The following is a 57244-nucleotide window of genomic DNA, read 5'->3' as shown; positions in this document are numbered from 1 at the left end:
CGAGTTCATCACGCAGCGCTTTCTTCGTTGCGATCGTTTGCGGCGTGCGGCGCTCGAACTTGACCGACTTCATGTAATCGGTAACGAAAGCGTCCGGTGCGTGGGCCAGCAGTACGCGTCCCGCAGCCGTGCAATAGAGCGGGCGACGCAGACCGATGTGCATTGAATAGCGCACCGATTGCTCGCTTTCGATCACGTCGACATAGGTGATCTCTTTGTGCTCGGCGTCAAGAACACCGATATACACGGTTTCATTGGTGCTCTTCGAGAGATCCACCAGGAACGGGCGCAGCATCTTCGAGAAGTTCCACGCGGCCATCACACCCGCGGACAACCGGAAGATCGACGGCCCTAAACGATAGCGGCCTGCGTCGTGCATCAAGAACCCTTCCGCCACTAGAGGCCTCAGCAGATTGAGCAGGCTGCTCTTGGGTGACTCGAGGGCGACATTCAGTTCTGCCAGCGACATACCGTCCGGAGACTTCGCCAGCACATCGAAAATTCCGAGGAGTCGGGTCAGCGAGCGCGGCCCGCTGACGTCCCGGTCCGCCGGCGCTGAGGTCTCTTTCAACATGATTTTCCCCATGAATTGACTGTATCGATTATACGGGAACTATTCACATAGTTTTACAACGATCGCAATGTGGCACACTTTCGCGCCATCCGAATTCGGGAATACGCCAGGGCGCCCCCTTTCTCTGCTTGCGCTATAGTTGAACGACGTTCGCAAAATTGGAATGCCGGACATCTCTTTCCGGAACGTCCTTACGGTGCGCTTGCACGTCGAACAACAAGATTCACCATCACTTCTGGACTCACACATGCACCCGAAAAAACTGGCAGAAAAGGTCGCCATCGTGACCGGAGGCGGGCAAGGCCTCGGACTCGGTATTGCCCGTGCACTTGCCGCCGAGGGAGCGAGCCTGGTCCTGACTGGTCGTACGGAGGCCAAACTCACGCAGGCCGCCGAGGAATTGACCGCCCATGGCTCACGAGTGCTCGTAGTGCCCGGTGATACGCGCAATCGCGCCGACGCCGTTCGGACAGTCGAGCTTGCCGTCGAGCGGTTCGGACGTGTAGACGCGCTCATCAACAATGCACAAAGCAGCAGCCCGGGTGTACCAGTTGAGTCTGTTACCGACGATGACTGGAGTAATACGCTCGAGTCGGGCCTATACGGTACGCTGTATTTCATGCAAGCCGTATTGCCGCAGATGAAGTCGCGAGGCCGCGGCGCCATCATCAACTTCGGTTCGCGCACCGGCATCGAAGGTCTCAAGGGGTTCGGCGCGTACGCCGCAACCAAGGAGGGGATTCGTGGTCTCTCGCGTGTCGCGGCGCGCGAATGGGGCGCCTATGGCATTACCGTCAATGTCATTTGCCCGGCAGCGCTAACGCCTGCTGCCGAAGCCTACCTCGAGGCCAATCCCCAGGAACGCACTCGCTATCTCTCTGAAATTGCAGTTGGGCGCTTCGGCGATCCTCAGCGCGATATTGGACGAACAGTTGCATTTCTGTGCAGTGACGACGCTAATTTCATAACAGGGCAGACTATCAGTGTGGACGGCGGGCAGTCAATGCTTTAGTGCGTCTTTTTGAACGCAGTGCAATATATGAAACGAACAGTTGCATTTCGATAGATTAAGAAATGATCTAACTAAACAGATCGTTGCATTATCGCGAATTTCGATCCGAGGAATGTTTTTGCGCCCGGCGCGTAGCACCAAGATCGAAGAATGATCACGGACGACTTCTCCTCTCACACACTTCGCGAGAGCGTGTGGAGTTTGGCCTTGGCTGCGGGACACCGAGCCAAGGCGTTTTTTTCATCGCTGGTTTTGATGTGTTCGTCGACGCAGGGGCGTTCGCACGCGCAGACGCCAAGGCTCACCGTCGCCCGCAAAAACAATCAACGGCTTGTGGGAAAACGTCGAGTTGGATGCGCATCGCGAGAGAGCGACGCGCGAGAAGACCACCGAGCCGGCCCTCCAGAGCAACGCAGGGCCGGCTGCCCCGCGTCGCGCTAGAAGTTGGAGGCCGATCGCGGAGAGTGCGGTTTCGAACCGCCTGTTAAGAAGGTTCTTAAAACCATTCCGACGTGAAGGACGGCAAGTGCACGTCCATCCAGTCGAATTCGCTGCGGCAGTTCCCCCAAGCCCACGGCGGTGACTTCCCGCCTCGTCCGGCAGCGTCCGAACCTTGATGCGGTCGCGAGATATCCCGCATGTCCCTGCCCGAGTCGATATTTCCTACTGCTGACTGGTCTGTAGTTGCAATGCGACTGTTGCCTGTCCCGGTCGTCATGACTCGCCCCCTAGCTGCAATTTTTTACCATTTCTTCGATTACCTTCTTCGCATCGCCGAACACCATCATCGTCTTGTCCATGTAGAAGAGCTCGTTGTCGAGGCCCGCATAACCGGCGGCCATCGAGCGCTTGTTCACGATGATCGTGCGCGCCTTGTACGCCTCGATGATCGGCATGCCCGCGATCGGCGACTTCGGATCGTTCTTCGCCGCCGGATTCACGACGTCGTTCGCGCCGAGCACCAGCACTACGTCGGTCTGGCCGAATTCGTTGTTGATGTCCTCCATTTCGAACACGAGGTCGTAGGGCACCTCGGCTTCGGCGAGCAGCACGTTCATGTGACCGGGCATGCGGCCCGCCACGGGGTGAATCGCATAGCGCACGTCCACGCCCTTTTCGACGAGCTTGTCGGTCAGCTCCTTCAGCGCATGCTGCGCGCGCGCCACGGCGAGCCCGTAGCCCGGTACGATCACGACACTCTCGGCGTTGCCCAGCATGAACGCCGCATCATCGGCGGAGCCCGCTTTCACCGGACGCTGCTCCTGCGCGCCAGCCGCTGCCGCTGAGCCAGCCTCGCCGCCGAAGCCGCCAAGCAGCACGCTGAAGAACGAGCGGCTCATCGCGTGGCACATGATGTACGACAGAATCGCGCCGGAAGAGCCCACGAGCGAACCCGCGATGATCAGCATCGCGTTGTTCAGCGAAAAGCCGATACCCGCCGCCGCCCAGCCCGAGTAGGAGTTCAGCATCGACACGACCACCGGCATGTCCGCACCGCCGATCGGAATGATGATCAGCACGCCAAGCACGAACGCGATGATCGTCATAATGATGAACGGCAGCCACGACTGCGTGAGGAAGAACAGGACACCGAAGCCGAGCATCGTGAGCGCGAGCATCAGGTTGATCAGATGCTGGCCGGAGTAGACCACGGGCGCGCCCTGAAACAGCCGGAACTTGTACTTGCCCGACAGCTTGCCGAAGGCGATTACCGAGCCGCTAAACGTAATCGCGCCGACGAAGGTGCCGATGAAAAGCTCGATACGGTTGCCGTATGGCAGGAAGCCCGGATACGGCGCATTTTCTGCAACGAGCCCGAATGCGGTGGGATCGGAAACTACCGCGTACGCAATGCAGACAGCAGCAAGACCGATCAGCGAATGCATCGCCGCGACCAGCTCGGGCATCTTCGTCATCTCGACGCGCGCGGCGACATACGCGCCAAGACCGCCGCCCACCACGAGCGCCGCGAACAGCAACGCAAGCCCGAGCCCGAGATTCGAGCCGAACTGCGCGGACTCCTTCACGATCAGCGCAAGCGTGGTGAGAATGGCGATCGCCATGCCGACCATGCCGAACATGTTGCCCGCGCGCGCGCTTCTCGGGTTGGAAAGCCCCTTGAGCGCCTGAATGAAACAGACCGACGCCACCAGGTAAAGCAGCGTAACGAGGTTCATGCTCATTTACGCATCCTCCTTGCCGGTGAGCTTCTTCGGCTCTTTCTTGCGGAACATCTCCAGCATGCGCCGCGTGACGAGAAATCCGCCGAACACGTTGACGGCCGCGAGCAGCACGGCGAACGTGCCGAAAAACTTGCCTGCGCCGCCCACGGTCAGTCCCGTGGCGAGCATCGCGCCGACGATGACGATCGCCGAAATCGCATTGGTCACGGCCATCAGCGGCGTATGCAGAGCAGGCGTGACGTTCCAGACCACGTGATAGCCGACGTAGACGGCTAGCACGAAGATGATCAGATTGATGACCGTATGATTGATGACTTCCATTCCTGTTCTCCTTCCCGTCATGCCTTGCGCGTGACCTGGCCGTCACGGGCCAGCAGCGTAGCCCCGACGATGTCGTCCGCGAGATCGATGTTGAGGATGCCCTCCTTCGTGACGATCAGCTTCAGGAAGTCGAGCAGATTGCGCGCGTAGAGCGCGGAGGCATCGGCGGCGACCATCGAAGCGAGGTTCGTGTAGCCGCAGATCTGCACGCCATGGTGCGTCACGACCTTGTCGGCCTCGGTGAGAGGGCAATTGCCGCCGCGCCGTCCGGAGGCCTGCTCGGCGACGGGACCGCGTCCCGCCGCGAGGTCGATCACGACCGAGCCCGGCTTCATCGCCTGCACGGTTTCCGAAGGCAGCAGCGTCGGCGCGTCGCGGCCCGGAATCAGCGCGGTCGAGATGACGATGTCGGCCTGCTTTGCGCGCTCATGCACCAGCGCCGCCTGGCGCGCGAGCCACGAAGGTGGCATGGGGCGAGCGTAGCCGCCCACACCTTGGGCCGCCTCGCGTTCCTCATCGGTTTCGAACGGCACGTCGAGAAACTTTCCGCCGAGAGACTCGATCTGCTCCTTGACCGCCGGGCGTACATCGGAAGCTTCGATCACCGCGCCAAGGCGCCGCGCCGTGGCAATGGCCTGCAGACCCGCCACGCCCGCACCAAGAATCAGCACGCGCGCCGCCTTCACGGTGCCTGCGGCGGTCATCAGCATCGGCATGAAGCGCGGATAAAGGTTCGCAGCCAGGAGCACCGCCTTGTACCCGGCGATATTGGCCTGCGAGGACAGCACATCGAGGCTCTGTGCGCGTGTCGTGCGCGGTGCGGCTTCGAGCGCGAACGCGGTGACGCCAGCCGCGGCGAGTGTGGTCGCATTGTCGACGTTGAAGGGGTCGAGCATGCCAACGAGCACCGAACCCCACTTCATGAACGGCAATTCGCTCCGCGTTGGCGACTGAACCTTGAGCACAAGGTCCGCGCCGAACGCAGCAGCCGCATCGGCGACCCGCGCGCCCACGGCGATGTACGCCTCGTCGGGATAGCTCGCGCCGATGCCCGCGCCGGTCTGGATCGTTACCGTGTGCCCTTGGGCGACGTATTTCTTGACTGTTTCGGGTGTCGCGGCCACACGGCATTCGTTCGCCCGCGTTTCCGCGGGGATTCCAATGTGCATCAAAGTACTCCTGATTGCATATGCGTGGTATGAACGTACCCACGAGGCCTGCTGCGCGAGGCAGCAACCATTCGACCTTCGGGCGCAATGCACCCCTCAAGGAACTGGTGGGTAATCCATAAAAAAAGCGCACCCTCGAAGAATGCGCTTCACAGGCTTTTCCGCGCTCTATAGAACTTTCTTTTCGCGCAGAGCATCGATATCGTGCTGCGACATACCGAGCACGTCACGCAGCACTTCGTCCGTATGTTGGCCGAGCGTCGGCGGCGCGCCGTATGAATCGATAGGCGTGCCCGACATCTTGACCGGATTCGCCACCATACGAACGGCCTGATCTGTGAGCGGGTGCGCGACTTCCACGCACATCTCGCGTGCCTGCACATGCGGATCTGCGAACACCTGTTCCAGATTGTTGATCGGTCCAGCCGGCACTCCGGCGGCGTCGAGTGCCGCGAGCAGTTCATCGCTCTGCCATTCGACGATCAGCGGCTCGAACACTTCGCCCAGTGCGCGACGATTCTTTACGCGCAGAGCGATCTCGCTGAATCGCGGATCAGTAGCAAGCTCGGGATGCCCGAGAACATTGCACATTCGCGTGTACTGCTCGTTGTTGCCGGCAACGATCATGATGTCGCGATCGGCGCAACGGAACATGCGGGACGGCATGCCACCATTGCCCTCGGTACCGCGCCGGATCGGAATCTGGCCAGAAACGAGGTACTGGCTTGCATAGTGCGATGTGGCAGCAATCATCGCGTCCAGCAACGCCAGGTCGATGTACTGCCCTTCGCCAGTACCGCCTTGCGCCGCGTCGCGATGATAGAGGGCCGCGATGATCGCCGAAGCGGCGTACTGACCACAGAGGATGTCGGCAAGACTGGGCCCGGTTTTCATAGGGCCGCCGCCGGGCACGTCGTCACCGTTTCCAGTCACGCTCATCAAGCCACCCATCGCCTGGAAAATCGAGTCATAGCCCGGCCGTGGGCTATATGGTCCGGTCTGGCCGAACCCGGTTATCGAACAGTAGATCAGGCGCGGATTGACCAGCTTGAGGCTCTCGTAGTCGAGCCCGTAACGCTTGAGGTCGCCCACCTTATAGTTCTCGAGCAACACGTCGCATTGTGCAGCCAGCGAGCGGATCAGCGCCTGGCCCTCAGGCGTAGAGATATCGCAGGTGATCGACTTCTTGCCGCGGTTCGCGCTGATAAAAAACGTCGACTCGCGCGTGACCTTGCCGTCCCGATCCATCAGGAACGGTGGGCCGAATTGCCGCGAATCGTCGCCCTTTCCCGGACGCTCGACCTTGATGACCTCGGCGCCGAGATCCGCCAGCATTTGAGCCCCCCACGGCCCCGCGAGAATACGGCTCAGGTCGAGGACGCGAACACCCGCCAACGCGCCTTTTGTCATAACAAACTGTCCCCTTGAATTCGCACCGGCTGCGCCGGAAGCCATGCATCAGCGGCCGACAAATTTCGCCGCACGTTTTTCGATGAAGGACTGAACACCTTCCTTGGCATCTTCAGTGTTGTAGAGAAACTGCTGGGTCGACTGAATTGTCGCGTAAGCATCCTGCCAGCCTTGTCCCAGCGAAACCCGCGCGTTCTGCATCGTGGCCTGCACGGCTAGCGGTGCCTGCGCCGCAATTCGCTCTGCGATCGCGAGCGCCCGGTCGAACTCCTGCCCCGCGGGCACGACATCCTGCACGAAGTTCATGTGCCGCGCCTCTTGCGCGGTGAATTCGTCGCCAGTAAGTAGTACCTTCATCGCGTTGCCCCAGCCGGCACGCTGGACCATGCGGAACGTCGCACCACAACCTGCCATGATCCCCCGCTTGACTTCAAGCTGGGAGAAACGGCAGTTGTCGGCCGCCACAGCCACTTCCGATGCGAGCATCAATTCGACCGCGACCGTGAAACAGATTCCCTTGAGCGCAATGACGACCGGCTTGGTGCGCAGCGGCGCGCGCAAGTTGAACGGATCGACCTCGCCTTCAGGAAGCAGGGATTTCCCTTCCCGGCGCAATGGCGCGATCTTCGGCATGTCGAGCCCTGCCGTAAAGTGATCCCCTTCGGCGTAGACCAGCCCGCAAAAAATATCGCTGCTCTGTTCGAGCTGCGTGTAAGCCATGGCCAGTTCGCGGAACATCTTCGGGGTAAATCCGTTGCGCTTTTCCGGCCGGTCGATGCCCATCAAGAGCAGGTTCCCGCGCTGCTCAACGCGAATCTGTCCGTCCTCGTGACGAGTAGTCATGCAGTGTCTCCTCGCGGTGTTTCCCGTTAGTGAATCTGCCCTCGCGCTCAATTGACAAAGCCGGGCCTCACATTCAGAATCATAAACGTCGTTCAAATAATTGGCAACGTGCGGTACGCTTTGACGTAACCCTAAGGGCGCGCCGCGGCCGACGAACCACGCGCGAGCAGCGTTCCCCCTCATTCCCTCAAGGAAGAACCATGGCCTACGAGACGATCATCGTCGAAACGCACGGAAAAGCCGGCTTGCTCAGGCTGAACCGTCCGCAAGCCTACAACGCGCTGAACAACCAGCTGATGGACGAGCTGACGGCAGCACTCGACGACTTTGAAGCCGATCCCGCCATCGGCTCGATCGTGCTGACCGGCAGCGAAAAGGCGTTCGCCGCCGGAGCCGACATCAAGATGATGAACGAATGGACGTACATGGACGTCTACAAGAATCAGTTCATCACGTCGAACTGGGAACGCACCTCGCGTTGCCGCAAGCCGGTCATCGCGGCGGTCGCGGGTCTTGCGTTGGGCGGAGGCTGCGAACTGGCCATGATGTGCGACTTCATTCTCGCCGCCGACGATGCCCGTTTCGCCCTGCCCGAAATCACGCTGGCGACCATTCCCGGCGCTGGCGGCACCCAACGCCTCACGCGCGTGCTCGGCAAATCGAAGGCGATGGAGATGATCCTCACCGGCCGCAAGATGGACGCCGTCGAGGCAGAACGATGCGGTCTCGTGAGCCGCATCCTGCCGGTCGACACGCTCGTCGAAGAAGCACTGAAAACGGCCGATGAAATCGCGCGATATTCGCAACCCGTCGTGGCGATGGCGAAGGAGTGTGTGAACCGCGCCTACGAATCCAGCCTCGCGGAAGGCATCCTGTTCGAGCGGCGCATGGCCTATTCGACCTTCGCCACCGCAGATCGAAAGGAAGGCATGGCAGCCTTCGCCGAAAAGCGCAAACCCCAGTTTCGCGATTGTTGAATCGCCAAGAACGCCACGCGCATCGTGGCAAACCGAGAACGCCAGGTCACGCGCGTCAGGCGCATTTCTCTGGCACCCACACTCCCTATCCAGATTACAGGCGCGCGATGAAACCGTATGTCAACCGCATTACTGAATTACTCGGCATTCAATATCCCATCATTCAGGGCGGCATGCGCTGGGTGGCGCGAGCCGAACTGGCGGCGGCCGTGGGGAACGCGGGTGGGCTCGGGTTCATCTCCGCGCACACCCATGCAAGCGCCGATGCACTCGCGCGCGAAATCGACAAGGTGCGTTCGCTCACGGACAAGCCCTTTGGCGTCAACCTGACCGTTCTCGGCGCGAATGCCGGTCTCGACTATGACGGGTATGTTCGCACGATCGTGTCCCAAGGCGTCCAGGTCGTTGAAACGGCTGGCAGCAATCCCGCGAAATACATCGCCGAGTTCAAGGCACATGGCGTTAAGGTCGTGCATAAGTGCGTCACGGTTCGCCACGCGGTGAAGGCGGAATCACTCGGCGCAGATGTCGTCAGCATCAACGGATTCGAATGCGCGGGGCACCCTGGCGAAGACGATATCCCCGGACTGATCCTGATTCCAGCCGCAGCCGAAAAGCTCAAGGTGCCGATTCTCGCGTCCGGGGGCTTCGCCGATGGGCGCGGCCTGATGGCGGCTCTCGCGCTCGGCGCGGATGGCATCAACATGGGTACGCGTTTCATGCTCACGCAAGAATCGCCGGTCCACCCAGCGATCAAGCAACGTCTGCTGGAAGCGACCGAGCGCGATACCGTCCTGTTGGGCCGCTCGATCGGGGACCCGAGCCGCGTGGTCAAGAATAGCGTGAGCCTCGCCGCGCTCGAACTTGAGCGCAGCAAAAACGTGACGCATTCGGACCTGTCCGCACTGACCGGAGCACAGCGCTGGATGGATGCGTTCGCTACGGGAGAAGTCGAAGGCGGCGCTTTCCCCGCCGGTATCGTCACAGGCCTCATTCACGATTTGCCGACCTGCGCGGAATTGATCGCCCGCATCGTCGAGGAAGCCGCCGCGATTGCCCAACGCCAGCTCGGCTTCAGCGCTGCTCTGGCATGAAACTGACCGGCCTTCGAGTCATTGACCTGTCGCAGTTCATGCCGGGTCCGTTCCTCGCTGCCAACCTCGCCGATCACGGGGCGCAAGTCATCAAGGTCGAACCGGTCACCGGCGACCCGACGCGCGGCGCACCCGGCACGGACGGCGCTTTCTTCGCGGCTATCAACCGCGGCAAGCGCAGCATCGGTCTCGACCTGAAGCATCCGGACGGACGCGAGGTCGCGCTGAAGCTGCTGAACGAGGCCGACGTCGTCATCGAATCGTCGAGGCCGGGCGTCGCCGCTCGCCTTGGCATCGACTACGACACGGTGAGCCGCAATAACCCGAAGGTCGTTTATTGCGCGATTACCGCATTCGGCCAGACCGGCCCGCTCTGTCAATTGCCCGCACACGATCCGGTAGTTCAATCGCTTGCAGGTACGCTGCCGCGCGATGAGCGAGGAATGCCGTTTGCCACGGGACCGTCGCTCGCCGCGCTGGCCGGTTCGCTGACGGCATTGTCCGCTGTGTTGATGGCGCTGCTGCGCGCCCGGGAAACCGGGCGCGGCGACTACATCGACGTGTCGCTGTTCGATGCAGCGCTCACGGCACAGCCGTACCTGAGCGGCCGTTTGCTCAACATGCCGGCCGGGCAATCGTCGGAAGCGACCGAGGGCGATAGCGGACTCGCGATGCTCAGCACCTACGAGACCGCCGATTCGAAATGGCTCTGCCTCGGCGGCCGGGAATACAGTTTTGCCAGCAACCTACTTACGCCGCTCGGCCGTCCCGACCTGGTCGCCGACGCGACCGGGCCGGGGGGTGAAGGCCAGATACGCGTTCGAGCATTCCTGACGCAAACATTCATTACACGCACGCTCGATGAATGGCTCGATTGGTTCAAAGGCCGGAACGTCAGCGTCGCGCCGGTGCTCTCGACCGCGGAGGCGCTAAACCATCCACATGCTCATGAGCGAAGAATGGTCCAGACCGATCCGTCCGGACGCGCCCACGTAGCGAGCCCGATTCATTTCCGCATGGAGCCCGCGTCGCCACCGCTCGGGGTTCCGGGACTGGGCGAGCATGCGGAGCTCGTCCTGCACAGCATCGGCTACAGCGAAGACCGGATTGCGGAACTCGTTGCCTCGGGCGCCGTGCGGGGGCAGCACAACGAAGCGCATGACTTTGCGCAAGCCGCCAATTGACGCGAACAACATCATGCCCATACTGCTAGAGGCGGACGCCATCGACTTTGCGTCCATCATCCGTCGCGGCGACACTGTCACATGGGGCCAATCGAACGCGGAGCCTCTTGCGCTCACCCGCAAGCTGCTCGAGCAACGGCATGCTGTCGGCGCGTTCCGGGTTTTTCTCGGTGCCAGCAACTACGACACGTGCCGCCCCGAGCACGCCGACTGCATCGATTTCGTTTCGTACTGCGGCAGCGGCTCCAACCGCGCACTGGCCAAGGCTGGCGCGCTCGACATTCTTCCGTGCCACTATTCGCAGTTCCCGGAGCTGATGGACTCGGGTCAGTTTGCGATCGATGTGCTGCTGCTGCAATTGGCGCCCCCCGATTCGCAAGGACGCTATAGCCTGTCGGTCGCGCATGAGTATCTGATCCCTGCGCTCGAGCGCGCGCGCGTCATCATTGCGGAGGTCAATGAACAGGCACCCTGGACTTACGGCGAACGGTATCTTCGCGACGACGAGATCGACTTCATTCTCCCGACGTCACGCGCTCTGCCCGAGAGTTCGCCAAGCGCGGCAAGCGCGACGGATCAGGCGATTGCACAAAACACGGCCGCTTTGATCGAAGACGGCGCCACGATTCAACTCGGCCTCGGCGCGATTCCCGAAGCGATCCTCGCTTGCCTCGGCGATCGGCGCGACCTCGGCATTCATTCCGGCACGATCGGGGACAAGGTCGCCGATCTGATGGAAATCGGCGTGATCAACAATGCGCGCAAGACGATCGACGCGGGCAAGACCATTGCAGGCGTGATGATGGGCGGCCGTCGCATTCACGAGTTCGCGCATCGCAACGACGCCGTCGAGTTCCGTTCGACTCGCTACACGCACGACGCGAACGTGCTCGCAAGCATCGAGCGCTTCGTCGCCATCAACTCGGCCGTGGAAGTCGATCTGAGCGGCCAGATCAACGCCGAGGTTGCCGGTGGCGTGTATGTGGGCGCGGTGGGCGGCGCACTGGATTTTCTGCGCGGCGCGCGGCGCTCGCGTGGCGGCGTTCCAGTCATCGCATTGCCGTCTACCGCAAGCAAGGGCGCCAGCCGCATCGTCGCGTCGTTGAATGGACCGGTCAGCACGCCACGCAGCGACGCCGCCATCGTGGTGACCGAATACGGCATAGCCGATCTGCGCGGCCTGACACTGCGGCAACGGCGCGAACGCATGCTGGCGATCGCCCATCCGGATCATCGCGGCGCTCTCGATCAGATGGCGAGCGCCCTGCCCCTTCATCGCACCGGAAGCGCGACGCTCGTTGCCTGATCGCAAGCAAACCCGCATCCGCAACCTCAAACTTTGCAAGGAAACGTCCCATGAAACGCGCGGCAATTGTCTCCCCTGTACGAACGCCCGTGGGCACCTTTGGCGGTAGCCTGCGCGGCGTTAGCGTCGAAGAGCTCGGTGCACTCGTCGCGAACGAAACGATCCGGCGTGCAGGGCTCGACCCCGCTCGCATCGACGATGTCGTCTTCGCACAATCGTATGCGAACAGCGAAACGCCGTGCGTGGGCCGCTGGATCGCGCTGCAGGCGGGCCTGCCTGTCGACGTGCCCGGCATGCAGTTGGACCGCCGCTGCGGCGGCGGCCTGCAGGCGCTCGCCACCGCCGCGATGATGGTGCAGACCGGTGCCGCGGACGTCGTGCTGGCTGGCGGCGTCGAAAGCATGAGCAACATCGAGTACTACAGCACGGACATGCGCTGGGGCGCCCGCTCGGGCTCCGTGCAGTTTCACGACCGGCTCGCGCGCGGCCGCGAGCGCTCGCAGCCGGAATCACGTTTCGGCTATATCTCCGGCATGATCGAGACCGCAGAAAATCTCGCCATCGACTATGGCATCAGTCGCGAGGCCGCCGACGAGTTCGCGCTGCGCAGCCATCAGCGCGCCGCGGCAGCGTGGGAGTCGGGCCATATGGCCGAAGAGGTCGTTGCGGTCAGCGTTCCGCAGAAAAAAGGCGAGCCGCTGCTGTTTTCCAAAGACGAGGGATTCCGTGCGGACGCCAGTATGGAAAGCCTCGGCAAGCTTCGCGCGTTGATGCCGGGCGGAACGGTCACCGCAGGTAACTCCAGCCAGCAGAACGATGCGGCCGCCGCTTGCCTCGTCGTCGCGGAAGACCGCCTCGAAGAGCTCGGACTCGAGCCTATGGCATGGCTGACGGGATGGGCCGCGGCGGGCTGCGAGCCGTCACGGATGGGCATCGGCCCCGTGCCCGCAGTGCAGAAGCTGATGATGCGCACCGGTCTTACGCTCGATCAGATGAATCTCGTCGAGGTGAACGAAGCGTTCGCATGCCAGGTACTGGCTGTCCTCAAAGGCTGGAACTGGCATGACATCGACCGGCTCAACGTGAACGGCTCGGGCATATCGCTCGGACACCCGATCGGCGCAACGGGCGTGCGGATCATGACCACGCTGTTGCACGAGCTGACGCGCCGAAAGGGACGCTATGCGCTCGAGACCATGTGCATCGGCGGCGGCCAGGGTATTGCCGCCGTATTCGAGCGCGCCTGACGCGGGGCTATGACGCGCACGCGCTCGACGTCGACGCCGTGCGCGTGTTCGAACCCTCAGGCCTCGACCTCGATCATCACGAAGTCAGCCTTGGTCGCCCCGCATTCAGGACATGCCCAGTCATCCGGAATGTCTTCCCAACGAGTGCCGGGCGCGATGCCCTCCGCCGGAAGTCCCGCTGCTTCGTCGTAGTAGAAACCGCAAAAAATACATTGCCACTTTTTCATGATCGTCGATGAGTCGTTGAGGGTGGTGATACTTCAGGGTGCTACGTCCCAGACGAGCGGCAGATAAAGCATGCCGTTGACGGAGCCCGAACCGCATCGCGGCTTGTCGCCCTCGCGAATGCGGAAATCGGGAATGCGTTTGAGCCACTCCTGCAGGAAAACCTTGATCTCCGTACGCGCAAGGAACGACCCCGGGCAGCGATGCGGGCCGTTGCCGAACGCCGCGTGAAGCACTGGCTTGCGCGTCAGGTCGACGGCGAGCGGATCGCTGAACTTGCGGTCGTCGAGGCCAAAGAGCGAGTTCGGCAATTGAATCTGGTCACCCTTCCTGAACTGGATGCCCTTGTATTCCATGTCCTGCGTGATGAGCCGCGCGGTGTTCGCCACGCCAAAGCGACGAATCATCTCATCGACTGACGAAACCATCAGTTCTGGATTTTCGATTAGCTGGCGCCGATGAGCCGGGTTCTCCGCGAGGAAACGCGCGATGAAACCCATCATCGATGCGACGGTATCGAGGCCGCCGAACAGCACGACGATGAACATGCCGAACATCCGCTCAGGGCTGATCGGTTTGCCGTCGATCTGCGCGTTCGCGATCAGGCTGACGAGATCGCCGCTCGCCTCTGCCTTGCGCTTTTCCACCCAGGTGGAGATATAGCCAATCAGCCGGTGCTGGGATTCGTTGCGCTGCTCGACATTGCCGCGCACGGCCCATTCCGCCCATTCGAGCAATTGTCCGCGATCGCTCAACGGGAGATCGGCCAGACGCAGGAAAATCACGATCGGCAAGATCTTCGAGAACTCCGACACGAACTCGCATTCGCCTCGTGGAGCGATTTTTTCGATCAGCTCGATTGCGAGGCTGCGCACGTCGCTTTCCAGCGACGCGATAGCTTGCGGCAGAAAAGCGGGCGTGATCAGGTTGCGGTACTGGGTATGTTCGGGCGGGTCGAGTTCCAGCGGCACGAGCTGCGTTTCATTGAGCGGCGGGATGTTGACGCTGCGATGCGAAAAACGGGTATGGTCCTTCTGCATCGCCTCGATGTCTTCGCCGCGCGTGGCGATCCAGTGGCCGCCATAGTACGGAGACCAGACGATATCGGGACCCGTATGCAGCGTCTTCCACGCCCGATGGACGTCGTCTTCGGCACCGGGCGGATTCATATAGTCGAAATCGACCACGAGTTCCCGCGGAATATGGTCCGGCACGGTCCAGCCTTTCATGTCGTTCATTGCGCGTCTCCTTTCATTTTGTAGCCCTCGAATAGATGAATCACCAGGCACTCGCTGCCAACGCAATATCGTTCATATTCCGCAACGGCGTTCAGTTTTTGTTATTATACGTGGGCGAGCTTTTCAACATCAACGCCTGTATCGAACGGAGACAAGAGTGAGCGATTTCGTCAAGGACAAGGTGGTAGTGGTAACGGGTGCGGGTGCCGGCATCGGGCGCGATTTCGCGCTGCAATTCGCGGCGAACGGCGCCAAGGTCGTCGTCAACGACCTCGGTCGCAACGCCGAAACCGGCGAATTCGCCGCACAGCGCGTCGTCGCGGAAATCAAGGAGGCGGGCGGCCAAGCGGTTGCTTCCACGGACAGCGTGGCCGAATGGGACTCCGCGCAGAAGATCGTGCAGGCTGCGCTGGACACGTTCGGCCGCATCGACTGTGTGGTGAACAACGCCGGCATCGTGCGTGACCGTATGTTTTTCAACATGAGCCTCGATGAGTGGAAAGCCGTCGTCGACGTTCATCTGAACGGATCGTTTTTCGTGGCACGCGCCGCGGCTCCGCATTTCAAGGCGCAAAACGGCGGCAGCTTCGTTCATATGACCTCCACGTCGGGTCTGATCGGCAACATCGGACAGGCCAACTACTCGGCCGCCAAGATGGGTGTCGTCGGTCTGTCGAAGTCGATTGCCCTCGACATGGCCAAATTCAACGTGCGCTCGAACTGCATCGCACCGTGGGCATGGACCGCGATGACGGCCTCGATCCCCTCGGAGACGCCTGAGCAAAAGGCACGCGTCGAAGTTCTCAAGCGCATGGAATCGCGCAAGATCGCGCCGCTCGCGGTCTACCTCGCTTCCGACCAGGCCGCGAAGGTGTCGGGACAGATCTTCGGCGTGCGCGCAAACGAGATCTACTTCTTCAACCAGATCCGGATGATCCGCTCGCTGCATCGCGACGGCGGCTGGACGCCAGAAGCGATTGCCGAGCAGGTCATGCCGGCGTTCGAAGCGAGCTTCTTCCCGAACGTGCCTTCCATGGCGCTCACGCCGTGGGACCCGGTGTAAGCCAAATCGCAACACTCCCGCGTCATCCCTTGAAGCGGCGGCGCGGGCGATGCGGCGCTCACTCCGCCGCACCTCTCACCCCTCTGCCGAATCGCGCACCTTTTCGGACGCGCTAACGATACGTCTTGCCTTGAGCAACACGGGCAAGTCCACCATCCGTCCATCGACGGACACTGCCCCGCCTTCCGCCCGCTCATACGCTTCGACGATCCGCCGCGCGTTGGCAATCTGATCCGCACTGGGGCTGAAAGCGGCGTTGACCGCCTTGACCTGGCGCGGATGAATGCACAGCTTGCCGCCAAAACCCAGCGATCGCGCCTTCGACGAGTCCTCGGCGAGCTGCTGCTCGTCGTCGATCGCCACGGTGACGCCATCGACCGGACTTTCAATTCCAGCGACGCGCGAAGCCAGCACGATGCGCGAACGCGCGTGCAGCAACGCGTCCCATGAGCCGTCGCAATCCAGATCGAGCTCGAAGTCGACCGAGCCGAAGACCAGCCGCTTCACGCCGGGCATGCGTGCCACCTCCAACGCATTCCAGACGCCCGCGGCGGATTCGATGATCGGCCAGATTGGCTTCGTCGTTGCCGCCGCTACGGCGGTCAACGCAGCCGGCGTCTCCGCCTTGGGCAGCACGACGCCATCGATCCCATCGAACGCGGCAAGTGACAGGTCCTCGTCGAACCACTGTGTTCCAGCGCCATTGATGCGCAACAGCACGCAAACTGGCGATGCCGAAAATGTTCGTACCGCATCGGCAACATGGGCACGCGCCGACGCTTTGTCCGCGTCTGCAACGGCGTCCTCCAAGTCAACGATCACCGCATCGGCGCCTGCCGCGAGCGCCTTGGCGAATCTTTCGGGCTTGCTTCCCGGCACAAAAAGAAACGAACGCATAAGTCTCCAATTCAGCGCCCGGTCCGGCTACGGCGTACCCGCCGGCGGACCGGACTCAACGATCAGCTGAGAACAGCCGTGGCATCCATCCGCAATGACCCGTCGCTACCAGCGATCCACAAGCTCACTTTGCCTGGGTCGGATTCGTCTCGCTTTCCGCATACATAGAAAGGCGAAGTGTCCACCACCGGTTTGATTGCGCGGAACGAAAACACTCCGACGCGCGCGCCCGGCAGTTCCGATCTCAGCGAGTCCATGAGTAGCGTGGCGAGCAGCGGGCCGTGCACGACGAGACCCTCGTAGCCCTCTTCGCCGCTTGCGTAAGGCCGATCGTAGTGAATGCGATGACCATTCAACGTCAGTGCCGAATAGCGGAACAGCAGCACGGGATCGGGATTGATCTCGCGGGCCCAATGGGCGCCCGCGGGCGCGGCCTGTGACGCCGCCGGCTTCTCGCCAGCAACCGGATGATCCCGATACACGATATCCTGGCGTTCTACGAGCGCAACGCCATTCGCATCGCTTACTTCGTGCTTGACCTTGACGAACACCAGATCGCCGGTGCGCCCCTGCTTGTGCGCTACGCTCTCGATCGAAGAAAGTCGGGTGATCGCGCTGCCCGCTTTCAGCGATCGCACGAACTCCAGTTGACTGCCTGCCCACATGCGGCGAGGCAAGTCGACCGGTGGCAGGAAACCGCCACGCTTTGGATGCCCGTCGAGCCCGACCATCGACTGACGATGGACCGGCAGAAAATAGAGCCAGTGCCACAACGGCGGCAACTCATCGCCAGTTGCCGCGGGCGGGTCGTCCCGGTCTAGCACGGCGCCGAGCGCCGTCATCGGCGTGAGGGTGACGTGGTCCCGCATTTCCTCCGTGCGCCCGGTCCATTGCTGCAAACACGCGATATCCATGACCATCGTGCCGCTCACTCCAGATCCAGCGCGTTGCGAATCGCCGCAGCGATGGGAAGCAGTGGATCTTCTTCCGGCGTGGTCGGGTTGAACAGCTTGTTATGGCAAATCGCGACGGCGAGCCCGGTGTCCGGGTCCGCCCAGCCGATCGAATTGCCCTGACCCGGATGGCACAACGCGCGCGGCGAACGCACCGCCGTCACCGGCGGATGGTCGCCGCCGAACCAGAAGCCGCCGATCGTGATCGGAATCGGAAAGCCGAACATCACCGGGTCCGGTTCTTCGCTATTCGCGCGTGGCGTATTCAGCGTGGCGACGAGCTCCTTCGACAGTATCCTCACGCCGTCCAACTCACCGCCACATGCGAGCATCGCCCAGAAGCGCGCCTCGCTGCGCGCATTGAAGATCCCGCCGACACCCGCTACTTCCGCGCGCCGCACGTCCGGACGCTCGAAGACTTGCGGCGTCAATGCAACCTGTTCGGGCATCGAGCGCAGGAATAGCGGCGGCAGGTACTCCGCGGGAACCGGCACCATCGCATCGGTGAGACGTGCGATGCGCGGTTCGACTTCGTCCGGGATGCCAATCCATAGATCTTCGATGCCAAGCGGCAGCGCAATCTCTTCCCGGACGAAACGGCCCAACGAGCGCTTCTTCGGATCGGCCCGTCGCACCAGCTCGCCAACGATCCAGCCGAACGTCATCGACAGATAAAGCGTCTTCGTCCCCGGCTCGGCGAGCGGCTCGAGGTTTGCGATTGCGCGGGTCATCCACTGCCAGTCGCACATCAGCTCCGGCGTGACGCCCTCGGGCATTTGCGGCACGCACGCGCGATGAGTCAGCACATCGCGCACCGTGGTTTTCTCCTTGCCGTGCGCGCCGTACTCCGGCCAGTAGCGCGTCACCGGCGCGTCGTACTCGATCAGGCCGCGGTCGGCCAGAATGTGCAACGCGGTTGCCGCAACGGCCTTCGTGACCGAATAGACATTGAAGAGCGTGTCGCCATCGACAGGACGGCCGGTGGACGGGTCCGCCACGCCGCTCCATGCGTCGATCACGAGTTTGCCGTTCAGATAAGCGGCCACCTGCACGCCGATCTCGCCGCTTTCGCGCGTCGCGCGATCGAGCGCCTGCTGAACGATCGCGCTGCGCTGCGTTGATGCTTGCACTGCCAATGTCATATCGGGTCTCCCATTTGTGAACATGTCGCGTTGACGGGCTACGTTCTGCCAGACTGCGCGGCGATACCCGCAAGCCCTTCGAGCGCGAGCCCGAAGCCCAGCTCGTCGACCATGCGACGCTTGAACGGCTGCGTAAAGACCGCGCGCGTGTATCGCAACGTTTCGACCGGCTTCGCCGCGATTTCGCGCGCGATTTGCCAGGCGCGTTCGAGCAACGTGTCGGGCGCGACGACTTCGCCGACGACACCAAGCTCCCACGCGCGTTGCGCACTGATGCGCTCGCCGGTGAGCAGAAAGTGGCGGGCGCGGTTGTGGCCGATCAGCATCGGCCAGACTATCTGCACGCCGTCCGCGGGCACGACGCCGTGAATGAAGTGCGCCTGATCCGAGACTTCCGCGTGGCTGGAGGCGAGCACGATGTCGGACAGCGCCAGCAGCTCGGCATGAATATGCGCAGGCCCGTTGATCGCGCCGATAACCGGAACCGGAATGTCGAGCAGTTGCATCAGCAAGTCTTGCCCCTCGCGTTGCAAGCGCGGCCAGACTTGCGAAAGCGGCTCCGCCGGAAACTCGGCGTGATTCATCGCGTCGCAGAACGAATCGCCGGTTCCGGTCAGGATGACCACGCGATTGTCGAGGTCGCGTGCGATCTGATAGAACGCCTCGCCTAGCTGGCTGTGAATGCTGCGATCGAGTGCGCCCCACTTCAGTGGGCCGCCATCCGTATGCAGGCGCACTTGCAAAACACCGTCGCGTCGCTCGAATTCGATATTCGAAAAGTGCCCCTTATAGTCCTCAAGGCAACTCATCGCGCGTCCTCCAGGATCAGCCCGGCGGCGCGCCATGCCATCGCCATCATCGGGCCGTTCGTGTTGCCGGAGATCATCGTGGGTGTGACAGACAGATCCATCACGCGCAGGCCTTCGACACCGCGCACGCGCAGCCGCGAATCGAGCACGGCAAGCGGGTCCGAGCCCATCTTGCAAGTACCGCATGCGTGAAAACCGGATTGGCCGTCGCGCCGGTACAGGTCAAGAATTTCGTCATCGGTCTGGACAGCGAGGCCGGGGCGTGTCTCCCCCACCAGCAGACTCCTGAGCGGCTCGGCGCCCAGCACGTTGCGCATGAGCCGGAACGCATTGACGGCCATCTTCTGGTCGTACGGATCGGCAAGATAGTTCGCGACGACTTCAGGCGGCACGCGCGGGTCCGACGACTGGAGCCTGAGGTGCCCCTCGCTGCGTGGACGCAGTGGATAGCTGAAGAGCTGCATGCCCGGGAACGACTCGAACGCGTAACCCGCCGCGCCGAAATCCATCGAGTACGGCGCCATCATCAATTGAACGTCGGGACGCTTCGCATCGGGCGCGGTCTTGACGAAACCACCCACCTGATACGAGCCGAGCGACATCACGCCACGGCGGAACAGAAAATACTGCATCGCGTTACGCCATAGCCGCATGCCGCTGAACTGCCGGTTCTGCGAATCGCGCCAATGCTGCAGACGCGCCTGCACCATATACAGATAGTGCTCGCGCATGTTCCGTCCGACACCCGGATTCGCCGCCACGACAGGAATGCCGAGCGACTGCAAATGGACTGGATCGCCAATGCCCGAAAGCTGCAAAAGCCGCGGCGACTCGAGCGCGCCCGCCGACAGCACGACCTCGCGGCGCGCCCGGTAAGCGATCTGCTGCCCCGCGCTTTCGCACTGGACACCGACGGCGCGCGTGCCGTCGAACACGATTCGCGCGGCTTGCGTGCCGGTAACGACGGTCAGATTCTTGCGCTTCCTTGCAGGCTTCAGAAAGGCTTCGGCCGAGCTTTGCCGGCGACCGTTGCGGATCGTATAGATCAGATAGGCCACGCCCTCATGATCGAGCCGGTTGATGTCTTCAACGCGCCTCACGCCGAGCGACCGGCACGCTTCGAGCACGGCGTCGCCGATACGATTGCGCTGCGCGTACTGCGACACTTTCAGCGGTCCACCCTCGCCTCGTAGCTCATCGGCGCCGAGCGCGTGATCCTCGATGCGCCGGAAGCACGGCGCCAGATTCTGCCAGCTCCATCCCTCGACACCCAGCTCGGCCCATCCGTCGTAGTCCTCGGGATGACCCCGCATATACACCATGCCGTTGATGCTGCTGGAACCGCCGAGCATCTTGCCGCGCAGCCAGATCTCGTTGCGATGCCCGTTCCCGTCATCGGGCTGCACCGGAATGAACCAGGCATGAGCTGGATCGCCTAGCAGCTTTCCGAAGCCTTTAGGCATTCGGATCAACGGATTGCGATCTTCCGGACCTGCCTCGATCAGCAGCACTGAATGGCGCCCGCTTTCCGAAAGACGATTGGCCAGCACGCAACCTGCGGCACCGGCGCCAATCACGATAAAGTCAAACTCGATCATCTATGCGTTCTCCACCGTCCGTGCGTGCGGACCAGCTCTACCTCGTGAGCTGGCCCGTCACACGTGCCTTGTCGGCCAGCCTCGTCCACGACACGCGAGGCTGGCGCTGTTCTGGTTAGCCGAAGACGACGGGAATCGAATGCGGAACGCGCATCATGATTCCATTGATCTGTGGAGCTGCCGCGGCCGGATCGAGGCGAAGATTGGGCAGGCGATCGAGAATCGCGTTGAGCGCGCGCGTCATTTCCACGCGCGCAAGGTGCTGGCCGATGCATACGTGCGGGCCATACGCGAATGCGAAGTGCCGGTGCGCAGGCTTTCGATAGATGTCGAACTTGTCCGGATCGGGGAAGCGGCTGGGGTCGCGATTGGCGCTTCCCGCCAACACGTCGAGAAATGCGCCCGCCGGAATCTCCACACCGCCGAGCGTGACGTCACGCGAGGCCATCCGCGATTGCATCAACACGGGGCCATCCCAGCGCAGAGCCTCCTCGATCGCCTGCGCGACCAGCGTGCGATCCTCGCGCACCGCTTCGAGCTGTGCGGGATCGCGCAACAGCGCGAGCAGCAGCACGCTAGTTGCGCGATACGTGGTGTCACCGCCCGCATTCACCAATTGGCGCAGGAACGAAATGACGACCTCGTCCGGCAGCAACTCGCCATCGACTTCCGCGATGGCCAGCGAGCTGACGAGATCGTCGCCCGGTTTGCGGCGGCGCTCCTCGACGAGTCGAGCGAAATAAGCACCCAGCTTCGTCGACGCCTCCACACCATGCGCCACATCGATCGAAACCAGCGTCTGCGCGATCGCCAGCTTGTGGAAGATCTTGACGTCTTCCGGCGGCAATGCCAGTTGGCGATAGATGATATTGAACGGATAGTGAAGCGTGAACTCGTTGACGAGATCCGCATGTCCGCGATCGATGAACTTCGACATCAGTTCGTTCACGACCGGATCGACCAGCGTATCGCCCCATGCTGCCACCGTGAGCGGCAAAAAGGCCTTCTGGAAGATGCGGCGGTAACGCGGGTGCTCGGGCGCGTCCATCGTCGAGATGCTGCGTCCGAAGCTGATGCCGATATTGCGCTCGTAAGACTTGTTCGAGAACGTGACCGGATCTCCGAGCACCTGCGCTACCTCGTCGTATCCGAATACGCAGTAATGCGCAACATCGGACATCGTCAGATCCGCTGCCGCGCCCATCAGCACACGGTAGTCGCCTTTCTGAACCGAGCCTTTCTCGCGGAGCTCGGAAATCCGCGGATACGGGTTGGGATCGGCGCCGAAAGCGAGCGAATCCTCGAAAAAGGGGTTGAACTTGGGATCGTCGAAGTCCTCGAGTTGCAGCGCGCCCGCCATGGTACCTGTCTCCATTAATCGTTCATTTAAAGGCACCTCTGCCTGGTAGCGACGTGCCGATAGCTGAACTATGTTCGATTTTGCACGAATGTGCAAGATCGTTTTATCATTCGCTGAAAGGGATCGCGCACTGTCCGATCCGCACCCGCCATGAAAGGGAAACCATGCCGTCCAGAACCACTCACGCCGCTACCAGCCCGGCGACTGCCATCAATGAGCCGCGTGCCACGGCGCGCAGCACGACGCCAGAGCGCATTCTCGATACGGCCGAGCGGCTGTTCGCGATGCACGGCTACTTCGGCACGTCGATTCGCGACATCATGCAGAGCTGTGGCATGGAGCTGAGCCTCGCGCGCTACCACTTCGGCAGCAAAGACGCGCTGTTTCAACAGGCGATCGGCCGTCGCGCGGCCGTGATCAGCCGGCAGGTCATCGAATCGCTCGAGGCCGGACTCGCACCGCTGCGAGGCAAACGTCCCGACGTCGAGACGATCGTGACCGCACTTTCCGCACCGGCTTTCGCGCATCTGACGAGCGGCGATCCGGGGTGGCGAAACTACCTGCGCCTGCTGACCCAGATTGGCTGCCTGCTGGAGCGCCCCGACCTCACGGCGCCGTTTTATGACCAATACGCGCCGGCGGCCGCGCGCTATCGTGACGCCTTCGCCAACGCGCTTCCTCATGCGACGCGGGAGACCGTCGAACTGGTGCAGCATTTCGTCGAGTCCGTGTTTCATCTCGTGCTCAACGAGCTTTACGCGCAGGAAGCGCGATCCCGAACACGGGCACTCGCGACGGCGCATATCGAGCGCATGCGCACCTACCTGATCCGTTTCGCGGTTGGCGGCATCGAGGCGATGGTCAGCTCCACGGCGGCTCAGCGGGGTTCATGAGCATTGACAGCAGCAACGACGGTCGTTCACAATTTAGAACACTATTCGCAGATTCTGGCCGCAGCGAACTTGTGGCCGTATGAGACGGAGTTGGCTTCATGACAGCTGGAGACGCAGAGGACACCGCACTGATCGTCGGGGCGGGTCACGCAGCGGGAGAATGCGCGACCGCGATCCGCGAACAGGGATGGACGGGGCGCATCGTGATGGTTGGGGAAGAATCCCACTTGCCGTACCAACGGCCGCCGCTCTCCAAAGCATTTCTGTCGGGCGAATCGACCGCCGAGCAGCTCTACCTGAAACCGCTGTCGACGTACGACAAAGCGCGTGTCGAGTTCATTCCGAATGTGCGCGCCCAACGCATCGACCGTGACGCGAAACGGGTCACGCTTTCCAACGGCAGCGAAATCGGCTATACGAAACTCGTTCTGGCTACCGGCGGTCGCGCGCGGCGCCTCGCGTTGCCCGGTATCGAAACGATCGAGAAGCTGCAGAACTTTCACTACCTTCGCACGCTCGATCACGTCGCGCGCATTCGAAACCAGTTTCATGCCGGCTCGCGCCTCGTGATCATCGGCGGCGGATATGTCGGACTGGAGGTGGCTGCCGTAGCCGTGAAGCGTGGCTTGCACGTCACCGTGCTCGAAGCATTGCCGCGCGTCCTCGCGCGCGTCACGGCGCCCGAGCTTTCCGCGTTCTACGAGAAAGTGCACCGCGAGGCCGGCGTCGACATCCGCACCAACGCGATCGTCAGTGAGTTCGAACTCGACGCGTCGGGCGACGCGGTCGCGGCCGTGTCCTGCGCGGACGGCACGCGCGTCGCCGCGGATCTCGTCATCGTCGGCGTGGGACTGGAGCCCGCCACCGAACTTGCAGAAGCAGCCGGGCTGGCCGTCGACAACGGCATCGTGGTCGACGAATACACCCGCACGTCTGATCCGGATATTTTCGCGGTCGGGGATTGCACCAACCACCCCAACCCTTCGCTCGGCCGGCGCCTGCGGCTCGAGTCGGTGCCCAACGCGCTGGAGCAGGCCCGCACCGCGGCTGCCTCGTTGTGTGGCAAGGAGCGCGTCTACAACAGCGTGCCGTGGTTCTGGTCCGATCAATACGATCTGAAGCTCAAGATGGTCGGCTTGTCCCACGGCTACGACGAGTTCGTCCTGCGCGGCAATCCCGATACCCGCTCGTTCTCTGCGTTTTATCTGAAAGACGGCGTGATGCTCGCAGCCGATACGGTCAGTCGGGTGCCCGAATTCGTGCTGGCCAAGCGATTCGTTGCCGAGAAGATTCCGGTCCGCGCGGCCGATCTCGCCGACGAATCGATCCCGTTGAAGAGTCTGCTTCCCCAGTCCAACTAATTTTTCAGAGGTTCAGAAGCCATGCCGCTCATTCGATTCATTCAGCCGGACGGCAGCGAAGCCGCCGTGAGCGCCACCGTTGGCGATTCCGTCATGCAGACGGCAGTCAACAACCAGATCCCCGGCATTCTCGGCGACTGTGGCGGCAGCTGCAGCTGCGCAACCTGCCATGCGTACGTCGACGAGGCCTGGAGCAGCCACATGCCAGCGGCCGAGTCCTATGAAGTCGACATGCTCACCTGTGCGATGGACGTGCGCGAAAACAGCCGTCTGACATGCCAGATCTTCGTGACGCCGGAGCTGGACGGTTTGGTCGTGCATCTGCCCGGCGTGGCTGCGTAAGCGTGACGGACATGAAGGTTCGACGCACGACGCTGATCACCGGCGCCGCATCGGGCATGGGCGCGGCGCTGGCCCGGCATTTGACCGCGCTCGGCGAACGGGTGATCGGCGTCGATCTCCACGATGCGGAAGTTTGCGCGGACCTCGCTGTCCCGGCGCAGCGCGCAGCGCTGGTCGCGCGCGTACAGCAGATCACACCGTCGATCGATGCGGTGGTCGCCTGCGCCGGCGTGTCGCCGCCCGTGCCCGGCGACACGCTGGTGGCGGTGAATTACTTCGGCGTTGCTGATCTGTTGCCACGCCTGTTGCCGCTGCTGCATCGCGCAAGGGAGCCACGCGCCGTGGTGATCTCATCGCTCGCATCGCTTCATCCGGTCGATGCACGCCTCGTCGAGTTATGCCTCGACGGCAACGAGGCAGCGGCACGCGAGCAAGCTGGAAAGATCGGCGCACAAAGCTATGCGTCATCCAAGCGCGCGCTGACCCAGTGGATACGGCGCACGGCGGTGCTGCCCGGCTGGGCCGACAAGGGCGTGTTGCTCAATGGTGTCGCGCCGGGCGTCGTGAAGACGCCGATGGTCGCGCCGCTGCTGGAAACTGCCGAAGGTCGCGAGGCGCTTGCCGCCGGCGTGCCCACCGTCGTGTCCAATTACGCTACCGCCGAGCAGATCGTGCTGCTCCTCGCATTCCTTGCGAGTCCAGCCAATGGCTACATGGTGGGTCAAGTCCCCTTCGCCGACGGCGGTGCCGACGTGCTCTTGCGTGGAGAAGCCGCGCTGTAACGCGCAAGAGCCGCGGACACTGCCGTGCTTACGGCGCCTTCGTCAAAGCGTCGATGGCGTGCTGTTCGCTCGCGCTCCAGAAGGTCGCCCACGTAGGGAAACTCTGCGGAAGGCGCGGCTGATACCGGTCGCCTTCATACTTGCCGGGCCAGTTCTGGAAGTGCGGCGCACCGGGGCGCTCGAGCCAATCCGTTGAATACCAGTGCTGTTCGTCGCGACGCTCGAAGTACCATTGCCCATCGCGCCGCACGTAGTGGTCGAAGTAGCAGATGGCCATCACCACCCACGCACCGTTGTCCTCATGCTCCGCGCGACAATAGACGCTTCCCGTTGCATGGTCGGCGTCGATGAAATCGACTGTGTGGCCGCAGATCTGGTGAATGCTGCGGTAAAAGCCGCGCAAAATATGCTCGGCCCCATAGAAGGTCTTCAGCGCCGCGCGCCCCACGCCCCATCGGCCACAGTTGACGTCTTCGGCGAACAGCTGCACCAGACTGTCCAGATCGCGCGAATCGACCGCAAGCGCATATCGCACCGGCAACTGTTGTATAGCAAGCTGCGCCTCGATGCGCTCGATACGCGCAAGAAGACCGGAATCCGTCGTCATGCCATTCCCTTCGCAACGTTAGTCGTCGCCGCCGAGCGCGCACGGATTTCGTCCGCATAGTAAGGCTGGTGCGAAAGAAGCCCACCATCGACGTTGAACACCTGGCCAGTGACGAACGCTGCTTCATCCGAAGCGAGATACACCACCGCATGCGCAATGTCTTCGGGCTGCCCGAGGCGCGGCGTCAGATGGTGGCTCAGCATCATCTCCCCGAGCTCGCCCGCGTAGTACGCCTGGGTCACCGGCGTGACGATCAGGCCGGGAGCAATCGCGTTGCAGCGTATTCCCTCCTTGCCGTGCTGCGCGGCGATGTAGCGCGTCAGGTTCTCGATACCGGCCTTGCAGACACCATATGCGCTATACCCCAGAGCACCCGCCTGAGCCGAACCCGACGAGGTATTGATGATCGAACCGCCACCACGTGCCCGCATCAGCGGCAGCGCACGCCGGGAAGCCAGCATGGTGCCGCGAAGATTGATGCGCATCGTGTCGTCCCAGACAGCGACGTCGACTGTCTCGACTGCCGCATCGACGGTACTGGAGAGCGACGTGGCCGCGGCGTTGTTGTGCAGGATATCGAGGCCGCCCCATGTCTTGAGCGTCAACTCGAACATCGCGTCGATCGAACCTTCGTCGCCGATATCGACACGCGCCGCGACTGCCTGGCCGCCCGACTCCTTGATGCGACGAACCTGCTCCTGTGCGCCTTCGAGATTGAGGTCCGCCACGACGAGCAGCGCGCCCTCATTCGCGAGTCTCGCAGCACAGGCCGCGCCGATGCCCGACGCGGCCCCGGTCACAATGGCTATCTTGTCCTTGACACGTTGCATCCTCATTCTCCTCGGTAAGTCATCGTTATTGAAGCTTGCCGGGATTGAGGACCGGCCCCGCTGTATGCTGACCACCATCACCGTAGATCACGGCGCCATTAACAAAATTGCATGCCTCGGAGGCCAGGAAAAGCCGTCCACGCGACCGAACGCGCGCATGGGGGTGTCGACGATAGCCCGCGCCGACTCCGTTGTGCCTACCGGATTGCAGTCGGCGCCGGCCGTATCGCCACCATAGTCGTTCACGACGATCCGTGCGCCGCGAAGCGCAAGCTCAGTCGCAATCGCGCGGCCAATTGCACCGGCAGCACCAGTCACTATGGCGGCTTGTCCATCGAACGATAGCTGCGGCATAACGGCGACTCGATCAGCCGGCCGCAACGCGGTCGAGATGAAAGTCGATATCGCCAAACATCTTCTCCATCATCGTCATCTTGCGGAAGTAGTGCCCCACCGGATATTCCTCGGTGAGTCCCATGCCACCGTGCAACTGGATGCCCTGCGCGCAAACGAAGCGATTGGCGCGCGCGGCAACGGCCTTGGCCGCCGAGATCACGCGGCTGCGTTCGGCCGCCGGGCTGTTCAGGTGGGCGATCCCGCAGTACAGCATCGAGCGCGCCTCCTGGGTGGCGACGAACATCTCCGCCATGCGGTGCTGCAACGCCTGGAACTTGCCAATAGGCTGGCCGAACTGCGAGCGTCCCTTGATGTACTCCGAGGTGATCGCCATCACCGCTTCCATCATGCCGAGGCTCTCGGCCACGCTTGCGAGAATCGCCAGTTCCGTGGCTTGCGTGAGCACCTCCAGCGCGCGTTCCGGGCCGACGATCAGCGCATCCTCACCGAGCTCGACGTCGTGCAGGTCGATATCCGCGGCACGCGATCCATCGAGCAAGCGGTACGAACGGCACGTCACGCCCGCAGCGCGTCGATCGACGAGAAAAACGCCCACGCCCTGCGATGCACCTTCGACTCGCGCGGTCACGAGCAACTGATCCGCCGACGCGCCTGCGATCACCAGCGTCTTTGCCCCGCTGATCAGGTAACCCGAGCCTGTCTTGAGCGCGTGCGTTCGTGCGTGGCATCCCACTTTGTACCGGCTGCCCGCTTCGCTATCCGCGAGCGAAAGCAGCAGCTTGCCCTCGATGACGGCGGGAAGCAGCGTCTCGCGCTGAGCCGGCGCATCGCCTCGTTCGATGATCGTCGCGCAAAGCAGCGCCGTCTGTACGACCGGCTCGAGCGCCATGCCACGGCCCAGCGCCTCCATCAGGATCGCCGTCTCGACAAACGAGCACGCGAGACCGCCGACGTCTTCCGGCATGGTCAGGCCGAGCCAGCCAAGCTCCGCATACGCGCGCCAATGATCGCGACTGAAGCCCTCTGGTCCCGCCGCAATGCGCGTGCGCGCCTCGAATCCATACTCCTGCTGAACATAGCGCTCAGCGCCATCCTTCAGCATCAATTGTTCTTCGGAGAAGTTGAAGTCCATGGCTACAGTCCAAATGCCAGCTTGGCGATGATGTTCTTCTGCACTTCGCGCGCACCGCCATAGATGGTGGATGCGCGAGCGATCAGATAGCCCGACGTGCGACCACCCATGTAGTCCGGCCAGTTTTCGTCGACTACCGGATCACCAACTGGCTCGCTGTGGTCGTCGAAACGTATCGCGCGAGGACCGAGTGCGTCCATTTGCAGCTGCGTCACACGCTGTTGCATCTCCGAGCCGCTGATCTTCAGCGCAGAGACGACAGCGTCGAGATTGCGCTCGCTCTTCTCTTCAGCGAGGATGCGCAGCACGGACCATTCGAGCGCCATCAGGTCCGCTTCGACCTCCGCGACCTTGCGCGCGAACCCGGGCGTATCGATCAGGCGCACGCCGTCCACCGTCTCCTGAGCGGCGATCTCCTTCGCGCGTTGCAGCTCGCGTTTGTTGAAGTACAGGAACGCACTCGCCGTGCGCTCCTTTTCGAGCAGATACTTCGCATAGGTCCAGCCCATGCCAGCCTCGCCCACGAGATGCGCCTTCGGCACGCGCACGTTCTCGAGGAACACTTCATTCAGTCCCTTGCCGCCCTCGATCGAGACGATCGGACGCACCGTGATGCCCGGTGTGTCCATTCTGACCAGCAGGAAGGAGATACCGCGTTGCGGCTTCACGGTCGTATCGGTCTTGACGAGGAAGAATCCCCAATCGGCAATCGTCGCGTCGCTGGTCCAGATCTTCTGGCCGTTGATGACGTACTCGTCACCGTCGAGCACGGCCGTGGTCTTCAGTCCGGCCAGATCCGAGCCCGCGTTCGGTTCCGAGAAGCCTTGGCACCAGAACTCGTCGCCACGCAGGATAGGCCCGAGAAAACGCTCCTTCTGCCAGTCCGAGCCAAACGCGATGATGACGGGCGCCACCATCTGAGTGGACTGCCAACCGTAGTCCATCGCATCGGCGTTGTACAGCTCTTCCATGAAGATGTGCTTGCGCAACGCGCTCCAGTCAGTGCCGCCATGCTCGGCCGGCCAATGGGGCGCGCCCCAGCCGCGCTCGTACAAAATGCGCTGCCATCTGCGGATATCGTCGCGCGTGGGCGGATGCACGCCATCACGCCAGCGGCGCGAGATGTCGGCCGGTGCATGCTCGTTGAAAAACTTCCTGACTTCCTGACGAAATGATTCGTCTTCCTCGCTGTAGCCGAAATGCATGCTTGACTCCTGAATCTCTTTCGTCTTCGTTTGTCTGCTCTGCCGCGCCGCTGTGCTGCGCTCGTGCGGGGTCTGCGCCTAGCGGCCCCTGAACGCTGGTGCGCGCTTTTCTCTGGCCGCGAGCCGTCCTTCCGCCGCATCCTCCGAGTTCACCGCGAGCGCCACCGCGTTGAGTTCCTGAGCAAGAAACTCTTCCATGCTGCCCGTGTTCAACCTGAACAACTGCTTGGTCAGCCCGAGCGAAAAAGTCGGGCCGGCCGCAAGCTCGCCAGCCAGCTTCTCGGCAGCCGCATCGAGGTCGCCGTCTTCGACGAGATGACTCGCCAGACCCATATCGAGCGCTTCCTTGCCGCTCAGCCGGCGATTCAGATACATGATTTCCTTCGCGCGAAACTCGCCGCAATGACGGGCGAGCAGATGCACCATGCCACCTTCAGGCAAGGTGGCGCGCATCAGGAATGCGGGAATGAACTGCGCAGTGTCGGAAACGACGAGCTGGTCCGTGCACAGCGCAAAGCTCCATGCAATTCCCACCGCCACACCCCGTACCGCCGCGACGATCGGCTTGTTGAGGTTGTACAACCGCAGCGCGATCTTCTGGTACACCGCCATCGATGCACGCGCGTGCGCCACGCTCATCTGCGGCGGCGCGGCGCCGCTGCCCTTGATGTCGGCGCCGGCGCAAAAGGCGCGGCCTGCGCCGGTGAGGATCACCGCGCGAATCTCCGGGTCGTGTTCGATGCGATCGAGATGGCCGAGAATCAGGTGGAGCATCTCCGGCGTCAGCGCGTTGAGCTTCTCGGGGCGGTTCAGACACAGCGTCGCAACCGCGCCGTTCAATGTGAGTTCAACATCCATGATGTTCGGATCTACGTTTGGGTTGGAGTGGTCGCTTCGCACGACGGGTCAACTGCCGCGAGCGTGCAGCCGGATCATCCCGTCGCCGAATGGCTCGTCGCGGCGCTTGAGCGCCTCCTTGAGGCCAACCGCTTCCATGTCTGCCTTGAATTGCGCGCGCCGCGGCCCCTGGCTCTGGTGAGCGCGGGCGTCGTTCTCGACCGCAATGCGCTGAAGCGTGCGCGAGCCGGCCAACTCCAGGCCGAGGTTGACGATGCGCTTGTTCGCAGCCAACAGATCGGCATCGACGAACGACAGACGGCGCGCCAGCTCGTTCACCTCCGCGTCGAGCTGTTCTGCCGGCACCGCATCCATGACCAGCCCAATCTTCGCGGCGTCGCGGCCCGTCAGCGAGTCGCCAGATAGCAGCAGACGTTTCGCCCACTGCGGGCCCACGTGATAGAACCACATATGCGCGGGCGGCGAGCCGTTCGCACGCGTGGCGGGAAAACCGATCCTCGCATCGTCGGCGGCGATCACCATGTCGCACGCGAGCGCCAGGTCCGTGCCGCCCGCAAGACAGTTGCCATGCACCTGCGCGATGATCGGCTTGTGGATTTCGGCCATCAGATTGACCGTCTCCGACTGCCGCTCCATCGACCAGCAATCGTCGTCGAAGCTGCGAATCGTGCCGCGATAGTCACCCGGATCAACAGCGTCCGCGGCACGGTCCGAATACGTCGTCACGAGATCGTAGCCCGCGCAGAAATCGCGGCCGGCTCCCGACAGCACGATCACGTTCACCGATTTAAGGTCGTCGGCTTCGAGCAACGCCGCTTTGAGTTCCTGCAGTAGCGGATTGTTGATGGCGTTGCGCTTGTCCGGCCGATTCAGCGTGATACGCGCAACCCGCTCCGCTACTTCGAACTTCACGCATTCCGAACTCTTCAGCCACTTGGCCATGGTCGATTCTCTCCAAATGAGGCGATTGCCGTTCACTGGGCAAACTGCTGGCGCAAGCTCACCTTGCTGATCTTGCCGGTCGGCAGTCTCGGCAGCTCGTCGACGAAGGCGATGGCCTTCGGACATTTGTAGCTCGCGATCAGGCCGCGGCAGAACTCGATCAGCTCGGCTTCGCCCGCTTGCTCGCCCCGCCGCAACACGACGATCGCTTTCACGCACTCTCCCCACTTCTCGTGCGGCACGCCGATCACCGCCACGTCGATGACCGCCGGATGCTGCCCCAGCGCATCTTCGACTTCACGGCTATAAATGTTTTCACCACCGGAAATGATCATGTCCTTCTTGCGGTCGACGAGGAAGATGTAGCCGTCCTTGTCCTGGTAGCCCATGTCGCCCGAGCGGTACCAGCCGTCGCGCAGTGCTTCCACCGTCGCCACGCTGTTGTTCCAGTAGCCGCTCAACTGCGTCTGCGAGCGCAGCCAGACCTCGCCGGTCTGACCTTGCGGCAGATCGTTGCCATGATCGTCGACGATGCGCAGGTCGATGCCGGGACACGGACGTCCCACCGATGCCAGGCGCCGTACCTGTTCCAGCGTCCCTTGAGGCTTCACCTCGTGCGCAGGCAGCCAGCAGGCATTGCTCTCGGTCATACCGTACTGCACCGAAAACACGGGGCCAAGCACCTGAATGCCACGCACAAGCAGTGGCGGCGGCACCGGTGCAGCCGCGGTGACGATGTTTTCGATGCTCGACACGTCATAGCCCGACAGCTCCGGCACGTCGAGGACCGCCTGAAGCATGGCAGCAACCATGAACGTGAAGGTGATGCGTTCTTGCGCGATCGTCTCGAGCATTTGCTTCGGATCGAAGGCGCGATGTACGACCGTCGTGCCGCCCATCCATGCGACCGCATTAACGAAGCCGATCCCGCCGACATGAAACGCCGGCGTCGTCTGCAGCACACGCGTCTTGCCAGAAAACTCCGTCACGAGCGCGCAGCTTTCCGCGGTGACGCACATCGCATGGTGCGTGCGCACGACACCCTTGGGACGCCCTGTGGTGCCGCTCGTGTACATCAGGTACGCATAATCCTCGGGATTCGAGCGGATCGGCGGCCCTTCCACTGGGCCGGCTTCCATCACTTGCTCGAATGAAACGGCCCAATCAGGCGCATCGCCGATGCAGATGTACTGCTCGATTTCGGGCAGTTGCGAACGCAGTCCGTCCACGACATCGGCATACTGAGCCTCAAAGACGAGCGCTTTGGGCGCCGCATCCTTCAGAATGTAGAGAATCTCCGCGGGCGCCAGCCGGAAATTGACGGTTGCGATAATAAAGCCGGCCCACTCGCATGCACGGTAGCTCTCGTAGTACTCCGCGCAGTTCATTGCGAGGATCGCAACCCGATCCTGACGCCGCAGGCCACGCTGATACAGCGCGCCCGAAAAGCGTCTTGCACGCTCCGCCAACTGAGCGTGCGTCAGACGCCGTTCCGCATACACGAGCGCCGTGTGGTCGGCATGCAAGCGAGCGTTTCGCTCGATCATCTCGCCAAGGGTTCTCATCTCAATCCCGTCGTTGTTGTGTCAGATCGTCTGTTAACCTGCGAGCGTCTGCGGATCAGCCAGCACCGTGCCGATGAATGCGGCGAAGCGCGCCGCGTCGGCTCCGTTGATCACGCGATGGTCGTAGCTGAGCGACAAGGGCAGCATCTTGCGCCAGCTGACGCCGCCGTCATCCGCCGGCGCGGCCGCCAGCCGGGTTTTGGTCACGCCGAGAATCGCCACTTCAGGCGCATTGACGATAGGCGTAAAGCCAGTCCCGCCGAAGCCGCCCAGCGAGCTGATCGAGAAGCAGCCCCCCGACATCTCCGCCATCGATAGTCCCTTTTCGCGGGCCTTCTGTGAAATGGCTGCAAGTTCCACCGAGAGTTCTTCGACACTCTTCCTGTCGCAATCGCGCAGCACCGGCACGAGCAATCCAAAGCGCGTGTCCACGGCGACCCCGATGTGGAAGTACTTTTTCAGAACGATGTTTTTGCCGTCACCGTCGAGCGACGCGTTGAATTGCGGGAACTCCTGCAAAGCCCGCACCACGGCTTTGATCAGGAAGACGAGCGGCGTCAGCTTGACCGCCGGATTCGCGTCGTTGCGCGCCTTGCGATAGCTTTCGAGCGACGTAATATCGGCATCGTCATGGTGGGTCACATGCGGAATCGTCAGCCAGTTGCGCGATAGGAAGGCTCCTGTGAGCTTCTGGATGCGCGACACCGGCTTGACCTCTACCTCGCCGAATTCGGCGAAATCGACCTGCGGCCAAGGCGGCAAATGCGCACCAAATGCTGGGGCTGCGGCCTCGCCCGAACCAGCATTCACGTTGGACTGCGCTCGGGTAGCTACGGATTCGACACTCATCGCGGATGCCTTTTCAAACGACTCTTGAATAGCGTGACCGGCCTGCGGCCAATCAGACGATTTCCGCCAGCACCGTGCCGACGGGATACACTTCGCCAACCTGGGCAACGATACGCAGCGTGCCCGACGCCGGCGACTCGACCTCCTGAACCGATTTGTCGCTCTCGAGCGCGTAGAGAATCTGCCCTTCGCTCACGGTCGCGCCGTCTTCCGCCAGCCATTCGGCCAGCGTGCCTTCATTCATGGAAAAGCCCAGTTTGGGCAGCAGAACTTGTGTGGTCATGAGCTTGCTCTATTGATGATGGAAATTCCGGGAGTGCGCGCTCGTCATTTCAGCGTCGCGCGAACCGCCGCTTCGATGTCTGCCACGCCCGGCGCGAACGCGTCTTCGAGCGGTTTGGAGAAGGGCACGGGGCAGAATTGCGCGCCCACGCGCTGCACCGGCGCCTTGAGTTCGCGAAAGAGGGCCTCGTAGATGCGAGATGCGATTTCTGCACCCACGCCGAACGGCTTGACGGCCTCGTGCACCACGACGGCGCGCCCTGTTTTGGCAACCGAAGTCAGGATGGTTTCGGTATCCAGAGGCGAGACCGTGCGCAAATCGATCACTTCGCAGGTGATCCCATCCTTGGCGAGCGCCTCCGCGGCGACCATGACCTCTTGCACGCGGCGGCTGTAACTGATCAACGTGACGTCCGTGCCTGCGCGCACGACGTTGGCCTTTCCAAGTGGAATCGCCACGCCGCGCTCCGGCGCATTGCCCGGGTTCCAGTAGGTCGGCATGTTTTCGATGAACAGACAAGGGTCGTCATCGCGGATGCAGGACAGCATCAGGCCATACGCATCGGCAGGATTCGAAGGCGCGACCACCTTGATGCCGGCGACGTGCGCGAACCACGCTTCAAGATAGTCCGCGTGCTGACCACCCGTGCCGAAGCCGGCACCGGTCATCGTGCGGATCACGATCGGCACATTGGTCTGCCCGCCCGACATGAAGCGCAGTTTCGCCGCGTGATTCACGATCATGTCCATCGCGACGGTCGTGAAGTTCATCAGCATGATTTCCGCCACCGGGCGCATGCCGACCATCGAAGCGCCGATAGCCGCACCGATGATGGCCTGCTCCGAGATCGGCGTCGAACGCACGCGCGACGTGCCGTATTTCGACGACAGTCCCTTCGTTACGCCGACAATGCCGCCTTCCTGACCGTCGGCAACGTCTTCACCCAGCACGATCACGTTGTCATCTGCGGCCATGGCGTCGTCAAGCGCGAAGTTGACGGCCTGGATGGTGTTGATGTTGGTTGGCATCTGGCTCATGCAAGCACCTCGTCCTTGAAGATGTCGCGACGAAGCTCAGCGACATCGGGATATTCGCTCGACAACGTGAATTCGACCGCAGCGTCGATCTGCGCCTCGTGCCCGGCTTCCATCGCAGCCAGTTGCTCTTCGGTCGCATGCTTTGCATCGATGAGCCACTGGCGGAAGAGCGGCACGGGGTCCCTGGCGACCCAGGCCGCCTTTTCGTGCTTGTCCATGTATGCGTCCGGATCGCCAAATACATGGCCCTGAAAGCGGAACGTGTTCGCTTCGATGAGCGTCGGGCCGCCACCGTCGCGCGCACGCTCGACCGCCTCGCGCGCCGCCTTGTGCATCGCGATCGGATCGTTGCCGTTCACCGTCACGCCGGGCATCTGGTACGCGACGGCGCGTTGCGCGATATTGGACACGGAGGTGCCGTAAGCGTATTTGGTGTGCTCCGCGTAGCCGTTGTTCTGGCAGACGAAAATCACCGGCAGTTTCCAGACCGATGCCATGTTCAGCGACTCGTGGAACGCGCCGATGTTGGATGCGCCATCGCCGAAGTAAGCGACTGCCACGCGCCGTTCACCGCGAATCTGCGCGGCAAGCGCCAGGCCGTTCGCAATTGGCATCGAACTGCCGACGATGCCGGTCGTGACCATCACGCCGGAAGCGGGATGGGTAACGTGCATCGGACCGCCCTTGCCCTTGCAGGTCCCGGTCACTCGTCCACCGAGTTCGGCCCAGAGTTCCTTGAGCGGGACACCTTTGGCGATCATGTCGTGAACACCGCGGTAGATCGTGCAGATGTAGTCGTCATCGGTGAGACACACCGACATCGCCGACGGAATCACTTCCTGCCCGCGCGGCGAGTAGTACGGCATGACCAGCTTGCCGGCCTTGATCACGGCGCGAAAGCGCTCATCGTTCTGCTTGATGAGTGTCATGCGCCTGTAGATGTCGACCAGGACTTCGCTGCTGGGCGGCTGATAGGCATTCATTCGTCACTCTCCTGTGTCACCAGATCTTTTGCGCGCCGCTCGAATGCAGCGCCGCGATGTAACCGAACACGAACGATGCGCCGATGCTGCTGCCGGCGCCCGGATAACACCGGCCAACCACGGATGCCGTGCAGTTGCCGGTGGCGTACAGCCCAGGGATTTGCGAACCGTCGTCCTTCAGCACACGTCCGAACTCGTCGGTTACGAGACCGCCAGCAGTGCCGACATCGCCTGGATACATGCGCACCGCGTAGAACGGGCCCTCCTCGATCGGCCCGAGATTCGGGTTCGGTTTGATGGTCGGGTCCCCATGGCAGCGATCGAATGCGCGCGAGCCGCGGCCGTAATCTTCGTCGACGCCCGTTTTGCAGAAGCCATTGAAGCGCTGGACCGTCTTGAGCAGACCAGTACGGTCGATGCTGCATTTCGCGGCCAGTTCTTCGAGCGTGTCAGCCTTGATCATGTATCCGCTGTCGAGCCACTTCTGCGGAATCTGGCCCGGCATCGCCGTACCCCACGGGTAGTACTTGCGCTGGCGGCTGTCCATCACGACCCACGCGGGTACCGCTTTTCCTGTCTGCTTGTGGCGCTGGTACATGCGTTGACCGATCTCCATGTACGCTCCCGCTTCGTCGCAAAAACGCTCGCCATCCTGATCGACCATGATCGAAAACGGCAGCGAGAGGTCGAGGTGATGCATGAACGGCAACGGCGAACCATCCGGTGCGCGCGCGCCTTCGGGCAATTCCTCGTTGGGGCCGAGCGACGTCACCACCCACCACGCTTCTTCCATGCAATCCACCGCGCCGCCGAGCGCGATCGCAGCTTGCAGGATTTCGCCGGTATCGCCCGGATTCGCATTGGTCCAATCCGCAGACGACGGCTGCGGCTGGTACTTGCGGCGCATTTCAGCGTTGTGTGAAAAGCCACCCGTATTGAGCAGGACGCCCTGGCGAGCGCGCACGCGCAACTCCCGGCCGCTGCGCACTGCGACAATGCCGACCACACGTCCGTCCTCGACGATGAACTCGCGCACCGGCGTGTCCGTCCAGATCGGCACGTTCGCGCGCAGCGCCATCTGAAGCATGCGCCCCTGAATCGCCGCACCGTTGGCCACGAGCTCCTTGCCGGTGATCTTCTGGTAAAGCATGCGGCCGCCGAGCTGCATCGCCTTGCGCTTGCCGCCCCACGTCCGCTTCATCAGAAACAGTGTCGGGTACTCGTCCGAGTTGGCTGGCATCGACGGGCCCTTGTAGCGCGACAAGCGCGGCGCCCATTCGCCCAGTTCCTTCACGTCGAACAGCTTCGCCAATAGGGACCGGCCACGCGGCTCCCCGCCAGGCAGCGTGTCGTAGTAATCGGACCAGCCGTCCGCGTACACGAACTGCATCCCCTGCTGCTCGAGAAACTCGGCCATCTTCGGCCCGGTGCGCAGGTAAGCCTCGCGTCGCGCATTCGAGGTGCCCGGACCTTGATACGTGACCGCGGCGTCGAAGTACTGCCGTGCGCGCTCATACGAATCGCTTACGCCGTGGCGCTTCATCACGTGATTGTTCGGCAGCCACCAGACACCGCCCGAATAGCCGGTCGAGCCACCGACCTTCGCCTGCTTCTCGATGATCAGCGCTTCCTTGCCCACCGACTTGCAGGCAAGCGCCGCACACATCGAACCACCGCCGCTGCCGACCACCACGAAGTCGTACGTTGCGTCCCAGCTCGTCGACATCACTCCTCCCGCGCGATGAATTCGCGCAGCGCGCGATGGAAGTTCGAAACCGACGTTTCCTGCAGCGGATTCGTGCGCGAACCCTTGAAGCCGCGCGACTTCATCCCCTGCTGCACGTTGGTCATGTTCTGGAAGTCCTGCCACAAGATCAGGCCGAAGTTCTCCTGAGCGTTCTCTTTCCAGTCGTCAACACCGTAGTAGAACTCGCGCTTGAGCGGCGGCTCCGCGCCCGGCGCGAAGCGCTGCAGCGACCAGATGTCGTAGATGCACGAATCGGGGTTGTCGCCGTCCGGGCGTGCGCGGTAAAACAGCGCGCCGTCGGGGTACGGAAGAAACACGAGGTTCGGGAAGACATGCCAGTCCGCTCCCGCGCGACCGAGTTGCTCGAAAGTGATCTCCGGCCAGCCGGCGCCCTCGGCGATCGCCGCTTCGCGTTGGAAATCCATCGCCTTTGCGAGGACTTCGAACTGGTTACCCGACGGCGACATTTCCGTCATCAGCCGCTTCGCCGCTTCGTAGTCGCGCGCGGTATTGATTGCTTTCAGGGTCTCTTCCATCACACGGAAGAAGTTGACGAGACCCTGACGCACGTCCTCCGGCATCGGCTTGCCGGTTCGCGGTGACGGCGCGCCGATCATGCGCGTGGCCGTCGAGTAGCCGAACATGCCGTGACGGCCGTAGGCGAAGCTTCGCGTTACGTCATCTCCCGCGACATCCAGCAACTGAGGATGCGTTGCCGCGACGTGATAACCCTCGTTGAACGCTTCGAGTGCAACCTTCCAGTTGCACGGAAGACGAATCGACTTGTACCAGCGGTAGCGCATCTTCTCGAACTCGAAGCAGTTCGTGATCTCCGGTACCGGATCGAGGAATTTAGCGAGCGGCTCCGCGTTCGGGTTCATGTTGATGAACACGAAGCCGCCCCACGTATCCACCAGAACATCGGTGAGACGCAGATCGCCGTCAGTCATTTCCTCGCAGCCGGCCCAGTCGTCACGATCGAGCACGCGCGCGACGCTGCCATCCAGATTCCACTGCCATCCGTGATAGGCACAGTGAAATTTCGAGGCCTTGCCGCTGCCGTTGGTCAAGCGACGGCCACGATGCTGGCAGACGTTGAAAAAGGCCCTGATCTGATCAGCCGCCGTTCGCACCACGATGATCGACTCGCCGGCTACGTCGAAGGTGACGTAGTCGCCGACGTTGGGAATTTCTTCCAGCCGACACGCAACCTGCCACACGTGCGGCCACAGGCGCTCGTTCTCCCGCTCGAGAAATTGCTTCGACAGGTAACTGTCCTTCGGCACAAAATCGAGACGGACCGTGTGTTCACCCGAATCGGGACCTCTGTTACCCATTGCTATCTCCTTCGTGATGTGGCCGGCATAGGCGCCGGTTCCGACTCTTTATGTTGTGGCCGAGTGGTTCGCAATCGATATGCAACGCCCGGTACAATTGTTGTGAACGGCGTTCAGATGCTAGGCTGACGCCCGGATTGCTGTCAATCCGGGCGAACGTCAATCGAGCGCTGCGGTCAGCGCCGGAACAGCTTCGAACAGGTCCGCGCTGAGGCCGTAGTCGGCCACCTGAAAGATCGGTGCCTCTGCGTCTTTATTGATCGCGACGATGACCTTCGAATCCTTCATGCCGGCGAGGTGCTGAATCGCTCCCGAGATGCCCACCGCGATGTACAACTGAGGCGCGACGATCTTGCCCGTCTGACCGACCTGATAATCGTTCGGCACGAAGCCGGCGTCGACCGCTGCACGCGACGCACCCACGGCCGCACCAAGCTTGTCCGCAAGCGCGTCGAGCAGCTTGAAGTTGTCGCCGTTCTGCATGCCACGGCCGCCCGACACCACGATGTTTGCCGCCGCAAGCTCCGGCCGGCTCGATTTCGTGAGTTCCTGCCCGACAAAACGGGCCTTGTCGAAAGCCGGCGCCGATGCAACAGCGCGTGACGGCGCGGTGGTCGAACCGGTCGCTGCAGCATCGAACGCGGTCGGCCGAATCGTGATGACTTTGATCGGGTCGGACGATTGCACTGTTGCGAGTGCATTGCCGGCATAGATCGGACGCACGAAAACATCGGCAGCCTTGAAGGCAACGACATCGGAAATCTGCGCGCTATCGAGCAGCGCGGCCACACGGGGCATGAAGTTTTTGCCCACCGCCGTGGACGCTGCGATCACGTGTGTATAAGCGCGGGCCAACGAGACCACGAGTGCGGCGAGGTTTTCCGGTAACCCGTGCGCGTATTCGGGTGCTTCCGCGACGAGCACTTCGGCGACACCGGCTACGTTCGCGGCTTGCTCGACGACGGCCGACGCGCCGTGGCCCGCCACCAGCACATGAATGTCGCCACCCACTGCGCCCGCCGCCGTGATGGCGTTGAGCGTGGCGCGCTTCAGGGTCGCATTGTCGTGTTCGGCGATAACGAGAATCGTCATGATCAGATCACCTTCGCTTCGTTTCGAAGCTTTTCAATCAGCGCTGCAACATCCGGAACCATCACACCGCCCTTGCGCGCCGGTGGCTCGGTCACTTCGAGAACCTTCAGGCGAGGCGCGACGTCAACGCCCAGCGCTTCAGGATTCAGCGTATCGAGAGGCTTCTTCTTCGCTTTCATTATGTTGGGCAGCGTCACATAGCGCGGACTGTTCAGGCGCAGATCCGTCGTGATCACCGCAGGCAGATCGAGAGCGACGCGTTCGAGACCGCCATCGATTTCACGCGTGACGACCAGTTGCTGACCATCGACTTCCGTCTTGAACGCAAACGTCGCTTGCGGCCAGCCGAGCAATGCAGCGAGCTTCTGCCCGGTTTGGCCAGCGTCGTTGTCGATGGCCTGCTTGCCGAGCAAGAACAGTTGCGGGTTTTCCCGCGCTGCTACGGCGGCCAGCAGCTTTGCGACCGCGAGCGGCTGCAGATCCGCATCGCTCTCCACTAGCACCGCACGATCCGCCCCCATGGCGAGTGCCGTACGCAGTACCTCCTGCGATTGCGCGGTGCCAGCCGATACCACGACGACTTCGCTCCCAACGCCTGCTTCCTTGAGGCGCACCGCCTCCTCCACCGCGATCTCGTCGAATGGGTTCATGGCCATTTTTACGTTGGCCAGATCGACGCCCGAGCCGTCGGACTTGACCCGAGGTTTCACGTTGTAGTCGATCACGCGCTTCACCGCGACCAGTATCTTCAATTTGACGCTCCGAACGCTTTGTTGAACAATGTTCTATATTCTGAACCGTTCTTTTTGTAGCTGTCAACGAGAAGAATGAGGAAAGCGTCACTTGCCGATCAATTCGACGCCCTCGTTCAACACCAAGGAGACGACAAATGAAGCTCTATCGATGCGAGCGTTTCGAAGGCATTGCGGGACTGGCGTTATGCGAAGAACCCGATCCGGCGCCACCTGGCGCTCATCAGGTATTGGTGCAGGTCAATGCGAGTTCACTGAATTTCCGTGAGTTGCTGCTGATGAACGGAGCGTTTCGCGACTGGATGGCACCGAACTTCATTCCGGCCTCGGACGGCGCGGGGGTCGTGGTCGCGGTCGGCGCAAGTGTACGGCGCTTCAAACCGGGCGACCGGGTGATGGCCAATTTCGCGGAGAACTGGCACGGCGGAACGCGCCCGCAATACGCAGATACTTTGGGCCGCGGCGCTATCGTCGAAGGGATGCTTCGCGACAAAGTCGTACTGAGCGAGGAAGAGCTGATTGGTGTTCCCGAGCACCTTTCCGACGAGGAAGCCGCGACACTGCCGTGCGCCGCCGTCACCGCATGGAACGCACTGTGTCAGCATGAGCCCCTGCTGCCGGGCCACACCGTCCTCGTGCAAGGTTCCGGCGGCGTATCGATCTTCGCTCTGCAGCTAGCACGTCTTTTCGGCGCGCGCGTGATCGCCACTTCGTCCAGCGAATCGAAACTGAAACGCCTGGCCGAACTGGGCGCAAACGCGACCATCAACTACCGCGACACGCCCGATTGGGAAGACGCCGTGCTGCGCCTGACCAATGGCCTTGGGGTCGATCTCGTCGTCGAAGTGGGCGGGGCTCAAACGTTCGGCAAATCGGTTGCTTGCACACGGGACGGCGGCCGGATCAGCGTCGTGGGGCTGCTGACCGGTGCCCCCTCCCCCGGCGAGGGATTCTTCACGCGCGGACTGTCGATCGCACCGATCCGCGTCGGCTCGCGCCAGGACTTCGAATCGATGAACCGCGCAATCGCATTGCACAAACTGCGGCCGGTGATCGACTCGGTCTATGACTTCGCGCATGTACCGGATGCGCTTCGGCACCTCGAAAGCCAGAAACATTTCGGCAAGATCGTCATTCGCCACCAGTAATCAGTCTTCCCATCATCCACGGGAGTCAGACAATGAAACTCTTTTCGCTGGAAGGACAAATCGCGCTCGTCACGGGCGCATCGCGCGGTCTCGGCTTTGCCATGGCGTCGGCGTTGGCGTCGGCCGGTGCGACCGTCATCCTCTGCGCGCGTTCACGTACGAGCCTCGAAGCCGCCGCGGAATCGATTCGCAAAACGGGCGGCACCGTCGATATCGAACCGTTCGACCTCACCGATCAGAACGCCATCCGAAACGGCGTTCGCAACGTCCTTGCGCGCCATGGCCGCATCGACGTACTGCTCAACAACGCGGGCATTTGCGAGTGGAGCGACTTTCTGGAGTCGAGCGTCGACATGTGGCAAAGAACGATGGATACCAACGTCACGGCCGCATACCTGCTCGCGCAGGAAGTGGCGCGCCCGATGATCGAACGCGGACACGGACGCATCATCAACGTCGGGTCTTATGTGTCGGTGCTAGGCCGCGAGAAGCTTCAAGCGTACGTGGCCAGCAAGCATGCCGTTGCCGGACTCACGAAGTCGCTCGGTGCGGAGCTGGGGCGACACGGCATTCGTTGCAACGGGATCTGCCCCGGCTACTTCCTCACGGATATGGCTGAGCCCGTCACATCGAATCCGCAAATGAAGGAGATCGTGCGCTCGCACATTTCGGTTGGCCGTTGGGGCAATCCCGAGGAACTAGGCGGCGTCGCCGTGTTTCTCGCGTCGCAGGCCAGCTCTTACATGAATGGCCAAATGCTGATGGTCGACGGCGGAGTCTCGGAGATCCTGAGCTTTTCGATGTCCGTGGTGTAAGGCCGAGCGGCCAGCGGGCCAACTTATTTGTGCTGCGAGGCGGTGCCGCGCGCAACGCGCGGCACCGCCACATACTCGCTACCGCAGCGTGACCTCGCCGCTACAAGCTTCGACGTTCGCCGAACCAGCCGGTCCCCCCCTCGCCACCGCCTTGCGCGAAATTCCCTGCAGAAGGAAATGCGACAGCGCCGGGACCAGGATCAGCGCACCGATCATGTTCCACAGGAACATGAACGTTAGCAGGATGCCCATGTCGGCCTGAAACTTGATCGGTGAAAAAGCCCATGTCACAACGCCGGCAGCCAGCGTCACGCCGACCAGCGCCACGACCTTGCCCGTGAACTGCACCGCATGACGATAAGCTACGCGCAGCGGCTGCCCCGCACGCTGATACGCGAGCTGCACGCTCAGCAGATAGAGCGCATAGTCGACGCCAATCCCCACGCCCAGCGCGATCACCGGCAGCGTCGCCACCTTCACGCCGATGCCGAGCTTGACCATCAGCGCCTCGCACAGCACCGAAGTGATTCCGAGCGGCACGACGGCCACCACGACCGCGCGCCAGCTGCGGAACGTGATGAAGCACAGCAGGATCACCGCCGCATACACCATGAACAGCATGGTGCGGTTCGCTTTCGCGACGACCACGTTCGTCACTGCATCGATGCCAGCCGAGCCGGCAACCATCAGGAACTGGTGATCGGCGTCGCTATGTTCTTTCGCGAATGCCTCCGCCGCCTCCATGACACGCGAGAGAGTCGCCGCTTTGTGATCGGTCAGATACGCGATCACGGGCGCGGTGCCGCAAGTTTGGCTCAGTAGGTCCGGATGATCGAGCAGGATCTGCCACACCGTCTTGTTGACGATCGAAGGCACGCGGTCGACCGTGTACCACTTCGGGTAGCCCTCGTAGAAGCCCGCCGTCACCCAGCGCGCGAGGCCACCGACCGAAGTCGTCGTCTGCACGCCCGGCACGTTGCGCAGTGTGGCTTCGAGTCGGTCAGCCTCGAGAACGAGCGGGAAATTGTCGGCGTCGCAAGTGCCGTGCGACGACTTGCCAACCACGACGAAAAGATCGCTCGACAAGCCGAAATGCGTGTTGACGTAAGCGTTGTCGAGGTTGTAGCGCGAGTCTGGACGAAGCTCCGGCGCGCCCGAATCGAGGTCGCCGATCTGCAGATGCTGACTGACCGACCAGCCGAACACCGTGAGTGCCGCCGCGCAAACGATCGCACCCACGGCCCAGCGGCGTTCGGTGAAGCGGTCGAGCAGGTTCCAAAGCGCGCCGGCCGACGAGGTGCCGCGCGCCTCGTTCTGTTCGCCGCGCACGCTGCGTCGTGCCGCTGACGGACTGACGCCAATGTATGAAAGCAGTACCGGCAGCAGCAGCAGATTCGTGAACACGAGCACGCCCACGCCAACGCTCGCCGTGAACGCCAGATCCTTGATAACCGGAATGTCGATGACCATCAGCACCGCGAAGCCAACCACGTCCGCGAGCAACGCCGTGAGACCGGCGAGGAAAAGCCGCCGGAACGTGTAGCGTGCCGCCACGTAGCGATGTGTGCCACGCCCGATGTCCTGAGTGATCCCGTTCATCTTCTGTGCGCCATGCGATACCCCGATGGCGAAAACGAGGAACGGCACCAGCACCGAATAGGGATCGAGCACATAGCCGAGCGAGCGAATGATGCCGAGCTGCCAGACTACGGCGATCAGCGAACATGCCACCACCAGCAGCGTGCTGCGATAGCAGCGCGTGTACAGAAAGATCACGCCGAGCGCGATCGCCGCGGCCACGCCGAAGTACATCGCCACCAGCTTGAGGCCGTCGATCAGGTCGCCGATCAGCTTCGCGAAGCCCACTACGTGCACGTGCACCTCGCCGTGACCCTCCTTCTTGATGACCTCGTCGATCTGGTGCGAAAGCTTCGCGTAGTCGAGCGCCTTGCCGGTATCGGCATAGTGATCGAGCAGCGGCAACTGGATCATGCTCGAATGCAAGTCATTCGACACGATGCTGCCCACGATGTTTGCGCGCGCCACGTTCGTGCGCAGCTGTGCGATGGCCTTTGCGGACGCGTCGAAGCCGTCCGGCATCACCGGGCCGCCCGCGAAGCCATTCTCCGTGACCACGTTCCAGCGCACGATCGGCATCCAGATCGACTTCACGCCAGGACGGTCGACGCCCGGAATCAGGAACAACGCATCATTGACGCGTCGCAGCGCGGCAAGATACTTCGGATCGTAGATGTCGCCCGAGGGATTCTCGACGACGATCCGCAGCGAATTGCCGAGCCCTTTAAGGTCCGCCTTGTTGGCGAGATAGTTCTTGATGTACGGATGCGACAGCGGAATCATCTTCTCGAAGCTCGCATTCACATCGAGACGCAGCGCCTGAAACCCTAGCACCACCGTGATGATTGCGCAGATGACGATGAGCCAGGGACGGCGGTTGAAGATCAACCGTTCAAGCGCGTTGCCTGAACGTGAATCGAACTGGGCAAGATCCGCCACAACGGGCATCTTGTCGAATTGGGCATTGTTGCCGCCAGCCATGTCTGCTCCCTTTTAGTTCGACTTCGACAATGTGATCCGCGACAGGCCGGCCGCACCAGCCAGCACCGCGGTGTCGCCGCGCAACGCCATCGCGAAGATGCCGCCTGGCTGGTTCGCGCCCAGTTTTTGAAACGTTGCCCCCTGATCGGCGCTCTCGAGCAGCTCACCCGCCTGGGTCGCGAGAAGAAGATGACCGTTCGGCAGTTCAGCCGACGCCAGGATGCTCGCGCCGGTCGGCAGCGTGATCTTCTCCCAGGTCGCGCCGCTGTCGATGGAGCGATATGCGTTGCCGAGCAGACCGTAGACGATCAACGCGTTGCCCGTGGAAGCGAGACCGAAGAGGCTGCCCTTCGAGGGCGTAGGCACCGCGACGAAACGCTGCTTGCCCGGATCGAGCTTGAGCAGCAGCCCCTGTTCGCCCACGATATAAAGCGTCCCGTTGATACGGCGCATTGCATGCAGGTTCAACGCGTTGGGATTGTCGACGCGATCGAACCAGGGCACCCAGTTCTTGCCGCCGTCGTCGGTGTGGAAAATGATGTTGAACGAGCCGATGACCCAGCCCGAACGCTCATCATCAAACCAGACGTCGAGGAAAGGACGTCCCCCCTGGTCTGCTTCGAAGCGCTCTGCCTCTTCGCGCGACGCCTTCAGATCGGGTGAATCGCCCTGCTGCTTCGCGTAGTAGGCGCTCATCAGCTTCGCCGCCTGCTGGCCGTCGAGCTGCCGCGTCCAGGTATTGCCGCCGTCGGTGGTGTGGAGCACCTCGCCGTCGTGTCCGACCGCCCAGCCGAGCGCGGCCGACTTGAACGTGACAGCGACCAGATCCGAACTCACCGGCACCTGGACCTGGCGCCAGTGCATGGCCATGTCGTCCGAAATCAGAATCGCCCCGCGCGGGCCTACCGCGACCAGACGCTGTCCGGCCTGGGCCAACGCGATCAGCGGTTCATGCGCGGCCTGCAGGTTGATCACGGCAGGCGAACGCATCGGATCGGCGAATTCGGCATGGACCGACCCGCTGGCGGCGCATGCGGCCGCGACGAGTGCCAGCCAACGAAACAGGGTATTGCGCATTGTGTCTCCTTCACAGTAACTGGCGATCGGTCACGCGAACAGTCCTGGATTTTTATGAAACTTCTCTGTGCGCCATGCGATACCCGGCATGGCGCACGTACTGCGCTCTTCCTTGCACCTGTATCGGCTATCGCACGCCGGTCGACTGCATATGCTCAGGTGTAAAGAAGTCCTTCGTGAAGCTCGTGTTGAACATGATCCCAGGCGAGTCCGCCGGATGGCTGCCGAAAATATAGATGCCGCTGTTGAAGTCATAGAACCAGTTGCCCAGCGAATACGGCACCTTGTAGTCGTACGCAGGCGCCGTGGTCTCGAAGCCACCCCGATACAGCTTGCCCGACTGGTCATAGGCGTCCATCATTCCGCCGCCACCGTCCTCGTCGAAATAGAGCGTCTTTTTGCCATACACGTGACGCGAGCCCTGCTTAAGCGTCAAGTCGACGACCCACACGCGGTGCAGTTCCCAGCGTACATGATCCGGGCTGACGAAATGCGGCGTCAGGATCTTGCTCGCCGGCGTTTCGTACTGTTGCTGGTAGTCGTTGTATGGGATGTACATCTCTTTCTTGCCGACGAGCTTCGCGTCCCAGCGATCGATGCGTCCGTAGAACAACTGGATGTCGTCCATCGTGATCGCGCCCGAATAGCCGGGGTTCGGCGTGTCGTAGGCAAGGTCAGGCGCCACGCGCACGCGGCGCTGACCGGGGTTGTATTCCCACGATTGCTGGTTGTGATCGGCCGTATTGGTGAAGAACCAGTAGAGCGTGGTGTCGCCGATCATTCGCGCCGGTGCAACGAAATCGTTGTTGATGTATTGCCAGATGGCGAGACCGCCCTTCTTCCTGAATTCGCCTTCCTGTTTCAGATCGAAATATGGGTAGTACAGTGAGCTCTTGAATTGCGCGGCGAGGATCGGCGTGCCTCTCGAATCAACCAGCCACGTCTTCACGTTGTTGCGCTGGGCCGTACCCACGTAGCGCAGTTCCCAGTTCCACAATGCTTCCTGACCGTTCTTCGGCACCGGGAACGGCTTGCCGCCGAACGCACCGGAAACGAACAGGCCATTCTTTTCGAGCTTCGCGTTCTGCGCGTTCTTTTCCGAATTCTCGAGATACCAGTCCGGATACGACACCGAGCGATGGGTCGGATAGACGTCCATCCGATAGGTCGGATAACGCTTGAACAGCTCGATCGAACTCGCGCTCAGCTTGTCCGCGTACTGCTGATAGTTCTGGTTAGTGATTTGCAGCACTGCCTTCTCATCCGGGAACGGGTCTGTCCACTTGCCAGAATCTGCCTTGAATCCGGTCGGAAACTGTGTGATACCGCCTGTGTAGGCGGGAATCGTCCCGTCCTTGTTCCCGGCGACTTCGGCCCCGAAAGGCGTGATCCCGTTTTCGATCGCATTCGACATCGGCGCGGCGCAAATTGCTGCAGCAAGCGCGAACGCGTTAATCAACAGCCGGTGCTTCTTCAAAACTGTCTCCATCACTTTCCAGATTGATCCAATACCAAAAGCAACCACACTACTTTCGATGCGTGCGACTCGATCCAGCCTCCGCTGGTGAGACGTCCCGCCAGGCAAGCCGGGCGGGACGCATCACTCAATACCTTATCCTCGACTCAGCGCGCAATTAGCGCACACCCGCAGATTGCATACGCTCCGGCGTGAAGTAGTCGTTCGGGAAGCTCACGTTGAACATGATCCCCGGCGACTCCGCCGGATGGCTGCCAAAAATATAGATGCCGCTGTTGAAGTCGTAGAACCAGTTACCGAGCGAATACGGAACCTTGTAGTCGTAGGCGGGCACCGTGGTTTCGAAGCCACCGCGATACAGCTTGCCCGACTGGTCATACGCGTCCATCATTCCGCCACCGCCGTCCTCGTCGAAATACAGCGTCTTCTTGCTGTAGATATGACGCGCGCCCTGCTTGAGCGTCAGGTCCACGACCCACACGCGGTGCAGTTCCCAGCGCACATGATCCGGATTCACGAAATTCGACGTGAGGATCTTGCTTGCAGGCGTATCGTACTGCTGCTTGTAGTCGTTGTACGGGATGTACATTTCCTTCTTTCCGACCAGTTTTGCGTCCCAGCGGTCGATCTTCCCGTAGAACAGCTGGATGTCATCCATCGTGATCGCGCCGGAATAGCCGGGGTTCGGGGTGTCATAGGCGAGATCGGGCGCCACGCGCACGCGGCGTTGGCCCGGGTTGTATGCCCACGATTGCTGATCGTGATCGGCCGAATCCGTGAAGTACCAGAAGAGCGACGTCTCGCCGATCAGACGGGACGGTGCAGCGTAGTCGTTATAGACCTGATACCAGATCGCAAGGGGACCCTTCTTGCGAAACTCCGCTTCATACTTAGGCTCGAAATACGGATAGAGCAGCGAACTCTTGAACTGTGCAGCAAGAATCGGAGTGCCTCTCGAATCGACGAGCCACGTCTTCACGTTGTTTTTCTGGGCCGTGCCCACATAACGCAATTCCCAGTCCCACAACGCTTCCTGACCGTTCTTCGGGACCGGGAACGGCTTACCGCCGAACGCGCCCGAAATATAAAGGCCATTCTTTTCGAGCTTGGCGCTTTGCGCGTTCTTCTCCGAGTTCTCGAGGTACCAATCCGGATACGAAACGGAGCGGTGCGTCGGGTAGATGTCCATCCGGTAAGTCGGATAGCGCTTGAACAGTTCGATCGAAGCGGCGCTCAGCTTGTCGGCGTATTGCTGATAGTTCTGGGCCGTGATTTGCAGAACAGGCTTTTCACCGGCAAAAGGGTCCGCCCATTTCCCGGAGTCGGGCTTGAAGCCGGCCGGGAATTCCTTGATGCCGCCCGTGTAGGCGGGAATCGTGCCGTCCTTGTTGCCGGCAATTTCCGCTCCGAACGGGGTAATCCCGCTCTCGATTGCCAGCGTATAGGGTGAAGCCCAAACGGCGGCGAGTATCGCCAGCGCCTTAAGAAGCTTTGGGAGTCTTTTCACAGGTGCCTCCATCATCAAAACGTTGTCTGATAGGTGATGCCGATCCACGACTTGTCGCTATACGGTGCGCCGAGTGCAGTCGCGGCTCCCGTCGTAGAGTACCCCTTCTTGTTCATGTAATACGTGTAGGTCACGTTCACCTGGTGCTTGTTGTAAATCGTGAAATCAAGCCCGACCACGAACGTGTTCTGCCCTTGTGCTTCGGCCGCTGGCGTAATGACCGAAGAGTAGCCCTTCAGATTCAGATTGACGAACAGTGGCATCGTCAGATCGACCCCCGGGAACACCTGATACCACTGCGGGCTCGCACCAATGCCGATTCCAGCCCAGAAGCGCGTCGAGCAATTGTTGAAGGGGTTGTTCCCCGATGCTGAGCATTGGCCGGTCGTGTCATAGCTGGAATTCGCAAAGTTGCCCGCGTTGTGTGTCACGCTCAGCAGCTGGTTGAACGCGAATTCGGCCTGAAGGAACATGTTGTCCCACAAGGGCGTCTTGCCGAACGACTGCGTGACGTTCAGCAGACCGTGCAGCGTGCGACCCGTCGGTGCGTCGTTGACCGTCGTGGTATTGACGGCTGTGAGCGGCATGTTCCAGCGATACGACAGTTCGCCCGCCACTGCCGCGTTGCCGATCGCGCTGTTGAAGCCAGCGCCGATCAGGTTCACGTTGTTGCCGTACTTCGCCGTCACACCGGGCAGGTTGAACCCAGGGAAGAGTTGCGGTCCGGCACCCGGGAGCAGCACCGCCGCCCATGGCATCTTCATCGCGAAGTGGCGATACGTGAATTCATAGGTCGTTGCGAGCGAATCGACTCGCCACTTGCCGTTCAGGCCGATGTCGCCTATCTGACCTTTGGTCGGTGCGATGCGAGGAATCCCGAACGTGCCCAGCCCCGGAATGGTTTCGTAGCTGGCGATCGGAGGGCCGTAGAGGATCGGATCCGCACCGCCGAAATAGGTGCCGCCTTCAGGCAGCCGGTCGTGATTCCATTCGAACGTGTACTGTGCCCCGAGGGAAATCGTGTCGGTAATGTTCGCCGTCACGGCGGCCTGAGCCGTCGGCAACACGATTTCCTTGAGCGAAGCGCTCGGGCTCTGCGTCAGCTTCATCAGGTCGAGCGGCTGTTGACCGATCGCCACCGAGTTCGCACCACCCAGCGTAGCGAACGCCGACTGCCCCCAGGTAATCGCCGTCCGGCCGAGCTTGACGTTGACAGAGTGACCCCCGAGGTCGAAGGTGTTGAAGACGAACGCATCACGCAGTTCGGCGCTCGGCCCCTGATAGTACTTCTTGATGTAGCTCGTGTACTCGTTGTTCGGATAGTTCGGCAGAAACGCCGGATTGCTCGTATTGTGATTCTTGAACGTCGGGTCGTACCACGCGTCCATGCTGATGCGGAAGCCGGACGTTTCCTTGTACTTGAAATCGAACTCGCTGTAGAGGTTCAGCATCGCCTGGATCGTGCTGAACTTCGGCGTCGACAGATTGCCTTCATCGTACGTCGGACTGCTGGTGTAGAACTGGTCCGGGTTCTGCAGCCGGATGCCGTAGTCCGCGCGCAACGTGTTGTCCCATTGCATGTCGATGTCCGGGTTCGGCACATCGAAGTGAAATGCATTGGCGTTCGCGCTCCACAACCCGCATGCCGCGGCGATACAGGCGGCGTGTACGCCAAGGCTGATCGCCCTTGGCTTAAGACTCTTCTGTTTCATGCGTCTCCTCTTGTCTTTGTCGAACTGCCGCAGAAAAGGCCAAGGCCGTTGGATTCCCGCAGTCTTAGCAATGAAGCGAAACCGGCCTCCCCCACCTCATCAGCATCGCGTTTCAGATACCTCCTACCACGTCACCAGAATACGAATGCTGTTCGCAAAGATAAACGCTCGAAACTCGACTGTCAACGCTCGCCCACCCCTACGGGATGCATTTTTTCGAACGCCGTTCGAAATTCGGGGTAAACGTGGGTTTGCGATTGGTGACGAATTGGAAGCCATGCGCGTATGACCGGAGCACGCATCGGTGCCAGATGCGTGGCCAGCGCGTCGCGCAAACCGAATGCCGGTGACGCTTGCATTGACAAGGCATCCGCGTCGTCTGCGACGAATGGCGATGCAAACCATGGGTGGCTTCCTGGCAATCCGCGAGAGCGGATCATGAATCGATCTGCAGGCCGCACGCAGCCGGGATTTTTCGGCTCGAGTCGGGTACGCGGCGCAGATCAGGGACGAGGTAGTCTTTCGTCTGTCACTTCGAACGCGAAAGGAGGACGAATCGCGGAAGCAGCCGAAAACGCTTGTGCGATTGGGTCAGTTTCCCTGGAAGTGCATCCACATATTCTGACCACAAATCGCGACAAGACAAAATTCCTTATCCCGCGCCTGGGCAGGAGTGCATTTCTGGTTTTCGGGGAGGCGGTGGGAACACTCGCCAGGCTCCGTCGTCGTGCCGGAAGAAGAATATCGCGAGGGACTTCTCCGAGGCAGACGACCGCGCGAGCACACACCTCGTCTGACTCGAATTTGCGAAGGTACATCGGGTTACGTGCACCGGGGTGGTCGCAGTTGGCGCGAGCCACTTTTCGATGAGCGAACGCAAAGAACTTTCTCCACGCTTCATGTCCTGCTCCTTCAACCGCCCCGTGTGCGCCGCGGGCAATCGCTGCCACGAACGCAAAAATTGGCGACCTTGACCGGCCCGGCCTGACAGCTGCGAATCTCCGTTCCGGCTTCCGACGCTGCGAGAAAAATCTGCTTCTGCCGTAATGTGTCGTTTGACTAAATACTAGTGGTCAGCCGACCCATTATCAAGCCCAAGTGACACCAGGGGAAATGCTGGTATGGACAGAACCATGCTGCAGTGGAGTACGATATGTGACGTAGCAATTAAATGGATGAGACGCCATCTGAAAAGTAATTAGTCGATGGACGAATTTTTATTCGTCAGCCGACTATCATCAGATCAAAAAGTCGCGGCTGGCCGATCAGGATCGAGCGATGCTCGTATCAGGCGGGCAATGATCTGCAGGTTTGCATATCCGGGACTGACAATGCGCGCGACAGGCAGCAGACGCGAAGGAGAGCACAACAGATGAAAGACCTGACTATCTCATCGGCAGATCTCGACAAGACGGCGGAAGACGGACCAAGACGGCGAGGGAATCGAACCACCCGCGTGCCCGCCATCATCGAAGTGGCGATCGAGGTCTTTGCATCGGAAGGTAACGCTGGGTTCACCCAACGCCGCATTGCCAGCGACGCGGGAATCCGACTGAGGACCTTGCAGCACTATTTCAGCACTCGCGAAGAACTATTGCGTGCCACGATCGAGGCATTTACAGATCGCTATTTCGAACACTATCGGACGATCGCAGAAGACAAACGGCGGCCACCGGAGGCCCGGTTGGAAGTCATCGTCGACGAGGCGTTCTCTGTACTGACGGCGCCCAGCGGCCAGCGCGTTAGCGCCTTTGTTCTGGAGACCTGGAGTCTGGCGGAGCACGAGCCCGTCTTGCATGCATTGATGGCGAAAACCACCGCGGATTTCCAGGCTTTGCTCGCGGAACTGATCGCACAGATAAACCCGACCTTGGCGGCGAGGGAATGTACGCTGCGCGGTGCCCTGCTCCTTTCACATCTTCAGGGCCTCGTCGTCTATCTTCGCCGGGCCCACACGAACACACTTGATGTCGACTCGTTCCGTCACGCCATGAAGGTTGTCTGGCGCGCGCTGAGCAAGGCATCGCCATAGAACGAGGCGCGGGCGATATGACGGGCGTACGGAGCCGTAGATAGTCTTCTACAGACGCCCATGGTCACAATGGCCTGCCAAGGCCATCGCAACCGTTCTTCAACGGGCCACGTCCCAGACAAGAGGCAGGTGGTACAGCGTGCCGTTCACACCTCCGTGGACACCCGCCTTCTCGCCAGGCTTGATCTGGAAATCGGGAATCCGCTTCAGCCATTCCTGAAGGAAAACTTTCAACTCCACGCGCGCCAGGAACGAGCCGGGACAACGATGCGCGCCATTGCCGAACGTCGAATGGATCGGCGTGGGCCGAGTGAAATCCACCGTCAGCGGATCGTCGAACTTTCGCTCGTCCAGACCGTGCAGCGTGGTCGGCATGACAATCATGTCGCCCGCCTTCATCCGCACGCCCTTGTATTCGAAGTCGTGTGTGATCCGCCGCCCTTGATTGACCACCGGGAAGCGCCGCAGAAGCTCGTCCACGGCCTTCTGCGTCAGTTCGGGGTTGTCGATCAGCTGCTTGCGGTGGGCCGGGCTGCCGGCGAGGAATCGCGCGATAAAACCCATTGCCGAGGCAACCGTGTCGAGGCCGCCAATCAGCACGAGACCGCAAAGCCCGCGCACTTCTTCGTCGGTGAGCGCACGCCCGTCGATCTTCGAATGGACGATCTTGCTGATGAGGTCGTCACCCGGATTCGCGCGGCGCTCCGCGATCTTCACCCCCAGGTACTGGAAAATCGCACCGAGCGCCTTGAGCTTCTCGTTGGCATCGACCGGGCGGACCATCTTGTCGGCGAGGCCGAGCAAGTACTCGCGATCCTCGGCGGGCAGCGCCACCATGTTCATGAAGATGCCGATTGGCAGATGCTGCGCAAATCCCGATACGAATTCCACCTCGCCTTTGGGATAGAAACCCTCGATCAGTTCGATCGCCATTTCGCGCGCCTTCTCCTCGAGGTTGCCGATTGCCTGCGGCATGAACGCAGGCGCGATCAGCGCGCGATAGGCGGTGTGCTGCGGAGGATCGAAGAAGATCGGCGGCAACGGTTGATGCTCGACCAGCGGCACCGTCAGCTGCTTCGACGAGAAATTCTCGTAGTCCTTGAGGATGTGATAGATGTCATCGCCGCGCGTCGCGATCCAGTGTCCGCCGTTTCGCGGTGTCCACAGAATGTCGGGAATGCCTTCGGCGTGCAACTGCTTGAGCGACAGATGGTAGTCGTCCTCGGCACCCGGCGGATTGTAGATATCGATGTCGAACACACGTTCGGGCAATACGTGCGCGGGAATTGGCGCGAGCTCCGGAGCCGCGCCATGAGCAGCTACTGACATCTGTTGTCTCCTTTTTCGAATCGACCGGTATCGGCGGTCGGGACCATTCTGGGTCGTCGGGCAAACTGCGATTACAGAAACGCTCCGTACAGTTCGAGATGGTGTTCGGTGTTTCCCCAGGTCATATCGATGCAGGTGAGCCGCTTCACGTACCACCCCACCGCCAGTTCGTCGGTCATGCCCATCCCGCCGTGCAGTTGTATTGCTTGCTGTGCCACGAAGCGCGCACTACGGCCGATCAGCGCCTTAGCGGCTGTGACGGCACGATGGGCTTCGCGGTCGTCGTCCTCGCCGAGCTTGGCGGCGGCAAAGTAGACTATCGACTTCGCCTGCTCTACCGCGGTCAAAATATCGGCGGCGCGATGCTGCAGCGCCTGGAATTTACCGATCGGCGAACCGAACTGCTTTCGCGTGCGCAGGTATTCGAAGGTCAGTTCGCTCAACCGCGACATCGCGCCGACCGCTTCCGCGCACAGCGCAAAAATGCCTTGATCGACCACCCACTCGAGCAGTGGGTAGCCCTGGTCGACCGCGCCGATGGCAGCCTTTGCATCGACGCGCACGTCCTCCAGCTCCACCTCGGCGACTCGCTGGCCATCGAGTGCGGGAAATCCGCTGACGCGGACGCCTTGGGTTCGCGCATCGACGGCGAAGAGTGTGATGCCCTGCTGATCGGTCTGCTCGCCCGCGGTACGCGCCGAAACCAGCAGAATGTCCGCACTGTCGCCGTGCAATACGACGCCCTTCCGTCCATTCAGGATGAACCCGTCACGCGTGGTCTCGGCCCTCGTCGCAACATTCCACAAATCGAAACGCGCACCGGGTTCGAGCGTCGCCAGCGCGGTCTTCAGGCTGCCGTCGGCGATGCCGCTCAGCAACTCGGCCTTGCGCGCCTCGTGTCCAGCGCGCCCGATCAGCTTCGCGCCGAGCACCGCGGTCGAAACAAACGGCTCCAATACGAGTCCACGGCCGAAGGCTTCCATCACGAGCATGGTCTCGACCGGCCCCGTGCCAAGGCCGCCATGATCCTGGGGCACGTTCAGTGCCAGCACGCCCATTTCGGCCAGCGTAGTCCAGTGCGCAGCCGACCAGCCCTCGGGCGTAGCGGCGAGACGGCGTCGCGCCTCGAAGTCGTATTCCTTTTCGACGAAACGGCCGACCACGTCGGCCAGCATCTGTTCCTCTTCAACCAGCGTGAAGTCCATGGCGTGTCCTCAGATGCCGAGCGCCTGCTTGGCGATGATGTTTTTCTGCACTTCAGTCGAACCGCCGTAGATCGAAATCTTGCGCCAGTCCAGGTAGTGCGCGGCCAGCGCGTTGAGCAACTCGCCGTTCGCGGTTTCGCCCTGCCAGTCCGCCTCCAGTGCCTCGCTTACAAAAGGCACCGCATAGGGGCCTGCGCACTCCATGATCAGTTCCGTAAGCTCCTGCTGAATCTCCGAACCGCGGATTTTCAGCACCGAAGCCTCCGGTCCGATCGGACGTCCCGCGGTTTCGGCCGAGACGACGCGCAGCAGCGACCATTCGTGCGCGATCAGATCGATTTCAACCCTGGCGATGCGATCGCGAAAGCGGACGTCCTCGATCAGCGGCTTGCCGTGCTTACGCTCGGTGCTGGCAATTTCCTTCAGACGTCGCATGAAACGCTTGCAGTTGCCAAGCCCCGCGATGTTGGTCCGCTCATGGCCGAGCAGATACTTTGCGATCGACCAGCCGCGATGCTCTTCACCGACGAGATTGCTCACCGGCACTTCCACGTTATCGAAGAACACTTCGTTGACGTCGTGGCCGCCGTCGAGCGTGCGGATCGGTCTGACCGTGATGCCGGGCGTCGACATATCGATCAGCAGGAACGAGATGCCTTCCTGCGGACGGCCGCTGCCATCCGTGCGAACCAGGCAGAAAATCCAGTTCGCCCACTGGGCAAATGAAGTCCAGATCTTTTGGCCGTTGACCACGTAGAACGACTGACCGTCGCGCTCGACGCGGTCCGCACGCGTCTTTAGCGACGCCAGATCGGAACCCGCCC

Annotated in this window: 52 protein-coding genes (2 of these 52 cut by a window edge); 14 read left to right on the top strand and 38 right to left on the bottom strand. The window is 61.7% G+C overall.

Annotated features, from left to right (window positions below):
• Nucleotides 1-574, bottom strand: partial view of an IclR family transcriptional regulator gene (locus AB3X86_RS18375; RefSeq protein ID WP_176111329.1) — the 5' portion only. 221 nt of this gene lie to the left of the window's left edge; only the first 574 of its 795 coding nucleotides appear in the window; it begins with the start codon at nt 572-574; its stop codon lies off the left edge, out of view.
• Between the two features lie 247 nt (nt 575-821).
• Here AB3X86_RS18375 and AB3X86_RS18370 point away from each other — a divergent pair, with 247 nt between their 5' ends.
• Nucleotides 822-1586 (top strand): SDR family NAD(P)-dependent oxidoreductase, encoded by a 765-nt coding sequence (locus tag AB3X86_RS18370; RefSeq protein ID WP_368597084.1) that lies wholly within the window; start codon nt 822-824, stop codon nt 1584-1586.
• A gap of 728 nt (nt 1587-2314) precedes the next feature.
• Here the strand turns inward: AB3X86_RS18370 and AB3X86_RS18365 are convergent.
• The 5 genes from AB3X86_RS18365 to AB3X86_RS18345 form a co-directional block, all read right to left on the bottom strand.
• Nucleotides 2315-3769 (bottom strand): NAD(P)(+) transhydrogenase (Re/Si-specific) subunit beta, encoded by a 1455-nt coding sequence (locus AB3X86_RS18365; protein ID WP_368597083.1) that lies wholly within the window; start codon nt 3767-3769, stop codon nt 2315-2317.
• The gene (locus AB3X86_RS18360; RefSeq protein ID WP_368597082.1) at nt 3770-4090 is read right to left on the bottom strand and encodes an NAD(P) transhydrogenase subunit alpha; all 321 of its coding nucleotides are present in this window, start codon (nt 4088-4090) and stop codon (nt 3770-3772) included.
• A gap of 17 nt (nt 4091-4107) precedes the next feature.
• Nucleotides 4108-5259 carry a Re/Si-specific NAD(P)(+) transhydrogenase subunit alpha gene (locus AB3X86_RS18355; RefSeq protein WP_368597081.1) on the bottom strand — a complete coding sequence of 384 codons (1152 nt, stop codon included), beginning with the start codon at nt 5257-5259 and terminating at the stop codon, nt 4108-4110.
• A gap of 168 nt (nt 5260-5427) precedes the next feature.
• Complete coding sequence (locus AB3X86_RS18350; protein ID WP_368597080.1) at nt 5428-6669, bottom strand: CaiB/BaiF CoA transferase family protein; 1242 nt, start codon at nt 6667-6669, stop codon at nt 5428-5430.
• Between the two features lie 48 nt (nt 6670-6717).
• Nucleotides 6718-7512, bottom strand: coding sequence for a crotonase/enoyl-CoA hydratase family protein (locus tag AB3X86_RS18345; protein WP_184227985.1), 795 nt, complete (start codon nt 7510-7512; stop codon nt 6718-6720).
• A gap of 200 nt (nt 7513-7712) precedes the next feature.
• On the opposite strand from AB3X86_RS18345, the gene AB3X86_RS18340 reads away from it, so the two are divergent.
• The 5 genes from AB3X86_RS18340 to AB3X86_RS18320 all read left to right on the top strand — a co-directional run bounded on the left by AB3X86_RS18340 (nt 7713) and on the right by AB3X86_RS18320 (nt 13320).
• Nucleotides 7713-8489, top strand: coding sequence for an enoyl-CoA hydratase (locus AB3X86_RS18340; protein WP_368597288.1), 777 nt, complete (start codon nt 7713-7715; stop codon nt 8487-8489).
• A 107-nt stretch (nt 8490-8596) separates the two neighbouring features.
• Nucleotides 8597-9583, top strand: coding sequence for an NAD(P)H-dependent flavin oxidoreductase (locus AB3X86_RS18335; protein WP_368597079.1), 987 nt, complete (start codon nt 8597-8599; stop codon nt 9581-9583).
• Nucleotides 9580-10767 carry a CaiB/BaiF CoA transferase family protein gene (locus tag AB3X86_RS18330; RefSeq protein WP_368597078.1) on the top strand — a complete coding sequence of 396 codons (1188 nt, stop codon included), beginning with the start codon at nt 9580-9582 and terminating at the stop codon, nt 10765-10767. The genes AB3X86_RS18335 and AB3X86_RS18330 overlap by 4 nt, the downstream gene beginning before the upstream one ends.
• Before the next feature lie 13 nt (nt 10768-10780).
• Nucleotides 10781-12073, top strand: a complete 1293-nt coding sequence (locus tag AB3X86_RS18325; protein ID WP_368597077.1) for an acetyl-CoA hydrolase/transferase family protein — start codon at nt 10781-10783, stop codon at nt 12071-12073.
• A gap of 50 nt (nt 12074-12123) precedes the next feature.
• The gene (locus tag AB3X86_RS18320) at nt 12124-13320 is read left to right on the top strand and encodes an acetyl-CoA C-acetyltransferase (protein WP_368597076.1); all 1197 of its coding nucleotides are present in this window, start codon (nt 12124-12126) and stop codon (nt 13318-13320) included.
• Between the two features lie 56 nt (nt 13321-13376).
• Here the strand turns inward: AB3X86_RS18320 and AB3X86_RS18315 are convergent, their stop codons facing one another.
• Nucleotides 13377-13547, bottom strand: coding sequence for a rubredoxin (locus tag AB3X86_RS18315; RefSeq protein ID WP_018436109.1), 171 nt, complete (start codon nt 13545-13547; stop codon nt 13377-13379).
• Nucleotides 13548-13580: 33 nt separating this feature from the next.
• Entirely contained in the window at nt 13581-14783 is a 1203-nt protein-coding gene (locus tag AB3X86_RS18310) for a cytochrome P450 (RefSeq protein ID WP_368597075.1), read from the bottom strand.
• A gap of 157 nt (nt 14784-14940) precedes the next feature.
• Here AB3X86_RS18310 and AB3X86_RS18305 point away from each other — a divergent pair, with 157 nt between their 5' ends.
• Entirely contained in the window at nt 14941-15846 is a 906-nt protein-coding gene (locus AB3X86_RS18305) for an SDR family NAD(P)-dependent oxidoreductase (protein WP_176111340.1), read from the top strand.
• Between the two features lie 75 nt (nt 15847-15921).
• On the opposite strand, the gene AB3X86_RS18300 is transcribed toward AB3X86_RS18305, so the two are convergent.
• From AB3X86_RS18300 to AB3X86_RS18275, 6 genes are all read right to left on the bottom strand, one after another.
• Nucleotides 15922-16743, bottom strand: a complete 822-nt coding sequence (locus AB3X86_RS18300; protein WP_368597074.1) for a CoA ester lyase — start codon at nt 16741-16743, stop codon at nt 15922-15924.
• A gap of 62 nt (nt 16744-16805) precedes the next feature.
• The gene (locus AB3X86_RS18295; protein ID WP_368597287.1) at nt 16806-17663 is read right to left on the bottom strand and encodes a MaoC family dehydratase N-terminal domain-containing protein; all 858 of its coding nucleotides are present in this window, start codon (nt 17661-17663) and stop codon (nt 16806-16808) included.
• Nucleotides 17664-17671: 8 nt separating this feature from the next.
• On the bottom strand, nt 17672-18838 hold the full coding sequence (locus AB3X86_RS18290; RefSeq protein WP_368597073.1) for a serine hydrolase domain-containing protein: 1167 nt from the start codon (nt 18836-18838) through the stop codon (nt 17672-17674).
• Between the two features lie 38 nt (nt 18839-18876).
• Complete coding sequence (locus AB3X86_RS18285) at nt 18877-19647, bottom strand: enoyl-CoA hydratase/isomerase family protein (RefSeq protein WP_368597072.1); 771 nt, start codon at nt 19645-19647, stop codon at nt 18877-18879.
• The gene (locus tag AB3X86_RS18280) at nt 19644-21245 is read right to left on the bottom strand and encodes a GMC family oxidoreductase (RefSeq protein WP_368597071.1); all 1602 of its coding nucleotides are present in this window, start codon (nt 21243-21245) and stop codon (nt 19644-19646) included. Before AB3X86_RS18280 ends, AB3X86_RS18285 begins: the two co-directional genes overlap by 4 nt.
• A 115-nt stretch (nt 21246-21360) precedes the next feature.
• A complete protein-coding gene (locus AB3X86_RS18275) occupies nt 21361-22605 on the bottom strand; it encodes a cytochrome P450 (protein WP_368597286.1) in 1245 nt (414 codons plus the stop codon).
• Nucleotides 22606-22769: 164 nt separating this feature from the next.
• On the opposite strand from AB3X86_RS18275, the gene AB3X86_RS18270 reads away from it, so the two are divergent.
• The 4 genes from AB3X86_RS18270 (at nt 22770) to AB3X86_RS18255 (ending at nt 25983) form a co-directional block, all read left to right on the top strand.
• Nucleotides 22770-23498, top strand: a complete 729-nt coding sequence (locus AB3X86_RS18270) for a TetR/AcrR family transcriptional regulator (protein WP_368597070.1) — start codon at nt 22770-22772, stop codon at nt 23496-23498.
• 98 nt (nt 23499-23596) lie between these two features.
• Nucleotides 23597-24859, top strand: coding sequence for an NAD(P)/FAD-dependent oxidoreductase (locus tag AB3X86_RS18265; protein WP_368597069.1), 1263 nt, complete (start codon nt 23597-23599; stop codon nt 24857-24859).
• A gap of 21 nt (nt 24860-24880) precedes the next feature.
• Nucleotides 24881-25201 (top strand): 2Fe-2S iron-sulfur cluster-binding protein, encoded by a 321-nt coding sequence (locus AB3X86_RS18260; RefSeq protein ID WP_018436097.1) that lies wholly within the window; start codon nt 24881-24883, stop codon nt 25199-25201.
• A gap of 11 nt (nt 25202-25212) precedes the next feature.
• A complete protein-coding gene (locus tag AB3X86_RS18255) occupies nt 25213-25983 on the top strand; it encodes an SDR family oxidoreductase (RefSeq protein ID WP_368597068.1) in 771 nt (256 codons plus the stop codon).
• A gap of 28 nt (nt 25984-26011) precedes the next feature.
• Here AB3X86_RS18255 and AB3X86_RS18250 read toward each other — a convergent pair whose 3' ends face one another.
• The 16 genes from AB3X86_RS18250 to AB3X86_RS18175 form a co-directional block, all read right to left on the bottom strand.
• Nucleotides 26012-26590, bottom strand: coding sequence for a nuclear transport factor 2 family protein (locus AB3X86_RS18250; RefSeq protein ID WP_368597067.1), 579 nt, complete (start codon nt 26588-26590; stop codon nt 26012-26014).
• The gene (locus AB3X86_RS18245) at nt 26587-27420 is read right to left on the bottom strand and encodes an SDR family oxidoreductase (RefSeq protein ID WP_368597066.1); all 834 of its coding nucleotides are present in this window, start codon (nt 27418-27420) and stop codon (nt 26587-26589) included. Before AB3X86_RS18245 ends, AB3X86_RS18250 begins: the two co-directional genes overlap by 4 nt.
• Nucleotides 27421-27507: 87 nt before the next feature.
• Nucleotides 27508-27774, bottom strand: coding sequence for a hypothetical protein (locus tag AB3X86_RS18240; RefSeq protein WP_368597065.1), 267 nt, complete (start codon nt 27772-27774; stop codon nt 27508-27510).
• A gap of 13 nt (nt 27775-27787) precedes the next feature.
• Complete coding sequence (locus tag AB3X86_RS18235) at nt 27788-28909, bottom strand: acyl-CoA dehydrogenase family protein (RefSeq protein ID WP_368597064.1); 1122 nt, start codon at nt 28907-28909, stop codon at nt 27788-27790.
• A 2-nt stretch (nt 28910-28911) separates the two neighbouring features.
• Nucleotides 28912-30114: an acyl-CoA dehydrogenase family protein gene (locus AB3X86_RS18230; RefSeq protein ID WP_368597063.1), complete on the bottom strand. Its 1203-nt coding sequence runs from the start codon at nt 30112-30114 to the stop codon at nt 28912-28914.
• A 78-nt stretch (nt 30115-30192) separates the two neighbouring features.
• Nucleotides 30193-30972: an enoyl-CoA hydratase/isomerase family protein gene (locus AB3X86_RS18225; RefSeq protein WP_368597062.1), complete on the bottom strand. Its 780-nt coding sequence runs from the start codon at nt 30970-30972 to the stop codon at nt 30193-30195.
• A gap of 48 nt (nt 30973-31020) precedes the next feature.
• Nucleotides 31021-31914, bottom strand: coding sequence for a crotonase/enoyl-CoA hydratase family protein (locus AB3X86_RS18220; protein ID WP_176111353.1), 894 nt, complete (start codon nt 31912-31914; stop codon nt 31021-31023).
• 32 nt (nt 31915-31946) lie between these two features.
• The gene (locus AB3X86_RS18215) at nt 31947-33479 is read right to left on the bottom strand and encodes a class I adenylate-forming enzyme family protein (protein ID WP_368597061.1); all 1533 of its coding nucleotides are present in this window, start codon (nt 33477-33479) and stop codon (nt 31947-31949) included.
• A 33-nt stretch (nt 33480-33512) separates the two neighbouring features.
• Complete coding sequence (locus AB3X86_RS18210) at nt 33513-34427, bottom strand: 2-oxo acid dehydrogenase subunit E2 (RefSeq protein WP_368597060.1); 915 nt, start codon at nt 34425-34427, stop codon at nt 33513-33515.
• On the bottom strand, nt 34381-34611 hold the full coding sequence (locus tag AB3X86_RS18205; RefSeq protein ID WP_152851317.1) for a biotin/lipoyl-containing protein: 231 nt from the start codon (nt 34609-34611) through the stop codon (nt 34381-34383). Before AB3X86_RS18205 ends, AB3X86_RS18210 begins: the two co-directional genes overlap by 47 nt.
• Before the next feature lie 44 nt (nt 34612-34655).
• Nucleotides 34656-35648, bottom strand: a complete 993-nt coding sequence (locus AB3X86_RS18200; RefSeq protein ID WP_368597059.1) for an alpha-ketoacid dehydrogenase subunit beta — start codon at nt 35646-35648, stop codon at nt 34656-34658.
• The gene (locus AB3X86_RS18195; RefSeq protein ID WP_368597058.1) at nt 35645-36631 is read right to left on the bottom strand and encodes a thiamine pyrophosphate-dependent dehydrogenase E1 component subunit alpha; all 987 of its coding nucleotides are present in this window, start codon (nt 36629-36631) and stop codon (nt 35645-35647) included. Before AB3X86_RS18195 ends, AB3X86_RS18200 begins: the two co-directional genes overlap by 4 nt.
• Before the next feature lie 16 nt (nt 36632-36647).
• Nucleotides 36648-38357 (bottom strand): FAD-binding protein, encoded by a 1710-nt coding sequence (locus AB3X86_RS18190; RefSeq protein WP_368597057.1) that lies wholly within the window; start codon nt 38355-38357, stop codon nt 36648-36650.
• Nucleotides 38357-39715 carry an SRPBCC family protein gene (locus AB3X86_RS18185; RefSeq protein WP_368597056.1) on the bottom strand — a complete coding sequence of 453 codons (1359 nt, stop codon included), beginning with the start codon at nt 39713-39715 and terminating at the stop codon, nt 38357-38359. The genes AB3X86_RS18190 and AB3X86_RS18185 overlap by 1 nt, the downstream gene beginning before the upstream one ends.
• Before the next feature lie 159 nt (nt 39716-39874).
• The gene (locus tag AB3X86_RS18180) at nt 39875-40807 is read right to left on the bottom strand and encodes an electron transfer flavoprotein subunit alpha/FixB family protein (protein WP_368597055.1); all 933 of its coding nucleotides are present in this window, start codon (nt 40805-40807) and stop codon (nt 39875-39877) included.
• 2 nt (nt 40808-40809) lie between these two features.
• Nucleotides 40810-41559: an electron transfer flavoprotein subunit beta/FixA family protein gene (locus tag AB3X86_RS18175; protein ID WP_368597054.1), complete on the bottom strand. Its 750-nt coding sequence runs from the start codon at nt 41557-41559 to the stop codon at nt 40810-40812.
• A 137-nt stretch (nt 41560-41696) separates the two neighbouring features.
• Here AB3X86_RS18175 and AB3X86_RS18170 point away from each other — a divergent pair, with 137 nt between their 5' ends.
• Both AB3X86_RS18170 and AB3X86_RS18165 read left to right on the top strand, forming a co-directional pair.
• Complete coding sequence (locus tag AB3X86_RS18170) at nt 41697-42707, top strand: NAD(P)-dependent alcohol dehydrogenase (RefSeq protein WP_368597053.1); 1011 nt, start codon at nt 41697-41699, stop codon at nt 42705-42707.
• A gap of 32 nt (nt 42708-42739) precedes the next feature.
• A complete protein-coding gene (locus AB3X86_RS18165) occupies nt 42740-43522 on the top strand; it encodes an SDR family oxidoreductase (protein WP_368597052.1) in 783 nt (260 codons plus the stop codon).
• A 78-nt stretch (nt 43523-43600) separates the two neighbouring features.
• On the opposite strand, the gene AB3X86_RS18160 is transcribed toward AB3X86_RS18165, so the two are convergent.
• The 5 genes from AB3X86_RS18160 to AB3X86_RS18140 all read right to left on the bottom strand — a co-directional run bounded on the left by AB3X86_RS18160 (nt 43601) and on the right by AB3X86_RS18140 (nt 51854).
• Nucleotides 43601-46081: an RND family transporter gene (locus AB3X86_RS18160; protein WP_368597051.1), complete on the bottom strand. Its 2481-nt coding sequence runs from the start codon at nt 46079-46081 to the stop codon at nt 43601-43603.
• A 12-nt stretch (nt 46082-46093) separates the two neighbouring features.
• Nucleotides 46094-47158: a YCF48-related protein gene (locus AB3X86_RS18155; protein ID WP_368597050.1), complete on the bottom strand. Its 1065-nt coding sequence runs from the start codon at nt 47156-47158 to the stop codon at nt 46094-46096.
• 127 nt (nt 47159-47285) lie between these two features.
• On the bottom strand, nt 47286-48647 hold the full coding sequence (locus tag AB3X86_RS18150; protein ID WP_368597049.1) for a DUF1329 domain-containing protein: 1362 nt from the start codon (nt 48645-48647) through the stop codon (nt 47286-47288).
• Nucleotides 48648-48792: 145 nt separating this feature from the next.
• Nucleotides 48793-50142: a DUF1329 domain-containing protein gene (locus tag AB3X86_RS18145; protein ID WP_368597048.1), complete on the bottom strand. Its 1350-nt coding sequence runs from the start codon at nt 50140-50142 to the stop codon at nt 48793-48795.
• Between the two features lie 14 nt (nt 50143-50156).
• The gene (locus AB3X86_RS18140) at nt 50157-51854 is read right to left on the bottom strand and encodes a DUF1302 domain-containing protein (protein ID WP_368597047.1); all 1698 of its coding nucleotides are present in this window, start codon (nt 51852-51854) and stop codon (nt 50157-50159) included.
• Between the two features lie 1372 nt (nt 51855-53226).
• Between AB3X86_RS18140 and AB3X86_RS18135 the strand changes: the two genes are divergently transcribed.
• Complete coding sequence (locus tag AB3X86_RS18135) at nt 53227-53886, top strand: TetR/AcrR family transcriptional regulator (RefSeq protein WP_368597046.1); 660 nt, start codon at nt 53227-53229, stop codon at nt 53884-53886.
• A gap of 99 nt (nt 53887-53985) precedes the next feature.
• Here AB3X86_RS18135 and AB3X86_RS18130 read toward each other — a convergent pair whose 3' ends face one another.
• The 3 genes from AB3X86_RS18130 to AB3X86_RS18120 all read right to left on the bottom strand — a co-directional run.
• Complete coding sequence (locus tag AB3X86_RS18130) at nt 53986-55215, bottom strand: cytochrome P450 (RefSeq protein ID WP_368597045.1); 1230 nt, start codon at nt 55213-55215, stop codon at nt 53986-53988.
• Nucleotides 55216-55286: 71 nt separating this feature from the next.
• Nucleotides 55287-56420, bottom strand: a complete 1134-nt coding sequence (locus tag AB3X86_RS18125) for an acyl-CoA dehydrogenase family protein (RefSeq protein WP_368597044.1) — start codon at nt 56418-56420, stop codon at nt 55287-55289.
• A 9-nt stretch (nt 56421-56429) separates the two neighbouring features.
• Nucleotides 56430-57244: the 3' portion of an acyl-CoA dehydrogenase family protein gene (locus tag AB3X86_RS18120; protein ID WP_368597043.1), read on the bottom strand. Its footprint extends 394 nt past the window's final position; 815 of the gene's 1209 nt are visible here — the last part of the coding sequence; its start codon lies beyond the right edge, outside the window; the stop codon is at nt 56430-56432.

It is taken from the genome of Paraburkholderia sp. BR14374 (genome assembly GCF_040948685.1).
GTDB classification, from domain to species: domain Bacteria; phylum Pseudomonadota; class Gammaproteobacteria; order Burkholderiales; family Burkholderiaceae; genus Paraburkholderia; species Paraburkholderia youngii.
Note: the sequence above shows the minus strand (reverse complement) of the source record. Positions and strands in the feature narration are given on the sequence as shown.

Bases quoted from the DNA above. Each gene is read 5' to 3' on its own strand.
- AB3X86_RS18370 (WP_368597084.1), top strand. From the start codon at position 822: ATGCACCCGAAAAAACTGGCAGAAAAGGTCGCCATCGTGACCGGAGGC.
- AB3X86_RS18365 (WP_368597083.1), bottom strand. From the start codon at position 3,769: ATGAGCATGAACCTCGTTACGCTGCTTTACCTGGTGGCGTCGGTCTGT.
- AB3X86_RS18360 (WP_368597082.1), bottom strand. From the start codon at position 4,090: ATGGAAGTCATCAATCATACGGTCATCAATCTGATCATCTTCGTGCTA.
- AB3X86_RS18355 (WP_368597081.1), bottom strand. From the start codon at position 5,259: ATGCACATTGGAATCCCCGCGGAAACGCGGGCGAACGAATGCCGTGTG.
- AB3X86_RS18350 (WP_368597080.1), bottom strand. From the start codon at position 6,669: ATGACAAAAGGCGCGTTGGCGGGTGTTCGCGTCCTCGACCTGAGCCGT.
- AB3X86_RS18345 (WP_184227985.1), bottom strand. From the start codon at position 7,512: ATGACTACTCGTCACGAGGACGGACAGATTCGCGTTGAGCAGCGCGGG.
- AB3X86_RS18340 (WP_368597288.1), top strand. From the start codon at position 7,713: ATGGCCTACGAGACGATCATCGTCGAAACGCACGGAAAAGCCGGCTTG.
- AB3X86_RS18335 (WP_368597079.1), top strand. From the start codon at position 8,597: ATGAAACCGTATGTCAACCGCATTACTGAATTACTCGGCATTCAATAT.
- AB3X86_RS18330 (WP_368597078.1), top strand. From the start codon at position 9,580: ATGAAACTGACCGGCCTTCGAGTCATTGACCTGTCGCAGTTCATGCCG.
- AB3X86_RS18325 (WP_368597077.1), top strand. From the start codon at position 10,781: ATGCCCATACTGCTAGAGGCGGACGCCATCGACTTTGCGTCCATCATC.
- AB3X86_RS18320 (WP_368597076.1), top strand. From the start codon at position 12,124: ATGAAACGCGCGGCAATTGTCTCCCCTGTACGAACGCCCGTGGGCACC.
- AB3X86_RS18315 (WP_018436109.1), bottom strand. From the start codon at position 13,547: ATGAAAAAGTGGCAATGTATTTTTTGCGGTTTCTACTACGACGAAGCA.
- AB3X86_RS18310 (WP_368597075.1), bottom strand. From the start codon at position 14,783: ATGAACGACATGAAAGGCTGGACCGTGCCGGACCATATTCCGCGGGAA.
- AB3X86_RS18300 (WP_368597074.1), bottom strand. From the start codon at position 16,743: ATGCGTTCGTTTCTTTTTGTGCCGGGAAGCAAGCCCGAAAGATTCGCC.
- AB3X86_RS18295 (WP_368597287.1), bottom strand. From the start codon at position 17,663: ATGGTCATGGATATCGCGTGTTTGCAGCAATGGACCGGGCGCACGGAG.
- AB3X86_RS18290 (WP_368597073.1), bottom strand. From the start codon at position 18,838: ATGACATTGGCAGTGCAAGCATCAACGCAGCGCAGCGCGATCGTTCAG.
- AB3X86_RS18285 (WP_368597072.1), bottom strand. From the start codon at position 19,647: ATGAGTTGCCTTGAGGACTATAAGGGGCACTTTTCGAATATCGAATTC.
- AB3X86_RS18280 (WP_368597071.1), bottom strand. From the start codon at position 21,245: ATGATCGAGTTTGACTTTATCGTGATTGGCGCCGGTGCCGCAGGTTGC.
- AB3X86_RS18275 (WP_368597286.1), bottom strand. From the start codon at position 22,605: ATGGCGGGCGCGCTGCAACTCGAGGACTTCGACGATCCCAAGTTCAAC.
- AB3X86_RS18270 (WP_368597070.1), top strand. From the start codon at position 22,770: ATGCCGTCCAGAACCACTCACGCCGCTACCAGCCCGGCGACTGCCATC.
- AB3X86_RS18265 (WP_368597069.1), top strand. From the start codon at position 23,597: ATGACAGCTGGAGACGCAGAGGACACCGCACTGATCGTCGGGGCGGGT.
- AB3X86_RS18260 (WP_018436097.1), top strand. From the start codon at position 24,881: ATGCCGCTCATTCGATTCATTCAGCCGGACGGCAGCGAAGCCGCCGTG.
- AB3X86_RS18255 (WP_368597068.1), top strand. From the start codon at position 25,213: ATGAAGGTTCGACGCACGACGCTGATCACCGGCGCCGCATCGGGCATG.
- AB3X86_RS18250 (WP_368597067.1), bottom strand. From the start codon at position 26,590: ATGACGACGGATTCCGGTCTTCTTGCGCGTATCGAGCGCATCGAGGCG.
- AB3X86_RS18245 (WP_368597066.1), bottom strand. From the start codon at position 27,420: ATGCAACGTGTCAAGGACAAGATAGCCATTGTGACCGGGGCCGCGTCG.
- AB3X86_RS18240 (WP_368597065.1), bottom strand. From the start codon at position 27,774: ATGCCGCAGCTATCGTTCGATGGACAAGCCGCCATAGTGACTGGTGCT.
- AB3X86_RS18235 (WP_368597064.1), bottom strand. From the start codon at position 28,909: ATGGACTTCAACTTCTCCGAAGAACAATTGATGCTGAAGGATGGCGCT.
- AB3X86_RS18230 (WP_368597063.1), bottom strand. From the start codon at position 30,114: ATGCATTTCGGCTACAGCGAGGAAGACGAATCATTTCGTCAGGAAGTC.
- AB3X86_RS18225 (WP_368597062.1), bottom strand. From the start codon at position 30,972: ATGGATGTTGAACTCACATTGAACGGCGCGGTTGCGACGCTGTGTCTG.
- AB3X86_RS18220 (WP_176111353.1), bottom strand. From the start codon at position 31,914: ATGGCCAAGTGGCTGAAGAGTTCGGAATGCGTGAAGTTCGAAGTAGCG.
- AB3X86_RS18215 (WP_368597061.1), bottom strand. From the start codon at position 33,479: ATGAGAACCCTTGGCGAGATGATCGAGCGAAACGCTCGCTTGCATGCC.
- AB3X86_RS18205 (WP_152851317.1), bottom strand. From the start codon at position 34,611: ATGACCACACAAGTTCTGCTGCCCAAACTGGGCTTTTCCATGAATGAA.
- AB3X86_RS18200 (WP_368597059.1), bottom strand. From the start codon at position 35,648: ATGAGCCAGATGCCAACCAACATCAACACCATCCAGGCCGTCAACTTC.
- AB3X86_RS18195 (WP_368597058.1), bottom strand. From the start codon at position 36,631: ATGAATGCCTATCAGCCGCCCAGCAGCGAAGTCCTGGTCGACATCTAC.
- AB3X86_RS18190 (WP_368597057.1), bottom strand. From the start codon at position 38,357: ATGTCGACGAGCTGGGACGCAACGTACGACTTCGTGGTGGTCGGCAGC.
- AB3X86_RS18185 (WP_368597056.1), bottom strand. From the start codon at position 39,715: ATGGGTAACAGAGGTCCCGATTCGGGTGAACACACGGTCCGTCTCGAT.
- AB3X86_RS18180 (WP_368597055.1), bottom strand. From the start codon at position 40,807: ATGACGATTCTCGTTATCGCCGAACACGACAATGCGACCCTGAAGCGC.
- AB3X86_RS18170 (WP_368597053.1), top strand. From the start codon at position 41,697: ATGAAGCTCTATCGATGCGAGCGTTTCGAAGGCATTGCGGGACTGGCG.
- AB3X86_RS18165 (WP_368597052.1), top strand. From the start codon at position 42,740: ATGAAACTCTTTTCGCTGGAAGGACAAATCGCGCTCGTCACGGGCGCA.
- AB3X86_RS18160 (WP_368597051.1), bottom strand. From the start codon at position 46,081: ATGGCTGGCGGCAACAATGCCCAATTCGACAAGATGCCCGTTGTGGCG.
- AB3X86_RS18155 (WP_368597050.1), bottom strand. From the start codon at position 47,158: ATGCGCAATACCCTGTTTCGTTGGCTGGCACTCGTCGCGGCCGCATGC.
- AB3X86_RS18150 (WP_368597049.1), bottom strand. From the start codon at position 48,647: ATGGAGACAGTTTTGAAGAAGCACCGGCTGTTGATTAACGCGTTCGCG.
- AB3X86_RS18140 (WP_368597047.1), bottom strand. From the start codon at position 51,854: ATGAAACAGAAGAGTCTTAAGCCAAGGGCGATCAGCCTTGGCGTACAC.
- AB3X86_RS18135 (WP_368597046.1), top strand. From the start codon at position 53,227: ATGAAAGACCTGACTATCTCATCGGCAGATCTCGACAAGACGGCGGAA.
- AB3X86_RS18130 (WP_368597045.1), bottom strand. From the start codon at position 55,215: ATGTCAGTAGCTGCTCATGGCGCGGCTCCGGAGCTCGCGCCAATTCCC.
- AB3X86_RS18125 (WP_368597044.1), bottom strand. From the start codon at position 56,420: ATGGACTTCACGCTGGTTGAAGAGGAACAGATGCTGGCCGACGTGGTC.